This is a genomic window from Actinoplanes sp. NPDC048988 (genome assembly GCF_043197815.1).
Lineage (GTDB): Bacteria > Actinomycetota > Actinomycetes > Mycobacteriales > Micromonosporaceae > Actinoplanes.
The window spans coordinates 515,703-571,092 of record NZ_JBICTW010000001.1 but is presented as its reverse complement, the minus strand read 5'-3'; the positions used below and the strand labels follow the sequence as shown (position 1 = coordinate 571,092).

Annotated in this window: 57 protein-coding genes and 2 tRNA genes (2 of these 59 only partly in view); 38 read left to right on the top strand and 21 right to left on the bottom strand. The window is 70.8% G+C overall.

The genetic code is table 11. From position 1 onward, the window contains the following. Positions 1-315 carry the 3' portion of an MFS transporter gene (locus tag ACGFJ7_RS02765; protein WP_392640465.1) on the top strand. 2,406 nt of this gene lie to the left of the window's left edge, so the window shows 315 of its 2,721 coding nt (coding positions 2,407-2,721); the start codon falls outside the window, past its left edge; it ends in the stop codon at positions 313-315. 884 nt (positions 316-1,199) lie between these two features. Here ACGFJ7_RS02765 and ilvD read toward each other — a convergent pair. Then, positions 1,200-3,047, bottom strand: coding sequence for a dihydroxy-acid dehydratase (ilvD, locus tag ACGFJ7_RS02760; RefSeq protein ID WP_392640462.1), 1,848 nt, complete (start codon positions 3,045-3,047; stop codon positions 1,200-1,202). 101 nt (positions 3,048-3,148) lie between these two features. Here ilvD and ACGFJ7_RS02755 point away from each other — a divergent pair, with 101 nt between their 5' ends. The 6 genes from ACGFJ7_RS02755 to serA all read left to right on the top strand — a co-directional run bounded on the left by ACGFJ7_RS02755 (position 3,149) and on the right by serA (position 11,983). Continuing rightward, complete coding sequence (locus tag ACGFJ7_RS02755; RefSeq protein ID WP_392640460.1) at positions 3,149-5,461, top strand: putative bifunctional diguanylate cyclase/phosphodiesterase; 2,313 nt, start codon at positions 3,149-3,151, stop codon at positions 5,459-5,461. A 203-nt stretch (positions 5,462-5,664) separates the two neighbouring features. Further along, positions 5,665-7,488, top strand: a complete 1,824-nt coding sequence (locus tag ACGFJ7_RS02750; protein ID WP_392640457.1) for an acetolactate synthase large subunit — start codon at positions 5,665-5,667, stop codon at positions 7,486-7,488. After that, complete coding sequence (ilvN, locus tag ACGFJ7_RS02745; protein ID WP_097318253.1) at positions 7,488-8,003, top strand: acetolactate synthase small subunit; 516 nt, start codon at positions 7,488-7,490, stop codon at positions 8,001-8,003. The genes ACGFJ7_RS02750 and ilvN overlap by 1 nt, the downstream gene beginning before the upstream one ends. Before the next feature lie 15 nt (positions 8,004-8,018). After that, a complete protein-coding gene (ilvC, locus tag ACGFJ7_RS02740) occupies positions 8,019-9,032 on the top strand; it encodes a ketol-acid reductoisomerase (protein WP_360242283.1) in 1,014 nt (337 codons plus the stop codon). Between the two features lie 90 nt (positions 9,033-9,122). Further along, positions 9,123-10,334 (top strand): mannosyl-3-phosphoglycerate synthase, encoded by a 1,212-nt coding sequence (gene mpgS / locus ACGFJ7_RS02735; protein WP_392640453.1) that lies wholly within the window; start codon positions 9,123-9,125, stop codon positions 10,332-10,334. A gap of 44 nt (positions 10,335-10,378) precedes the next feature. Next, positions 10,379-11,983 carry a phosphoglycerate dehydrogenase gene (serA, locus tag ACGFJ7_RS02730; RefSeq protein WP_360242277.1) on the top strand — a complete coding sequence of 535 codons (1,605 nt, stop codon included), beginning with the start codon at positions 10,379-10,381 and terminating at the stop codon, positions 11,981-11,983. Here serA and ACGFJ7_RS02725 read toward each other — a convergent pair. Continuing rightward, positions 11,970-12,341 (bottom strand): hypothetical protein, encoded by a 372-nt coding sequence (locus ACGFJ7_RS02725; protein WP_379036850.1) that lies wholly within the window; start codon positions 12,339-12,341, stop codon positions 11,970-11,972. The two genes, serA and ACGFJ7_RS02725, sit on opposite strands and share 14 nt — an antisense overlap. A 328-nt stretch (positions 12,342-12,669) precedes the next feature. Between ACGFJ7_RS02725 and ACGFJ7_RS02720 the strand changes: the two genes are divergently transcribed. Together ACGFJ7_RS02720 and ACGFJ7_RS02715 are read left to right on the top strand one after the other, a co-directional pair. After that, positions 12,670-13,701, top strand: coding sequence for a 3-isopropylmalate dehydrogenase (locus tag ACGFJ7_RS02720; RefSeq protein ID WP_360242273.1), 1,032 nt, complete (start codon positions 12,670-12,672; stop codon positions 13,699-13,701). 130 nt (positions 13,702-13,831) lie between these two features. Next, the gene (locus ACGFJ7_RS02715) at positions 13,832-14,929 is read left to right on the top strand and encodes a branched-chain amino acid aminotransferase (protein WP_392640450.1); all 1,098 of its coding nucleotides are present in this window, start codon (positions 13,832-13,834) and stop codon (positions 14,927-14,929) included. A gap of 96 nt (positions 14,930-15,025) precedes the next feature. On the opposite strand, the gene ACGFJ7_RS02710 is transcribed toward ACGFJ7_RS02715, so the two are convergent. Then, positions 15,026-15,172: a hypothetical protein gene (locus tag ACGFJ7_RS02710; RefSeq protein WP_392640447.1), complete on the bottom strand. Its 147-nt coding sequence runs from the start codon at positions 15,170-15,172 to the stop codon at positions 15,026-15,028. Positions 15,173-15,238: 66 nt separating this feature from the next. Here ACGFJ7_RS02710 and ACGFJ7_RS02705 point away from each other — a divergent pair, with 66 nt between their 5' ends. Then, positions 15,239-15,706, top strand: coding sequence for a hypothetical protein (locus ACGFJ7_RS02705; protein ID WP_392640444.1), 468 nt, complete (start codon positions 15,239-15,241; stop codon positions 15,704-15,706). Positions 15,707-15,886: 180 nt separating this feature from the next. After that, a complete protein-coding gene (locus ACGFJ7_RS02700; protein WP_392640441.1) occupies positions 15,887-16,867 on the top strand; it encodes a LacI family DNA-binding transcriptional regulator in 981 nt (326 codons plus the stop codon). Here ACGFJ7_RS02700 and ACGFJ7_RS02695 read toward each other — a convergent pair. After that, a complete protein-coding gene (locus ACGFJ7_RS02695) occupies positions 16,859-17,602 on the bottom strand; it encodes a tyrosine-protein phosphatase (protein ID WP_360242258.1) in 744 nt (247 codons plus the stop codon). The genes ACGFJ7_RS02700 and ACGFJ7_RS02695 overlap by 9 nt on opposite strands. Before the next feature lie 231 nt (positions 17,603-17,833). Here ACGFJ7_RS02695 and cimA point away from each other — a divergent pair, with 231 nt between their 5' ends. Both cimA and ACGFJ7_RS02685 read left to right on the top strand, forming a co-directional pair. Further along, a complete protein-coding gene (gene cimA, locus ACGFJ7_RS02690; RefSeq protein WP_360242255.1) occupies positions 17,834-19,411 on the top strand; it encodes a citramalate synthase in 1,578 nt (525 codons plus the stop codon). Then, on the top strand, positions 19,408-19,779 hold the full coding sequence (locus ACGFJ7_RS02685; RefSeq protein WP_360242252.1) for a RidA family protein: 372 nt from the start codon (positions 19,408-19,410) through the stop codon (positions 19,777-19,779). The genes cimA and ACGFJ7_RS02685 overlap by 4 nt, the downstream gene beginning before the upstream one ends. Here ACGFJ7_RS02685 and thrS read toward each other — a convergent pair. The 6 genes from thrS to ACGFJ7_RS02655 form a co-directional block, all read right to left on the bottom strand. Further along, positions 19,745-20,944: a threonine--tRNA ligase gene (gene thrS, locus ACGFJ7_RS02680; protein ID WP_392641275.1), complete on the bottom strand. Its 1,200-nt coding sequence runs from the start codon at positions 20,942-20,944 to the stop codon at positions 19,745-19,747. The two genes, ACGFJ7_RS02685 and thrS, sit on opposite strands and share 35 nt — an antisense overlap. A gap of 158 nt (positions 20,945-21,102) precedes the next feature. Further along, on the bottom strand, positions 21,103-21,624 hold the full coding sequence (locus ACGFJ7_RS02675; protein ID WP_392640438.1) for a GNAT family N-acetyltransferase: 522 nt from the start codon (positions 21,622-21,624) through the stop codon (positions 21,103-21,105). After that, positions 21,621-22,568 carry an endonuclease/exonuclease/phosphatase family protein gene (locus tag ACGFJ7_RS02670; RefSeq protein ID WP_392640435.1) on the bottom strand — a complete coding sequence of 316 codons (948 nt, stop codon included), beginning with the start codon at positions 22,566-22,568 and terminating at the stop codon, positions 21,621-21,623. The genes ACGFJ7_RS02675 and ACGFJ7_RS02670 overlap by 4 nt, the downstream gene beginning before the upstream one ends. After that, positions 22,568-23,578 (bottom strand): endonuclease/exonuclease/phosphatase family protein, encoded by a 1,011-nt coding sequence (locus ACGFJ7_RS02665; protein WP_392640432.1) that lies wholly within the window; start codon positions 23,576-23,578, stop codon positions 22,568-22,570. Before ACGFJ7_RS02665 ends, ACGFJ7_RS02670 begins: the two co-directional genes overlap by 1 nt. Before the next feature lie 30 nt (positions 23,579-23,608). Beyond that, positions 23,609-24,955, bottom strand: coding sequence for a M16 family metallopeptidase (locus ACGFJ7_RS02660; protein ID WP_392640429.1), 1,347 nt, complete (start codon positions 24,953-24,955; stop codon positions 23,609-23,611). After that, entirely contained in the window at positions 24,952-26,256 is a 1,305-nt protein-coding gene (locus ACGFJ7_RS02655) for a pitrilysin family protein (protein ID WP_360242237.1), read from the bottom strand. The genes ACGFJ7_RS02660 and ACGFJ7_RS02655 overlap by 4 nt, the downstream gene beginning before the upstream one ends. Before the next feature lie 73 nt (positions 26,257-26,329). Here ACGFJ7_RS02655 and arfB point away from each other — a divergent pair, with 73 nt between their 5' ends. From arfB to ACGFJ7_RS02640, 3 genes are all read left to right on the top strand, one after another. After that, the gene (gene arfB, locus ACGFJ7_RS02650; RefSeq protein ID WP_392640427.1) at positions 26,330-26,767 is read left to right on the top strand and encodes an alternative ribosome rescue aminoacyl-tRNA hydrolase ArfB; all 438 of its coding nucleotides are present in this window, start codon (positions 26,330-26,332) and stop codon (positions 26,765-26,767) included. A 62-nt stretch (positions 26,768-26,829) separates the two neighbouring features. Continuing rightward, complete coding sequence (locus ACGFJ7_RS02645; protein ID WP_360242231.1) at positions 26,830-27,027, top strand: hypothetical protein; 198 nt, start codon at positions 26,830-26,832, stop codon at positions 27,025-27,027. Between the two features lie 64 nt (positions 27,028-27,091). Further along, a complete protein-coding gene (locus ACGFJ7_RS02640) occupies positions 27,092-27,355 on the top strand; it encodes a hypothetical protein (RefSeq protein ID WP_392640424.1) in 264 nt (87 codons plus the stop codon). Between the two features lie 195 nt (positions 27,356-27,550). On the opposite strand, the gene ACGFJ7_RS02635 is transcribed toward ACGFJ7_RS02640, so the two are convergent. After that, positions 27,551-27,862 (bottom strand): helix-turn-helix domain-containing protein, encoded by a 312-nt coding sequence (locus ACGFJ7_RS02635; RefSeq protein ID WP_392640421.1) that lies wholly within the window; start codon positions 27,860-27,862, stop codon positions 27,551-27,553. 113 nt (positions 27,863-27,975) lie between these two features. Between ACGFJ7_RS02635 and ACGFJ7_RS02630 the strand changes: the two genes are divergently transcribed. Continuing rightward, positions 27,976-28,218, top strand: coding sequence for a hypothetical protein (locus tag ACGFJ7_RS02630; protein WP_360242222.1), 243 nt, complete (start codon positions 27,976-27,978; stop codon positions 28,216-28,218). On the opposite strand, the gene ACGFJ7_RS02625 is transcribed toward ACGFJ7_RS02630, so the two are convergent. Further along, entirely contained in the window at positions 28,205-29,146 is a 942-nt protein-coding gene (locus ACGFJ7_RS02625) for a 3-methyladenine DNA glycosylase (RefSeq protein ID WP_360242219.1), read from the bottom strand. The two genes, ACGFJ7_RS02630 and ACGFJ7_RS02625, sit on opposite strands and share 14 nt — an antisense overlap. Positions 29,147-29,320: 174 nt before the next feature. On the opposite strand from ACGFJ7_RS02625, the gene ACGFJ7_RS02620 reads away from it, so the two are divergent. From ACGFJ7_RS02620 to ACGFJ7_RS02585, 8 genes are all read left to right on the top strand, one after another. Then, complete coding sequence (locus tag ACGFJ7_RS02620; RefSeq protein ID WP_392640417.1) at positions 29,321-30,256, top strand: ABC transporter ATP-binding protein; 936 nt, start codon at positions 29,321-29,323, stop codon at positions 30,254-30,256. Then, positions 30,253-31,095, top strand: a complete 843-nt coding sequence (locus tag ACGFJ7_RS02615; RefSeq protein ID WP_360242216.1) for an ABC transporter permease — start codon at positions 30,253-30,255, stop codon at positions 31,093-31,095. The genes ACGFJ7_RS02620 and ACGFJ7_RS02615 overlap by 4 nt, the downstream gene beginning before the upstream one ends. A gap of 36 nt (positions 31,096-31,131) precedes the next feature. Further along, positions 31,132-31,353, top strand: a complete 222-nt coding sequence (locus ACGFJ7_RS02610; protein ID WP_360243580.1) for a helix-turn-helix transcriptional regulator — start codon at positions 31,132-31,134, stop codon at positions 31,351-31,353. A gap of 39 nt (positions 31,354-31,392) precedes the next feature. After that, on the top strand, positions 31,393-32,184 hold the full coding sequence (locus tag ACGFJ7_RS02605; RefSeq protein ID WP_392640414.1) for a fumarylacetoacetate hydrolase family protein: 792 nt from the start codon (positions 31,393-31,395) through the stop codon (positions 32,182-32,184). Between the two features lie 5 nt (positions 32,185-32,189). Then, positions 32,190-32,993 carry an SDR family oxidoreductase gene (locus tag ACGFJ7_RS02600; RefSeq protein WP_392640411.1) on the top strand — a complete coding sequence of 268 codons (804 nt, stop codon included), beginning with the start codon at positions 32,190-32,192 and terminating at the stop codon, positions 32,991-32,993. A gap of 87 nt (positions 32,994-33,080) precedes the next feature. After that, positions 33,081-33,152, top strand: a tRNA-Gln gene (locus ACGFJ7_RS02595). 99 nt (positions 33,153-33,251) lie between these two features. Continuing rightward, positions 33,252-33,324: transfer RNA gene (locus ACGFJ7_RS02590), tRNA-Glu, on the top strand. A 1,228-nt stretch (positions 33,325-34,552) separates the two neighbouring features. After that, positions 34,553-35,251 carry an MBL fold metallo-hydrolase gene (locus ACGFJ7_RS02585; protein ID WP_392640408.1) on the top strand — a complete coding sequence of 233 codons (699 nt, stop codon included), beginning with the start codon at positions 34,553-34,555 and terminating at the stop codon, positions 35,249-35,251. On the opposite strand, the gene ACGFJ7_RS02580 is transcribed toward ACGFJ7_RS02585, so the two are convergent. The 4 genes from ACGFJ7_RS02580 to ACGFJ7_RS02565 are packed head-to-tail and all read right to left on the bottom strand — an operon-like array spanning position 35,200 to position 40,340. Continuing rightward, positions 35,200-35,946 carry an MBL fold metallo-hydrolase gene (locus ACGFJ7_RS02580; RefSeq protein ID WP_360242204.1) on the bottom strand — a complete coding sequence of 249 codons (747 nt, stop codon included), beginning with the start codon at positions 35,944-35,946 and terminating at the stop codon, positions 35,200-35,202. The genes ACGFJ7_RS02585 and ACGFJ7_RS02580 overlap by 52 nt on opposite strands. Next, on the bottom strand, positions 35,943-36,731 hold the full coding sequence (locus tag ACGFJ7_RS02575; protein ID WP_360242201.1) for an alpha/beta hydrolase: 789 nt from the start codon (positions 36,729-36,731) through the stop codon (positions 35,943-35,945). Before ACGFJ7_RS02575 ends, ACGFJ7_RS02580 begins: the two co-directional genes overlap by 4 nt. Continuing rightward, positions 36,728-37,561, bottom strand: coding sequence for an alpha/beta hydrolase (locus ACGFJ7_RS02570; RefSeq protein WP_360242198.1), 834 nt, complete (start codon positions 37,559-37,561; stop codon positions 36,728-36,730). The genes ACGFJ7_RS02575 and ACGFJ7_RS02570 overlap by 4 nt, the downstream gene beginning before the upstream one ends. A gap of 52 nt (positions 37,562-37,613) precedes the next feature. Then, positions 37,614-40,340, bottom strand: a complete 2,727-nt coding sequence (locus tag ACGFJ7_RS02565; protein WP_360242195.1) for a LuxR family transcriptional regulator — start codon at positions 40,338-40,340, stop codon at positions 37,614-37,616. A 376-nt stretch (positions 40,341-40,716) separates the two neighbouring features. Between ACGFJ7_RS02565 and ACGFJ7_RS02560 the strand changes: the two genes are divergently transcribed. Next, complete coding sequence (locus tag ACGFJ7_RS02560) at positions 40,717-40,989, top strand: hypothetical protein (protein ID WP_392640404.1); 273 nt, start codon at positions 40,717-40,719, stop codon at positions 40,987-40,989. 325 nt (positions 40,990-41,314) lie between these two features. On the opposite strand, the gene ACGFJ7_RS02555 is transcribed toward ACGFJ7_RS02560, so the two are convergent. Continuing rightward, positions 41,315-42,001, bottom strand: a complete 687-nt coding sequence (locus ACGFJ7_RS02555; protein WP_023561932.1) for an IclR family transcriptional regulator — start codon at positions 41,999-42,001, stop codon at positions 41,315-41,317. 49 nt (positions 42,002-42,050) lie between these two features. Between ACGFJ7_RS02555 and leuC the strand changes: the two genes are divergently transcribed. The 4 genes from leuC to ACGFJ7_RS02535 all read left to right on the top strand — a co-directional run bounded on the left by leuC (position 42,051) and on the right by ACGFJ7_RS02535 (position 45,695). Beyond that, complete coding sequence (gene leuC, locus ACGFJ7_RS02550) at positions 42,051-43,490, top strand: 3-isopropylmalate dehydratase large subunit (RefSeq protein ID WP_360242192.1); 1,440 nt, start codon at positions 42,051-42,053, stop codon at positions 43,488-43,490. Positions 43,491-43,504: 14 nt separating this feature from the next. Continuing rightward, on the top strand, positions 43,505-44,092 hold the full coding sequence (gene leuD, locus ACGFJ7_RS02545; protein WP_360242189.1) for a 3-isopropylmalate dehydratase small subunit: 588 nt from the start codon (positions 43,505-43,507) through the stop codon (positions 44,090-44,092). A gap of 178 nt (positions 44,093-44,270) precedes the next feature. Continuing rightward, entirely contained in the window at positions 44,271-45,158 is an 888-nt protein-coding gene (locus ACGFJ7_RS02540; RefSeq protein WP_360242186.1) for an HU family DNA-binding protein, read from the top strand. 105 nt (positions 45,159-45,263) lie between these two features. Further along, positions 45,264-45,695, top strand: coding sequence for a hypothetical protein (locus ACGFJ7_RS02535; protein ID WP_360242183.1), 432 nt, complete (start codon positions 45,264-45,266; stop codon positions 45,693-45,695). On the opposite strand, the gene ACGFJ7_RS02530 is transcribed toward ACGFJ7_RS02535, so the two are convergent. Genes ACGFJ7_RS02530 through cofC form a run of 4 tightly spaced genes read right to left on the bottom strand, consistent with a single transcriptional unit; the run spans position 45,652 to position 49,644 of the window. Next, positions 45,652-46,533 carry an NUDIX hydrolase gene (locus ACGFJ7_RS02530; RefSeq protein ID WP_360242180.1) on the bottom strand — a complete coding sequence of 294 codons (882 nt, stop codon included), beginning with the start codon at positions 46,531-46,533 and terminating at the stop codon, positions 45,652-45,654. The two genes, ACGFJ7_RS02535 and ACGFJ7_RS02530, sit on opposite strands and share 44 nt — an antisense overlap. Then, positions 46,533-48,749 carry an RNA degradosome polyphosphate kinase gene (locus ACGFJ7_RS02525; protein ID WP_360242177.1) on the bottom strand — a complete coding sequence of 739 codons (2,217 nt, stop codon included), beginning with the start codon at positions 48,747-48,749 and terminating at the stop codon, positions 46,533-46,535. Before ACGFJ7_RS02525 ends, ACGFJ7_RS02530 begins: the two co-directional genes overlap by 1 nt. A 43-nt stretch (positions 48,750-48,792) precedes the next feature. Beyond that, on the bottom strand, positions 48,793-48,990 hold the full coding sequence (locus ACGFJ7_RS02520; protein WP_360242174.1) for a cold-shock protein: 198 nt from the start codon (positions 48,988-48,990) through the stop codon (positions 48,793-48,795). Between the two features lie 18 nt (positions 48,991-49,008). Further along, positions 49,009-49,644, bottom strand: coding sequence for a 2-phospho-L-lactate guanylyltransferase (gene cofC, locus ACGFJ7_RS02515; protein WP_392640396.1), 636 nt, complete (start codon positions 49,642-49,644; stop codon positions 49,009-49,011). Positions 49,645-49,765: 121 nt separating this feature from the next. Between cofC and ACGFJ7_RS02510 the strand changes: the two genes are divergently transcribed. From ACGFJ7_RS02510 to ACGFJ7_RS02475, 8 genes are all read left to right on the top strand, one after another. Continuing rightward, a complete protein-coding gene (locus tag ACGFJ7_RS02510; protein ID WP_360242168.1) occupies positions 49,766-50,497 on the top strand; it encodes a lysophospholipid acyltransferase family protein in 732 nt (243 codons plus the stop codon). Further along, the gene (locus ACGFJ7_RS02505) at positions 50,494-51,489 is read left to right on the top strand and encodes an NAD(P)H-dependent glycerol-3-phosphate dehydrogenase (RefSeq protein WP_360242165.1); all 996 of its coding nucleotides are present in this window, start codon (positions 50,494-50,496) and stop codon (positions 51,487-51,489) included. The genes ACGFJ7_RS02510 and ACGFJ7_RS02505 overlap by 4 nt, the downstream gene beginning before the upstream one ends. 76 nt (positions 51,490-51,565) lie before the next feature. After that, a complete protein-coding gene (locus tag ACGFJ7_RS02500; RefSeq protein ID WP_392640392.1) occupies positions 51,566-52,666 on the top strand; it encodes a cystathionine gamma-lyase in 1,101 nt (366 codons plus the stop codon). Next, positions 52,663-53,025, top strand: a complete 363-nt coding sequence (locus ACGFJ7_RS02495; protein WP_360242159.1) for a hypothetical protein — start codon at positions 52,663-52,665, stop codon at positions 53,023-53,025. Before ACGFJ7_RS02500 ends, ACGFJ7_RS02495 begins: the two co-directional genes overlap by 4 nt. 87 nt (positions 53,026-53,112) lie before the next feature. Then, on the top strand, positions 53,113-53,463 hold the full coding sequence (locus ACGFJ7_RS02490; protein WP_360242156.1) for a GntR family transcriptional regulator: 351 nt from the start codon (positions 53,113-53,115) through the stop codon (positions 53,461-53,463). Next, positions 53,460-54,338: an ABC transporter ATP-binding protein gene (locus tag ACGFJ7_RS02485; protein WP_360242153.1), complete on the top strand. Its 879-nt coding sequence runs from the start codon at positions 53,460-53,462 to the stop codon at positions 54,336-54,338. Before ACGFJ7_RS02490 ends, ACGFJ7_RS02485 begins: the two co-directional genes overlap by 4 nt. Continuing rightward, positions 54,335-55,018: a hypothetical protein gene (locus ACGFJ7_RS02480; RefSeq protein ID WP_360242150.1), complete on the top strand. Its 684-nt coding sequence runs from the start codon at positions 54,335-54,337 to the stop codon at positions 55,016-55,018. The genes ACGFJ7_RS02485 and ACGFJ7_RS02480 overlap by 4 nt, the downstream gene beginning before the upstream one ends. A gap of 119 nt (positions 55,019-55,137) precedes the next feature. Beyond that, positions 55,138-55,390: the beginning of a D-alanine--D-alanine ligase family protein gene (locus ACGFJ7_RS02475; protein ID WP_360242147.1), read on the top strand. 830 nt of this gene lie beyond the right edge of the window; the window shows 253 of its 1,083 coding nt (coding positions 1-253); its start codon is at positions 55,138-55,140; its stop codon lies beyond the right edge, outside the window.

The window sequence follows — 55,390 nt, the reverse complement described above, 5'->3', positions numbered from 1 at the left end:
CCGGTCTCCCGCACGGTCTCACCGGACCACCCGGCCGACCTGACCCTGACCGTCGGCGGCGTGCTGACCGGCAACGTCCGGGCGGCCGGCTCCGGCCACCCGATCCCGCAGGCCTCGGTGCTGGCAGTGGACCACACGGGCGCGGTGGCCGGCGCCGCCACCACCGGCCCGGACGGCCGCTACGAACTGCACGACCTGCCCCCAGGGGTCTACACGGTCGCGGCCAGCGGCCACGCCCCGGTCGCGACCCGAGTCGAGCTGACCGGCGACCGCACCGACCACGACATCACCCTCGGCCGCCCGATCCCGGCCTGACCGCCCGCCGCCCTGCCACAATCCGCGGGTCTTCCCCTCGAACGCGACCGTACGGACGAAGAGACTGCGACGCGCGAGACACCGTCACCCGCCGCCCGAGGCGGATCAGCGGCGCCGCAAAGGTTCCTCGAGCCCGTCTCCGGTGACAGCACGCGGAGGATTACGCGACCGCCGACCGCCGACCGCCGTGGGCGATCGCCGACCGCCGTGCAGCAGCCGGCGTGCGCCGACCGCCGACCGCCGTGCGCGATCCCCGACCGCCGTGCTGCGACTGTCGTGCGCCGACTGCCGACTGCCGACCGCTGACGGCCGACCGGCAACTGTCGTGCGCCGACTGCCGACTGCCGACTGCCGTCCGCTGACGGCCGACCGGCAACTGTCGTGCGCCGACGGCGAGCTAGCTCGGCGACCAGCAGCACGCTCGTCGCGCCGGCGGTCAGGCGGAACGGCGTGGAGCCGAAGCAAGACCACGACCACCTTCGTGCCAGGCTCGGCCGAGACGCCCTTCGACGAGGTGGGGAATCGGCCGGCTCACGCCGTAGGAAGCCACTTCGATCAGCGCCGGCGCGGCTTGTCCGCCTCGGCGAGGGTGTCGCCCGCGCTGGCCGCCATAGGGGTCGGCGTGGCCGCGCGGTTCGCCCTCATGGTTGGTGTGGCCGCGCGTTCGTCCTCATGGTCGGTGTGGCCGCGTTAGGGGTCGGTGTGGCCGCGCGGGTTGCTGTCATGGTCGCGGTGGCGGCGTGGGTTGCTGTCATGGTCGGTGTGGCCGGGTCGGTCCTGTCGGTGTAGGCGGGCGCCGCTGGAGAGGGCCGGGACCGGATCAGGGAAAGCCGAAAGAGGCCCCGCACCGGGAAGGTGCGGGGCCTCGCTGTGGCGTGAGCGTCCTACTCGGGGACGCGGCGGTAGGCGCCGTCGCTGGCGCTTGTGGCCATGGAGGCGTAGGCGCGCAGGGCGGCCGACACCGGGCGCTGGCGGTCGACCGGGGAGTACGGCTTGGCGCGCCGTTCCTCCTCGTGGCGGCGCTGGGCCAGCTCGTCGTCGTGGACGTTGAGGGTGATGCTGCGGCCCGGGATGTCGATGGTGATCTCGTCGCCGGTCTGGACCAGCGCGATCAGGCCGCCCGCCGCCGCCTCGGGGGAGACGTGGCCGATGGACAGGCCGCTGGTGCCGCCGGAGAAGCGGCCGTCGGTGATCAGCGCGCACGCCTTGCCCAGGCCGCGGCCCTTGAGGAAGCTGGTCGGGTACAGCATCTCCTGCATGCCGGGGCCGCCCTTCGGGCCCTCGTAGCGGATGATCACGATGTCGCCCTCGACGACCTCCTTGCCGAGGATGCCGTCGACCGCCGCGTCCTGCGACTCGTAGACGCGGGCGGGGCCGGTGAACTTCCAGATCGACTCGTCGACGCCGGCGGTCTTGACGACGCAGCCGTCGGGCGCGAGGTTGCCGAACAGGATGGCCAGGCCGCCGTCGACGGTGTAGGCGTGGTCGACCGAGCGGATGCAGCCGTTCACGCTGTCGGTGTCGAGGGTCGCCCAGCGGTTCTCCGTGCTGAACGGCTGGGTGGTGCGCACGCCGCCGGGCGCCGCGTGGAAGAGCTCCAGCGCCTCGTCAGAGGCTGACCCGCCGCGGATGTCCCATTTGTCGAGCCAGGTCGACAGGTCGGGCGAATGGACCGACCGGACATCTTGGCGAAGGGAGCCGCCCCGGTTGAGCTCACCGAGCAGGGCCGGGATGCCGCCGGCCCGGTGCACGTCCTCCATGTGGTATTTCGGGCTGTTCGGGGCGACCTTGGACAGGCAGGGCACCCGGCGCGAGATGGCGTCGATGTCGGCCACGCTGAAGTCGAGCCCGGCCTCGCGGGCCGCGGCCAGCAGGTGCAGCACCGTGTTGGTCGAGCCGCCCATGGCCACGTCGAGCGCCACCGCGTTCTCGAAGGCCGACCGCGAGGCGATGTTGCGGGGAAGGACCGACTCGTCGTCCTTCTCGTAGTAGTCGCGGGCGATCTGCACGATCAGCTCGCCCGCCCTCTCGAAGAGCGCCTTGCGCGACGCGTGCGTGGCCAGCGTCGAGCCGTTGCCGGGCAGGGCCAGGCCGATCGCCTCGGTCAGGCAGTTCATCGAGTTGGCGGTGAACATGCCGGAGCAGGAGCCGCAGGTCGGGCAGGCCGAGCGCTCGATGGTGTCGAGCTGGGCGTCGGTCACCTTCTCGTTGGCGCTGGCGCTCATCGCGTCGACCAGGTCGAGCTTCTCGTGGACGATGCCCTCGATGGCGACCGTCTTGCCGGCCTCCATCGGGCCGCCGCTGACGAAGACGGTCGGGATGTTGAGCCGCAGGGCGGCGATCAGCATGCCGGGCGTGATCTTGTCGCAGTTCGAGATGCAGACCAGGGCGTCGGCGCAGTGCGCGTTGACCATGTACTCGACCGCGTCGGCGATCAGCTCGCGGCTGGGCAGTGAGTAGAGCATGCCGCCGTGGCCCATCGCGATGCCGTCGTCGACCGCGATCGTGTTGAACTCGCGGCCGACGCCGCCGGCCCGGGCGATCGAATCGGCGACCAGGCCGCCGAGGTCCTTGAGGTGCACATGACCCGGTACGAACTGCGTATAGCTGTTGGCGATCGCCACGATGGGCTTGCCGAAGTCGTCGTCGGTCATCCCGGTGGCGCGCCAGAGGGCACGCGCGCCGGCCATGGTCCGACCGTGGGTCGAGGTCCGGGAACGCAGGTCAGGCATCCCCTCATAGTGCCACTGGCCGGGACGTAAACGGCCGCTTGCGTCCACTTGACGGGATTCGAGGGGTGTTTTAATCGATGGAGATCAGGCAGAGTGTCCCCGTGCAGTCACCGTCCGGCGTGGAGCTGGCGGGACTCGTCGGCCTTCTGGTCGCGGTCCCGGCCGTCGCATTGCTGGGCAATTCCGGCCGCCGGCACACGGGAGCGGCCCGCCGGGCCCATCTGATCCTGGCCGCGGGCGGCGCCATCGTGACCGCCGCCGCGCTGGCCGGCGTGCTCAGTGTGCTGATCACCACTGCCACCCCGCCGAGGCTTGGTCTGGGCACCGCGGTGGCCGTCGGCACCGCGCTCGGCATTCTGCTCCTGCTGGTCGGCACGGCCGTCCTGCCCGGCGCCGCGGAGAGTCCCGGCGTGGCCGTCCGGCGCCTGCTCGACGGGCTGGTCGTGGCCGCCGCCATCTGGTTCGTCGGCTGGGTCCTGCTGAGCGAGCCGACCCGGATCCTCGGCGACTCGACTCCGATGGCCTGCCCGTCCGTGCTGGTGCCGGCCGCGTTCGCGGTCGTCTCGCTGGGCCTGACCATCGTGCTGGGCATGCACGCCCACCGCCCGCGCCTGATCACCGTGCGGGTGGCCACCGGGGTGACCGCCGTCGCGTTCGCCGCGGTCGCGATCGCCTCGGGCATCTGCCAGGACCACGACGGCGTGCTGCTGGGCGGCGCCCTCCTGCTCCCGGCCGGGCTCTTCGTGATCGCCCGGGCCGTGGAGGTGGCCGACCGGCCGGTCCAGGTGGTCGGCGACGTCGCCGACCGCAGCACCACGGCGTACGCCTTCGTGCCGATGGGTGCCATGGTCGTCGCGCTCGGCTTCCATCTGGCCCGGGGCGGCGAGTTCGGCCTGTACGGATATCTGGGGGCCGCCGTCGAGGGCCTGGCCCTGGTCACCCGGCAGTGGCTGGCCCTGCGCGACGTCCGCAAGTACACCCTCGAGCTGCGGCGGCGGGAGGCGCACTTCCGCGAGCTCGCGCACACCGATCCGCTGACCGGGCTGGCCAACCGGCGGGGGCTGCGCAAGGCGCTGCTCGACGACGAGGAGCCGCAGGTGCTGGTCGGCATCGACCTCGACGGCTTCAAGACGGTGAACGACATGCGCGGGCACGACGTGGGTGACGCGGTGCTGGTCGAGGTGGGTGAGCGGCTGCGCCGCAACCTGCTCGACGGCGACGTGGCGGCCCGGCTCGGCGGTGACGAGTTCGCGGTGCTCATGCGGGGCACGGCCGACGAGGCCATGCTGACGGCGCACCGGCTGCTGGCGGTGCTGTGTGAGCCGTACGAGGTGGATGGCGGTTCGGTCTTCCTGTCGGCCAGCCTGGGCGTGGCCGACACGGGCGAGCTGATCCGCGACGCCGACCTGGCCCTGCGCTACGCCAAGCAGCGCGGCAAGAACCGGGTCGAGCGCTACCAGGCCCGCTACGACGAGCTGCTGCGCCGCCGGGGCACGCTGGAGAGCGAGCTGCGGCACGCCATCGACCGTGACCAGCTGCGCCTGGTCTTCCAGCCGGTGGTGGCGCTGCCGTCGATGCGCCCGGTCGGGGCCGAGGCCCTGCTGCGCTGGCACCATCCGAGTCTGGGGGCGGTACGGCCGGACGAGTTCATCCCGGTCGCCGAGGAGTCCGGGCTGATCAACCGGATCGGCGCCTGGGTGCTGGAGCAGGCCGTCATCCAGCTCGCCGACTGGCTGGCCAAGGGCCACGACGTCTGGGTGTCGGTGAACCTCTCGCCCAAGGAGCTGCACGCCGTCGACTACGCCGGTCAGGTCGCCGACGTGCTGGCCGAGCACGGCGTACCGGCCCAGCGCCTGGTTCTGGAGGTGACCGAGCACGCGGTCGCCACCGACATGGAGGAGCTGATCAGCCGCCTCGCCGAGTTGCGGGCCACCGGCGTGCGGATCGCCCTCGACGACTTCGGCGCCGGCTATTCGTCGCTGGGTCAGCTGCGGACCCTGCCGGTCGACATCCTCAAGATCGACCACGCCCTGGTGGCCGAGCCCGAGTCGCGCACCGGCACGGCGGCGCCGCTGGTCGACGTCGTGGTGCGGATCGGGCACCGGCTCGGGCTGGAGGTGCTGGCCGAGGGCATCGGCACGCCGTCGCAGCGGGCGGTGGTGGAGGAGGCCGGCTGCCGGCTCGGTCAGGGCTCGCTGTTCGGCTGGGGCGTACCCGCCGAGCACCTCGAGGCCCAACTTCAGACGCTGCGCACCGGCACCCGCGCGCTGCCCGCGCCGCCCAAGCCGGCGCCGCCGAAGGACCAGCCCGCGCGCAGCCAGGTGGTGGCCCTCGGACCGGGGATGCGGCAGCTCAGGGCCGTGTTGCCGACCGACCCGTCGTTCGGCGCCCGAACGGGTGAGCCGTCCGAGTGATCAAAATGTGGGATCAGTTGACTCACCGCGTGAGATGCGGGAAGGTGTTTCCCATGTGCTTCGCGTCCCGAGTACTTATGTGAGCGCACTCCCGTCGGCTGATCGGCCGACCCGAGTGCGCTAGGTCCCGTGCTTCCCGCACGAGGGCCTTTTTTGTTGCTCAAGTACCGGACCGACTGACCCGTAAAGGTTTGTGAGTAGCCATGACGAGACCCACACCTGAGACTCTCGCCCACCGAGCCAACCCGGCCACTGTCGCGGCGGCCGCCTCCGCCTCGGCCGTAGCCTCCCCGGTCGCCACCTCGGGCGCCGGGTCGCTCGTGCGGTCGCTGGAAGCGCTCGGTGTCGAGGTCGCGTTCGGCATTCCCGGCGGCGCGATCCTCCCGGCGTACGACCCGCTCTACGACTCCAAGGTCCGCCACATCCTGGTCCGCCACGAGCAGGGCGCCGGGCACGCCGCCACCGGGTACGCGCAGGCCACCGGCAAGGTCGGCGTCTGCATCGCGACCAGCGGGCCGGGTGCCACCAACCTGGTGACCCCGATCGCCGACGCGTACATGGACTCGGTGCCGATCGTGGCCATCACCGGCCAGGTCGCCCGCCCGGCGATCGGCACCGACGCCTTCCAGGAGGCGGACATCCAGGGCATTACGCTGCCGATCACCAAGCACAACTTCCTGGTGCAGACGGCCGAGGAGATCCCGCGGATCCTGGCCGAGGCGTTCCACCTGGCCGCCACCGGCCGGCCCGGCCCGGTCCTGGTCGACATCCCGAAGGACGTGCTCCAGGCGCAGACCACGTTCACCTGGCCGCCGACGCTCGACCTGCCCGGCTACCGGCCCACGCTGCACCCGCACGGCAAGCAGATCCGCGAGGCGGCCCGGCTGATCGCCGCGGCCAAGCGCCCGGTGCTGTACGTGGGCGGCGGCGTGCTCAAGGCGGGCGCCACCGACGGGCTGAAGAAGCTGGCCGAGCTGACCGGCATCCCGGTCGTGACCACGCTGATGGCGCTCGGCGCCTTCCCCGACTCGCACCCGCAGCACCTGGGCATGCCGGGCATGCACGGCACGGTCCCGGCGGTGTACGCGCTGCAGAAGTCGGACCTGCTGATCACGTTGGGCGCCCGGTTCGACGACCGGGTCACCGGCCGGCTCGACTCGTTCGCGCCGGACGCCAAGGTCGTGCACGCCGACATCGACCCGGCCGAGATCGGCAAGAACCGGCACGCGGACGTCCCGATCGTGGGCGACGCCCGGCACGTGATCGACGAGCTGATCGCCGCGGTCTCCGCGAACAACGAGAAGAACAGCTACGAGGCCTGGTGGGCCGCGCTGAACGACCTGCGTGAGCGCTACCCGCTGGGCTACGACGAGCCGACCGACGGCACGCTGGCCCCGCAGTACGTGATCGAGCGGATCGGTGAGCTGGTCGGCCCCGACGCGATCTACGTGGCCGGCGTCGGGCAGCACCAGATGTGGGCCTCGCAGTTCATCAAGTACGAGAAGCCGGCCACCTGGCTCAACTCGGGCGGCGCCGGCACGATGGGCTACGCCGTCCCGGCGGCGATGGGCGCCAAGGTCGGCAAGCCGGACACGGCGGTCTGGGCGATCGACGGCGACGGCTGCTTCCAGATGACCAACCAGGAGCTCGCGACCTGCGCCCTGGAGGGCATCCCGGTCAAGATCGCCGTCATCAACAACGGCAACCTGGGCATGGTCCGGCAGTGGCAGACGCTGTTCTACGACGGCCGCTACTCGAACACCGAACTGGGTACGCACAAGCACCGCATCCCCGATTTCGTGAAGCTGGCCGAGGCGCTGGGCTGCATCGGGCTGCGCTGCGAGTCGAAGGACGACGTCGACAAGATCATCAAGCAGGCCATGGAGATCAACGACGCCCCGGTGGTCATCGACTTCACGGTCGGCAAGGACGCCATGGTGTGGCCGATGGTCGCGGCCGGCACGAGCAACGACGAGATCATGTTCGCCCGGGACGTGCGTCCCACCTTCGAAGAGGACGACCTCTGATGAACAGGCACACCCTCAGCGTGCTGGTCGAGAACAAGCCGAGCGTGCTGGCGCGCGTCAGCGGGCTGTTCTCGCGGCGCGGCTTCAACATCGACTCCCTGGCGGTCGGCGAGACGGAGAACCCGGACGTCAGCCGCATCACGATCGTGGTCAACGCCGACTCCTCACCCCTGGAGCAGGTGACCAAGCAGCTCAACAAGCTGGTGAACGTCCTCAAGATCGTGGAGCTGGACCCGCAGCAGTCGGTCCAGCGCGAGCTCCTGCTGGTCAAGGTGCGCGCCGACCGCGCGCAGCGCAGCCAGGTGCTCGAGACGGTCGAGTTGTTCCGGGCGAGGGTGATCGACGTCGCTCCGGACACCCTCACCATCGAGGCCACGGGCAACCCCGACAAGCTTGACGCGTTGCTGCGCGACCTCGAGCCGTACGGCATCAAAGAGATGGTCCAGTCGGGCCTCGTGGCCATCGGCCGCGGTTCTCGCTCCATCACCACCGGCCCGGCGCTCCGCGCCGCCTAAGTACGAAGGAATGCAATGACCGCCGAAGTTTTCTACGACGACGACGCCGACCTCTCGATCATCCAGGGCAAGAAGGTCGCCGTGATCGGGTACGGCAGCCAGGGCCACGCCCACTCGCTGTCGCTGCGTGACTCGGGCGTCGAGGTGGTGGTCGGCCTCAAGGAGGGCTCGAAGAGCCGGGCCAAGGCCGAGGAGCAGGGCCTCGAGGTCAAGACGCCGGCCGAGGCGTCGGCCTGGGCCGACGTGATCATGCTGCTGGCGCCGGACACCGCGCAGCGCAAGATCTACGCCGAGTCGATCGCCCCCCACCTGACCGCGGGCAAGGCGCTCTTCTTCGGGCACGGCCTCAACATCCGGTTCGAGCTCATCAAGCCCCCGGCCGACGTGACCGTCGCCATGGTCGCCCCCAAGGGCCCGGGCCACCTGGTCCGCCGCCAGTACGTGGACGGCAAGGGTGTGCCGTGTCTGGTCGCCGTCGAGCAGGACCCGACCGGCGAGGGCCTCGCGCTCGCCCTCTCCTACGCGAAGGCCATCGGTGGCGCCCGGGCCGGCGTCATCAAGACCACCTTCAAGGAGGAGACCGAGACCGACCTGTTCGGCGAGCAGGCCGTGCTCTGCGGCGGCACCGCCGCCCTGGTGCAGACCGGTTTCGAGGTGCTCACCGAGGCCGGTTACGCCCCGGAGATCGCCTACTTCGAGTGCCTGCACGAGCTCAAGCTGATCGTCGACCTCATGTACGAGGGCGGCATCTCCCGCATGCGCTACAGCGTGTCGGACACCGCCGAGTTCGGTGACTACGTCAGCGGCCCGCGGGTCATCAACGCCGAGACCAAGGCCGAGATGAAGCGGATCCTGGCCGACATCCAGTCCGGCGAGTTCACCCGCCAGCTGATCGAGGACGACGACAACGGCCGTCCGCTGCTGACCAAGTACCGCGAGCAGGGCGCCAACCACCCGATCGAGGTCACCGGCCGCAAGCTGCGCGACATGATGAGCTGGGTCGACCGGCCCATCACCGAGACCGCCTGATTTGTCGATAAAATGCCCGGCCCCGACAACGGGGCCGGGCATTTTTTATTGCGGAAACAGCTCTGTTACATGCGTGGGTAACCTCGCGATATGAGACTGGCTGATTCTTTTCGGAGTGAGCGTTTCGGGGCGGTCCGGATCCACGAGCTCCAGAGGGTCATCGAGCTGGATTCCGGCAGCTCGGAGGCGCTGCGTGCGGTCGAATCGCAAATGGTTGTCGTCGTTCCGTGCATGAATGAGACACGCTCGGTCGTCGAGGGTGTCCTTTCCGGAATTCCGCACGACTGCCTCATCGTGCTGGTCTCGAACAGTGACCGGCAGCCGGTCGACCGCTATGAGATAGAGGCGCAGACGGTCGAGCAATTCTGCCGTCTCGCCGGGCGCTCGGCCATCACCGTGCATCAGCGCGACCCCGGTGTGGCCGCGGCCATGAAGGCGGCCGGCATGCCCGAACTGATCGACGACGACGGTCTCGTGCGGGCCGGCAAGGGCGAGGCCATGCTGCTCGGCATGGCGCTGGCGGCGATGACCGGCCGCCGGTACATCGGCTACGTCGACGCCGACAACTACGTGCCGGGATCGGTGCACGAGTACTGCAAGGTCTACGCGGCCGGGCTGGCGCAGGCCGATTCCCCGTACGCCATGGTCCGGATCTCCTGGCACTCGAAGCCCAAGCTGCGTGACGGCCGGCTGTTCTTCAGCCGCAAGGGCCGCAGCTCGCAGATCACCAACGAGTGGCTCAACCGGTTCCTGGCCGAGTACTCGGGCTTCGGCACCGAGGTGATCGCCACCGGCAACGCCGGCGAGCACGCGATGACCCTCGACCTCGGCCTGAAGCTGCGGATCGCCGGCGGTTTCGCGGTCGAGCCGTACGAGTACCTGGATCTGTTCGAACAGTTCGGCGGGGTGCTGGAGAGCACCGACCCGGACGTGATGGCCAGCTCGGTGCCGGTCCTGCAGGTCGAGACCCGCAACCCGCACTTCCACGACAACAAGGGCGAGGAGCACGTGCGGGGGATGCGGATGCAGGCCCTCAACGTGCTCTACCACTCGCCGGTGACGCTCCCGTCCGTACGTCAGGCGATTCTGGATTTCATGGTCGAGCAGGGGGCTCTGGCGACCGGCCAGGAGCCGCCCCGCGAACGGGTCTACCCGCCGGTGGGCACGCTCGACCTGGACCTTCTCTACGACGCGCTGGACGCCGAGGCGCTCAGTTTCCGCCAGCCGGACGGTATGGCCCTGGTCGGCCGCCCGCCGGCGCCGCCGATCGACCGTGCGTCGATACCACGCAGAGTCGCTTAGCGCTTACCATCGCGGACATCGACCGTCCGCAATGGAGGTAGCGCATGGCGCCCGTCGTCCTGATCGCCGAGGAGCTCGCGCCCTCCGCCGTCAGCATCCTCGCCCACGACTACGACGTCCGGGCGGTCGACGGCGCCGACCGGGCCGCCCTGCTGGCCGCGGTGGCCGAGGCCGACGCCCTGATCGTCCGCAGCGTCACCACCGTCGACGCCGCGGTGCTGACGGCCGGGCCGCGCCTGCGGGTGGTGGCGCGGGCCGGCGTCGGGCTCGACAACGTCGACGTGGCCACGGCGACCGCCCGCGGTGTCCTGGTGGTCAACGCGCCCACCAGCAACATCGTCTCGGCCGCGGAGCAGGCGATCGCGCTGCTCCTCGCGGTCGCGCGGCACACGGTCACCGCCTCGGCCGCGCTCAAGGCGGGCCGCTGGGAACGATCGCGCTTCACCGGCGTCGAGGTGCAGGGCAAGACGGTCGGCGTGGTCGGGCTGGGCCGCATCGGCGTGCTCTTCGCCCAGCGCATGGCCGCCTTCGGCACCCGGCTGATCGCGTACGACCCGTACATCCAGCCCGCCCGCGCCGCGCAGCTCGGCGTGCGTCTCGTCGGCCTCGACGAACTGCTGCGGGAGAGCGACTTCATCTCGGTGCACCTGCCGCGCACCCCCGAGACCATGGGCCTGATCGGCGAGAAAGAGCTGGCCAAGGTCAAATTGGGGGTACGGATCGTGAACGCGGCCCGCGGCGGCCTGATCGACGAGGCGGCGCTGGCGGCGGCGCTGCGCGACGGGCGGGTGGCCGGCGCCGGCCTGGACGTCTTCGTGACCGAGCCGTCGACCTCGTCGCCGCTGTTCGATTTCGAGAACGTCGTCGTCACCCCGCACCTGGGCGCCTCGACCGCCGAGGCGCAGGACAAGGCCGGCCTCGCGGTGGCCCGCAGCGTCAAGCTGGCCCTGGACGGCGAATTCGTGCCGGACGCGGTGAACGTGCAGGCCGGCGGGGTGGTCGACGAGGACGTACGGCCGCTGCTGTCCCTGGCCGAGAAACTCGGCAAGGTCTTCACCGCGGTGGCCGGCGGCGTCGCGGCCAGCGTCTCCGTCGAGGTACGGGGGGAGATCGTCTCGCATGACGTGGCGGTGCTCCGCCTCGCGGCCACCAAGGGGCTGTTCACCTCGGTCGTGGACGAGCGGGTGACGTACGTGAACGCGCCCCAGCTGGCCGCCGACCGGGGTGTCGAGGTCGAGCTGGTGGTCAGCGAGGAGCCGTGCGAACACCAGAACCTGGTGATCGTGCGCGGCGCCCTGCCGGACGGCCGGCGGGTCAGCGTGGCCGGCACGCTCACCGTGACCGGGGTCCGGGAGACCGCCAAGCTGACCGGCGTCGACGACTTCGACCTGGACCTCAACGCCGACGGCGTCCTGCTGTTCTTCCGCTACAGCGACCGGCCCGGCGTGGTCGGCGCGATCGGCACGATCCTCGGCGAGGCGAACGTCAACATCGCGGCCATGCAGGTGGCCCGCCGCACGGCCGGTGGCGAGGCCCTGATGACGCTGACCGTGGACTCCTCGGTCGACGCGGAACTGCTCTCCACCGTGGCCGCCGCGATCGGATCCGCTCGCGGCCACGTGGTGGACCTGCGGCTCAACGGGTCCTGAGCGGGGGCGGATAGACCGTGCCGTCCTGCAGGTCGAGCAGGTCGAGGTTGAGCTCGGCGGCCAGCCGCTCGATCGTCTCGAGCACGACGTCCGGGCAGTTCTCGTCCAGCCTCATCTGGATGTGGTCGGCGGCAGCATGCAGCGGCGCGTGCGCCCAGGGGGAGCCGGGCGCCGAAGCGCGCGGGCCCCGGTCGGGATAGTCACTGGTCAGGGCGTCATAGAAGGCGACGACACGCGGGTCGGCCGGGCGTTGCGGGTGCTCGCCGCGCGCACAGCGCGCGTTGGCGGCCCGCACGGCGTCCGGCAGGTCCGTCTGGTCCATCGCCCACACCACGAGGTCGAAACTCACCCGGCGCATGCTGCCATCCGGCGCTTGCGAACTACGTTCCCGACACGCGGGGGATGCGTCTTGCGCGTCATTAGTCCGCATCGCTAGCGTTGTCCCTGCCGTACGAAACGTCGGTGGGCCCGTCTTCGGGTGACGTGCCCGCTGTCGCGCGTGCGGTTAGGTGTATTTCGGCGGGACCGAGCCACGCGTACTCGTCGCAACAGCCCCCTGGCCGTTTGCCGCGGTTCAGGGGGCTGTTGGTGTTTGTGGCTCCTGAGTGCCCATTAAGTGGGACCGTTGTACCGAAGATCGGGACTGGCGCGTTAACCTTCGAGGACCCGAACCAGAGGAGTGCGAAGTGAGCGTGGCGCGGATCGCGGTCGTGGCCGGCGACGGCATCGGTACCGAGGTGACCGCGCAGGCTCGCAAGGTCATCGAGACCGTGCTCCCCGGCACCCAGTTCGAGGACTACGACCTCGGCGCCCGCTTCTACAACCGTACGGGCGAGGTCCTTCCGCAGTCCGTCGAGGACGAGCTGGCCGGCCACGACGCCATCCTGCTCGGCGCCATCGGCGACCCCAGCGTCCCGCCGGGCGTCCTCGAGCGCGGCCTGCTGCTCAAGCTCCGCTTCGACTTCGACCAGTACGTGAACCTGCGCCCGTCGAAGCTCTGGCCCGGCACCACCAGCCCGCTCGCCGGCGTGAAGCCCGGCGAGATCGACATGGTGGTGGTCCGCGAGGGCACCGAGGGTCTCTACGTCGGCGCCGGCGGCGTGCTCCACCAGGACACCCCGGCCGAGATCGCCACCGAGGAGAGCCTGAACACGCGGCACGGCGTCGAGCGGGTCGTCCGCGACGCCTTCGCGCGCGCCCAGCGCCGCGACCGCCGCCACCTCACCCTCGTGCACAAGACGAACGTGCTGACCAAGGCGGGCAGCCTGTGGGCCCGTACCTTCAAGGCCGTCGCGGCCGAGTTCCCCGAGGTCACCACGGAGTACCAGCACATCGACGCGGCCAGCATGTTCATGGTCAGCAACCCGCAGCGGTACGACGTGATCGTGACCGACAACCTCTTCGGTGACATCCTCACCGACATCGCCGCTGCCGTTACCGGCGGCATCGGCATGGCGGCCAGCGGCTCCGTCAACCCGGAGCGCACCTACCCGTCGACCTTCGAGCCGGTGCACGGCTCGGCGCCGGACATCGCCGGTCAGGGCATCGCCGACCCGGCGGCCGCCATCCTCTCCGCCTCGCTGCTCCTGGAGCACCTGGGCCACCACGACGAGGCCCGGCGAGTATCCGAGGCGGTCGCGGCCGAGGTCGCGTCCCGCACCGCGGGCGCGCCGCTGCGTACCGCCGAAGTCGGCGACCGCGTCGCCGCCGCTCTCTAGTCTTCTCCTCGCGGCGGCGTCTCTCTCACCCTCGGTCTCTGTTTTAACGACCGTTCGGGGTAGATTCTTGAAGCACTACGGGTGCTTCCGCATGCCTAAATCTTCTTTGCAGAAAGCAGGTCCACCTGTCATGAGTGGTGGTGACAACCTCGATTTCGAGATCCGTCCGAACCCGGCACCCGTGGGCGACGCCGAGCGCGCCGCGCTCCTCGCCAACCCCGGCTTCGGCCGTATCTTCACCGACCACATGGTCACGGTCCGCTACGCCGACGGTAAAGGCTGGTACGAGCCGCGCGTCGAGGCCCGGGCCCCGATCCCGATGGATCCGGCCTCGGCGGTGCTGCACTACGCCCAGGAGATCTTCGAGGGGCTGAAGGCGTACACGCTGCCCGACGGCGGCGTCGCCATGTTCCGCCCGGACGCGAACGCGGCCCGCTTCGCCGAGTCGGCCAAGCGGATGGCCATGCCCGCGCTGCCGGTCGAGACGTTCCTCAGGTCGCTGCACGAGATCATCAAGATCGACCGTTCGTGGATCCCGCAGAGCGAGGAGGGCAGCCTCTACCTGCGGCCGTTCGCCTACGCGAGCGAGGTCTTCCTCGGCGTGCGCCCCGCGATGGAATACCTCTACCTGGTCATCGCGTCGCCCGCCGGCCCGTACTTCTCCGGCGGCGTCAAGCCGGTGTCGCTCTGGGTGACCCCCGACTACACCCGCGCCGCTCCCGGCGGCACGGGCGCGGCCAAGTGCGGCGGCAACTACGCGGCCGGCCTCTCGGCCCAGGCCGAGGCCATCGAGCACGGCTGCGACCAGGTGGTCTACCTCGACGCGATCGAGCGGAAGTACATCGACGAGCTGGGCGGCATGAACGTCTTCTTCGTCCTCGACGACGGCACCCTGGTGACGCCGCCGCTGACCGGGACGATCCTGCCCGGCATCACCCGCGACTCGGTCATCAAGCTGGCCGAGCGGGCCGGCCACAAGGTCGAGGAGCGCCCGGTCAGCCTCCAGGAGTGGCGCACGTCGGCCGCCTCCGGCCGGATTCGCGAGGCCTTCGCCTGCGGCACCGCCGCCGTGATCACCCCGATCGGCGTGGTGAAGAGCGCCGACGCCGAGTTCACGATCGGCGACGGCGGCACCGGCGCGGTCACCACCGACCTGCGCAAGCAGCTCGTCGACATCCAGCGGGGCCGCGCCGACGACCCCTTCGGCTGGGTGCACCGCGTCCTCTGACGGGTTCCCTCCGCCCAGGCCTGCTCAGGCCTGGGCGGAGGGCCGCACGACGATCTCGTCTCAGGTTTGGGCCGTGGGCCGCACGACGATCTCGTCTCAGGTTTGGGCCGTGGGCCGCACGACGATCTCGCCGACGTCGACCTGCGGAGGCCGGCCGATCGCGTACGCGATGGCGTCGGCGACGGCCTCCGGCCCGATGCCCAGGTCACCCATCGCGGCGAACCGTGCCCGAACCGCGACCACCTCTTCCAGCTCGCGGGGCGCGCGTCCCCCGGGCCGTCCGCCGTCCCCGACACTCTCCAGCCGGCCGTGGCCAATGTTCCGCTGCTGCTGGGCGCCGGCCCGGCCTACGTCATCGACGGGCGCTACGACGTGCTGAGTCACAACCCGCCGGTGTTCGACCCCTTCCCCGGCCTCGCCGCGACCGGCGATCCGCCGAACCTGGCCCGCTGGACGTTCCTGGCGCCCGAGGCCCGCCGCGCGGTGGTGGACCGGGAGGTCGAGGCGCGCGGCCTGCTGGCGCGGCTCCGCTCGATCGCGGCCAAGCATGAGGGAGATCCGCGGTTCGAATCCCTCGTCGACGAGCTGCGCGAGGGCTGCCCCGAGGTGCGGCGGTGGTGGCGCCACTACGACGTGGAGCCCCGGCACGGTGGCCGCAAACGCCCGCGCGGGCCGGACGGCGAGATCATCGATTACGCGTACGCCGTCTTCCATGTGGCCGAGCGCCCGGAGCAGACCCTCGTCGTCTATGCCACCAGCGGGGACGCGGGGGTCTGACCTCGGCGCCCGGGAGGGCCGAGCGGGCCTCCCGGCGGGTCATCTCGAGACTCAACACCCATGCCAACCCATCCATGATCGCCTCCGGTCGATGCCGTTAACGGTCACGTGACCGTTAACGGGATCGTGCTCCCGATGTCGGGTCGGCGTCAAGCGGGTTCGGACTACGATTTGCTGATCGTGGAGAACAAACGGGCGACCCTGCGGGATGTGGCTCGGCTGGCCGGCGTCTCGCACCAGACCGTGTCCCGTGCCATCAACGACAAGGGCGAGATCGACCCGGAGACGCGCCGCCGGGTGCTCGAGGCGGCGCGGGAACTGAACTATCGGCCTTCGCGGTTCGCCCGCGGGCTGGTCAAGCCCGATACGACCACGATCGGGCTGATCGTCTACGACGTGGTGAACCCGTTCTTCCCCGAGCTGATCGCCGGCGTGATCGAGGCCGCGGAGCGGCGCGGCTGGCAGGTGGTGGTCAGCAGCAGCCAGGACGACCCGAAGCGGGAGGCCGGCCTGCTGCGGTCACTGTCGGGGCAGGCCGACGCCCTGATCGCCTACCTGTTCCAGCCGGACGACGTGATCACCGCGGCCGTGGCCGGGGTGCCGCTGGTGGTGATGAGCCGCCGCAACGACGGGCGAGGGTTCGGCGCCGTCGACATCGACGTGGAGGCCGGCGTCCGGGCCGCCGTGCGGCATCTGACCGAGCGCGGGCACCGGCGCATCGGAATGATCGACTGCCCCGGTGCGGCCGACCCGGGACGGCGGGCCGGGTTTCTCGCCGAGGCGGCCGAACAGGACCTCACCGTTCCCGCCGAGGCGATCGTCGCGGTCGAGCAGTCGCTGGCCGGCGGTGGCTCGGGCTTCGAGCGGCTGCGCGCCGCGGACGAGGGCATCACCGCCGTCGTGGCCTTCAACGACCTGGTGGCGCTGGGCGCCTACCGCGCGGCCCGCCGCCTCGGCCTGGACATCCCCGGCGACATCGCCGTGGTCGGCTTCGACGGCCTCGGCATCGGCGAGCTCCTCGACCCGCCCCTGACGACGATCGCCCTCGACAAGCGCCGGATGGGCGAGCTGGCCGTGGCCGAGGCCGAGCGCCTCCTGGCCGGCGAGCCACCCACCCTCTCGGTGGTGGAGCCCCGACTGCTCGTCCGCGGATCAGCTTGAGGACAACATGTGGGCCCGGAGCCCGGCTATCTCCTCGGTGGTGAGGCCGATGTCGCGGACGAAGCCCTCGACCGAGCCGTGCAGGCGGCGCAGGTCGTCGAGGAACAACTGCATCGCCTCGGGCGGAGAGTCGAACATGTGCTCGTTACCCCGTACGGCCTCGGGGCTGGTCTTCAGCAGGTATTCGGTCAAGCGGGCCATCGCGCTGGTGGTCAGCGCGTAATCGGCCGTGATGTCCTCGTCGGACACGCCCAGCAGGGACAGGGTCAGGGCGCACACCGTGCCCGTGCGGTCCTTACCGGCCATGCAGTGCACGATCGCTGGTGACTTGCCGGGGTCGGCAATCAACCGCAGCGACTCGAGCAGACCCTCGCGGCCGTCCTCGGCGAAGTTCAGATAGCGGTCGGCCAGCCAGCGCTCGTGCACCACGTCGTCCGGGTGGTCGACCTCTTCCCAGTCGATGTGCTGGATCACCACGTTGTGATAGTCGATGCCATGGGCGGAGAACCGGCCGAATTTCTCGATCTCGTGCGGGCGGCGAAGGTCGATCACGGTGCGGACGCCGAGCGCTTCGAACGCCGCCGCGTCGGCCTCGCCCAGGCCGTGCAGGGCGTCCGACCGGAACAGGCGCCGCCAGCGCACCGTCCGGCCGTCGAGGCCGCGATAGCCGCCGACGTCCCTGAAGTTGTAGGTAGCGGAGAAACCGAGATTCCGGGGGTACTGTTCCACAGCCACGGACCCAACCTAGCTTCCGCTGTCGATCCCTCGGACGGGGGACGTCGTCCCAGCTGGTGGATTTCTTGTCCCAGCATCGGCCACCCGTGGCAAACTTCGCTACGTGACCCACCTCGTGCTGATTATTGGCACCTAGCGCGCCGGCTGACTCTTTCGCCGACGCGCAGACCTCCCGCATCCGCGGGGGGTCTTTTTGTTGGGGGTCGTAAAAATCCTTGAAGGGAACGCGCCATGGAGTACCAGGTCTTCGACACCACGCTGCGCGACGGTGGGCAGCGGGAGGGGATCAGCTACTCGGTCGCCGACAAGCTGGCGGTCGCGAAGCTGCTCGACGAGTTCGGGGTGGGCTTCATCGAGGGCGGCTGGCCCGGCGCGATGCCCAAGGACACCGAGTTCTTCGAGCGCGCGAAGACCGAGCTCGACCTGAAGAACGCCGTCCTGGTCGCCTTCGGAGCCACCCGCAAGGCGGGCAGCCGGGCCAAGGAAGACCCGCAGGTGCAGGCGCTGCTCGACGCCGAGACCCCGGTCGTCTGCGTGGTCGCCAAGAGCGACATCCGCCATGTCGAGCGGGCCCTGCGCACCACCGGCGACGAGAACCTGGCCATGGTCCGCGACACCGTGGAGCACCTGGTGGCCAGCGGCCGGCGCGCCTTCGTCGACTGTGAGCACTTCTTCGACGGCTTCCGCTACGACCCCGAATACACGGCGAGCGTCGTCCGGACGGCCATCGACGCCGGGGCCGAGCGGGTCGTGATGTGCGACACCAACGGCGGCATGCTCCCCTCGATGATCACCAAGGCGGTGAACGAGGTCGTCGAGCGCACCGGCGTCCCGGCCGACCGGCTCGGCATCCACTGCCAGAACGACACCTCGTGCGCGGTCGCGAACACCGTCGCCGCCGTCGAGGCGGGCGTCAAGCACTTCCAGTGCACGGCCAACGGCTACGGCGAGCGTCCCGGCAACGCGGACCTGTTCGCCACGGTCAGCAACCTGCAACTCAAGCTCGGGCTGCCGGTCCTACCGGAGGGCTGCCTGGAGAAGGCGACGCGGGTCTCCACCGCGCTCGCCGAGATCGCCAACATCGCCCCCGACACCCACCAGGCCTACGTCGGGGCCGCCGCTTTCGCTCACAAGGCGGGGCTGCACGCGAGCGCGATCAAGGTGGATCCGCTGCTCTACAACCACGTCGACCCGGCGGTTGTGGGCAACGACATGCGGATCCTGGTGACGGAGATGGCCGGCCGGGCCAGCATCGAGCTCAAGAGCCGCGAGCTCGGTATCGACCTGGCCGGCCACCCGGACACCCTCTCGGAGGTCACCCGCAAGGTGAAGGACCTGGAGGCGGGTGGCTGGTCGTTCGAGGCCGCCGACGCCTCGTTCGAGCTGCTCGTCCGGGGCGAGCTGCCCGGTGAGGGCTTCGCCCGCCCGTTCGGCCTGGAGACGTACCGGGTGCAGGTCGAGCACCGCGAGGACGGCGCCGTGGTCTCCGAGGCCACCGTCAAGGTCCGGGTGAACGGCGAGCGGGTGATCGCCACCGCCGAGGGCAATGGCCCCGTCAACGCCCTCGACGAGGCTCTTCGCGCCGCGCTGACCGCGCACTACCCGCAGCTCAAGACCTTCGAGCTGAGCGATTTCAAGGTACGCATCCTGGAGGGCACCCACGGCACCAACGCGGTGACCCGGGTGCTGCTCGAGACCGGCGACGGCGAGCGCGACTGGACCACCGTCGGCGTGCACGAGAACATCATCGAGGCGAGCTGGGTGGCCCTGGTCGACGCGCTGACGTACGGCCTGGCCGAGTCGAAGTGAGGATCTTCTCCGGCTCGGCCTTCGAGGAGCAGATCGGGTACGCCCGCGCGGTCGTCGACGGCGACCGTGTGTACGTCTCGGGCACCACCGGCTTCGACTACTCGACGATGACCATTTCCGACGACGTCGTCGAGCAGGCCGAGCAGTGCCTGCGCAACATCGGGGCCGCGCTGGCCGAGGCCGGCTGCCACTTCGCCGACGTCGTCCGGGTGCGCTACCTGCTGCCGAACCGCGAGGACTTCGAGCCGTGCTGGCCGGTGCTGCGCAAGTACTTCGGCGACGTCCGCCCGGCCGCCACCATGCAGGTGTGCGGCCTGGCGGACCCGCGCATGCTCATCGAGATCGAGGTGGACGCGCGGCGTCGCTGATCACCTCGATCGCGGCCGCGAGCGGCATCGGGGCGAGCCGGCTGCCGTCGCGATGCCGCAGGGCGACCAGGCCGTCCGGCGCCTCGCGGCCGCCGATCACCCCGACGTACGGGATCCGGCGTTCCGCCGCGGCCCGGATCCGCGCGCCGATCGAGCCCTCGTGGTGCACTTCGGCCCGTAATCCGGCGTCGACCGCCGCCGCCTTCGCCGCGTCGGCCGAGGGTAGCTGGTCGTCGGCGACCGGCAGCACCGCGAGCTGCACCGGCGCGTACCAGACCGGGAAGGCGCCGTTGTGCACCTCGATCAGGTGCCCGAAGAGCCGTTCCATCGAGCCGACCAGACTGCGGTGGATCATCACCGGCCGGGACCGGCCGCCGTTCGCGTCGGCGTACTCCAGATCGAATGCCTCGGGCTGGTGGAAGTCGACCTGAATGGTGGCCAGGCTCGACTCCCGGCCGGCCGGGTCGACGATCTGCACGTCGATCTTCGGACCGTAGAAGGCGGCCTCGCCCGGCGCCTCCACGTAGTCGACGCCGTCCAGCGCCTCGCGCAGCAGCGAGGAGGCGAGCTGCCACCCGGCGTCGTTCCCGGCGTATTTGCCGCCGTCGCCGCGCAGCGAGAGCCGGTACGACGAGGGTGCGAAACCGAGCGCCGCGTGCGCTTGGCGCATCAGCCGCAGCACGCCGGCCACCTCGTCGACGACCTGGTCGAGGGGGCAGAAGATGTGTGAGTCGTTGAGCTGGATCGACCGTACCCGGCCCAGGCCGCCGATCACGCCCGAGCGCTCGGCCCGGTACATCGGGCCCAGCTCGGCTATCCGCAGCGGCAGATCGCGGTAGGAGCGCTGCCGCGACTTGAAGATCAGCGCGTGGTGCGGGCACTGGCTGGGCCGCAGCACCAGCTCGTCGCCGCCCATCCGGATGGCCGGGTACATGTCGTCGGCGTAGTTCCGCCAGTGCCCCGACAACTCGTACATCTGGCGTTTGCCGAGCGCGGGGGAGTGGACATGCTGATATCCGGCCCGGCGCTCCAACTCGTACAGATAGGACTCGACCGCGTGCCGCGCGGCCGCGCCGCCGGGCAGCCAGAACGGCAGGCCGGCGCCGATCAGCGGATCGGAGTCGAACAGGTCCAGCTCACGCCCGAGCCGGCGGTGGTCGACGATCATGGGAGGTCTCCTTCGGGTCGAGGCCCGGCGAGACGCCCACGAACTGAACTCCCCAGAAGGGGCCCGGGCGTGTCGCCCGGGGCCGTGGCAGAGGTCAGCGCGCGCCGGGTCGTCCCGGCGTCGTCAGCTGCTGACCGAAGTTCATGGCGCCGATGCTAGGCGCGGCGATCGTCGGCCAGCAACTGAAATAGGACGTGGTCCTGCCACTCGCCGGCGATCCTCAGGTAGCGGGGCGCCAGCCCGTACCGCCGGAAGCCGTTGCGTTCCAGGACCCTCTGCGAGGCGGCGTTGTGCACCAGCGTGCCCGCCTCGACGCGATGCAGGCCGAGCTCGCCGAACGCGAGGCCGGCGATCCGGCCGACGGCGGCCGAGGCGAGGCCGCGCCCGTTGGCCGCCTCGGCCACCCAGTAGCCGAGGTGGCACGACTGGAACGGGCCGCGGGCGATGCCGGTGAGCATGATCCGGCCGACGATCCGGCCGTCGTCGACGATCACGTGTGGCAGGGTGGCGCCACCCTCGTACTGCCGAAGCGTCTCGGTGATCAGCCGGCGCTGGCCCTGGTCGGTGAAGAACTCCTCGGGGCGCACCGGCTCCCACGGCGTGAGGAAAGCGCGGTTGGCCCGCAGCAGCGCCGCGATCTCGGCCGCGTCGTCCTCGTTGGTGAGCCGGGTGATCATCGGACCGCCGCCGGCAGCATCAGCTCGGCCACGATCGCCCGGTGGTCACTGCGCGGAATCGGATGCACGCTTGCCTCCCGTACGCCGATGCGCTCGTCCACCAGCACATGGTCGATCGTGACCGGCGGCAGCGGCTTGCCGTCGTACGGCCCCCACGTGCCGGCCAGGCCCTTGCCGGTGGCGTCGGCCGCGTCCCGGTATCCGCGGGCGATCAGCTGCCGCATCGGCGTGTGGTCGAGCGTCGAGTTGAAATCGCCGAGCAGGATCCGCGGGGTCCCGCTCCCGTCTGCTCCCGGTTGGGCCCGCAGGTCGGCCCGCCACTGCCCGAGGATCGACTGGGCGTACGGGGCGATCGGATGGGCCGACTCCACGATGACCGCGCCCGCGCCCGGGGTGTCGACCGTGGCGTACGCCTGCATGAAGCCGCCGCCGTTGCGCCGGGCCCCGGCGTCGGTGATCGGGAACCGGGAGTAGACGCCCGAGCCGTCGGCCTCCGGCTCGTCGGCGAGCGAGGAGTACGGCAGCAGCGCGCCCAGCCCGGCCGCGGCCAGCGCCTGCCGGCCCTCGGTGGTGAACTCCTGCACGGCCAGCACGTCGACGTCGCGCTCGCCGACCAGCTTGACGATCGTGGCCGGGTCGGCCCGGCCGAAAAGCATGTTGCTGGTCATGACGGTCAGCTTCACGCCCTCCAGCGGTCCCCGGTCGCGGGCCGGGAAAGCGCGTGGCAGCACGGCCACGGCCAGCGCGATCGCCGCCACCAGGCCGGCCGCGCCGATCGTCCAGCGCCGGGTGGCCAGGGCCACGACGGCCGGCAGCCAGGCCCAGGCCGCGACGTACGGGGTGAAGGCGAACAACTGCACCAGCGGCCCGCGCTCCCAGCCGCCGAGGCGAAGGACGGCCCAGATCAGGCCGGGCAGGATCAGGACGATCAGCGCCGTCGCCATCAGGCGCCGCCGTCCGCCGGCACCGTGACGGAGGCGATCACCGAGCGATGGTCGCTGCCGGTGACCCGGTGCACCTCGACGTCCCGGACCCCGATCCGCTCGTCGACCAGCACGTGGTCGAGGGTCACGGGCGGAATCGGCTTGCCGTCGTACGGACCCCACGTCGCGATCAGCCCCTTGCCCACGGTGTCGGCGGCGTCCCGGTAGCCGCCCGAGATCAGATCGCGCAGCGGAGCGTGGTCGAGCGTCGAGTTGAAGTCGCCGAGCAGGATCCGCGGCGTCCCGTTCCCCGACGGCCGCGGCTCCTGTTCGAGGTCCGCCTTCCAGGACGGCAGGGCCTCTTTCGAGTACGGCGCGAGCGGGTGAGCCGACTCGACGGTCACCGCACCCGCCCCGGGCGGCTGGATCGTCGCGTACGCCTGCATGTTGCCCGGTTGCAGGTTGTCGCCGTGGAATCTTCGCGAACCCTGACCGGTCATCGGATATCTCGAGTAGAGGCCCGACCCGGTCGTGCCGACCTCGTCGGCCAGAGCCTGGTACGGCAGCAGGTCGCCGAGCCCGGCCGCGGCCAGCCCCTCGGCCGCGCGCGGGGTGAACTCCTGCACGGCGAGCACCGCGACGTCGTGCTCGCGGACCAGCCGCACCACCGACGCCGGATCGGCCTGGCCGATGAACATGTTCACCGTCATGACCGTGAGCGGGACGCCGGCCGGGGCGCTCGAACCCGGGACCGCGCGCGGCAGGACGGCCGCGCCGAGCAGGATGGCGGCCAGCGCGGCCACGGCGGCGATCAGCCACTTGCGGGCGATCAGGGCCGCGATCAGCGGCACCAGGGCCCACGCGGCCACGTACGGCGTGAAGGCCATCACCATCACGACGTAGCCGGGCTCCCAGCCGAGCGACCGGAAGACCGCCCAGAGAAGGCCCGGCACGGTCAACAGGGTGAGGAGCACGGTGCGCCTCACCCTGTGACCAGGCCGGACTCCGGCCGGTGTGGTGGTGATCGTCATGGCGGCAAAGCTATCGCGCCACCGCGAGAATCAGATCTTGCTGTCGACGATCTCGCCGATTTCCGCTGCCACGAGCTCGTCCCGGATGATCGCGGCGTCGCCCTCGACGACCAGGGTCAGCCCGTGCGGGTGAAGGTGACGGCCCGCGGCGGCCGAGACCTCGGCCAGCGGGGTCTCCAGGTAGCTGCGGCGCAGCTGCGGGTAGTAGTCGTCGGGCAGCCCGTAGAGCACCAGCGTGCTCAGTGCCCCCACGATCGAACCCGGCGTCTGCATCTCGACGCTGAGCTGCCCGGCCCGCCACGAGCGGGCGACCGCCAGCTCGTCCTCGGTCACGCCGTCCTGCTGGGTGCGGTCGATCTCGCCCAGCGTGTCGACGATCGCCGGCACGGTCACCGCCGTCTGCACGCCCGCGGCCACCTCGAAACGGCCGAACCGGCGCGACATCGCGTACGAGCCCCGGATGCCGTACGTGTAGCCCTTCACCTCACGGATGAGGTGGTTGAGCCGCGACGTGAAGGCGCCGCCGAGGATCGTCGCGGCCAACGTCATCTGTACATAATCGGAGGTCGCCCGTTCGGGTGAACGGTGACCGATCCGCAGCGTCGACTGCACCGAGCCCGGCCGGTCGACCAGGATGATCCGCCGGTGATCGCGGACCGAGAAGTCCAGCGGCCCCTCGACCGGCAGCGGGTCGCCGCCGGTGCCGCCGAACGCCGCCTCGCCCAGCGCGGCCAGATCGAGCGTGTCCAGGTCGCCGGCCACGAGCAGCACGCCCGGCCGCAGCATCCAGCTCTCGTGGAAGGCGAGCACGTCGTCGACGGTCACGGCGGCCACCGAGGTGGGATCGCCGTGCATCGGCCGGCCGAACCGCTCGGCCGCGCCGAACAGGTCGGCCCGCAGCGCGGCGTCGGCCCGCGGGCCGGGCTGGGCCCAGTCCATCCGCAGGGCGGTCACCTCGTCGTCGCGGACCCGGGCCACGTCGGCCGGGTCCAGCTTCGGGGTGCGGGTGGCCTCGGCCGCCAGGCGCACCGCGTCGAGCAGCTGCGGAACCGGGGCCGAGACGCCGACCCGGAACGTGTCCCAGTCGACCGAGGGCGCCAGCTCGGCGCCGAGACTTTCCAGAGCGATGGCGTACGCGGCCGAGTCGCGCCGCCGCGTGCCCTCCTCCAGCGACTTGGCGAGCACGGTGGCGGTGCCCTCGCGGCCCCGCGTCTCCCGGGCCGCGCCGGCGTCGAGCATGAGCATCGCGGTCGCGAGCAGCTGACCCGGCAGGTGCGCGCCGATCACCGTGCCGCCGGCGACGGTGACCCGCTGCAGGTCCGGGAACGTGTACGGCCGGGCCTGACCCGGATCGGGGCGGGTGGCGATGAGAGTCACTTGTTCTCCTCGGGGACGTACGTGAGGGTGACCCTCGACTCGGCGTTCAGGAGCTGGGCGGCCTCGGTGACGTCGTCGGCCGTGACCGCGAGCCACTGCGGCAGCCGGTAGGCGGCGGCCTCGGGCTCGCCGAACTGCGTCGTGTACCGGCTCAGGGTGTCGGCGCGGCCACCCACCGTTGACACCTGCCGCCACCAGGCGGTGGTGAGCAGGGCCTTGGCCCGGGCCAGCTCGTCGGAGGTCACCGGCTCGGTGACCAGGCTCGCGATGACCTCGTCGAGACCGGCCTCGAGCTCCTCGACGGCCACGCCGTCCTTGGCGGTGGCCGTGATGATCAGCGGGGCCGGCGCGTGCGCGAGGTCGACGCCGTACGAGCCGATGTAGTCGGGCTGGGCGATCCGCTTGCCGTCGGCCAGACGCTGGTAGAGGCGGCTGCCCCGGCCGTTGCCGAGCACCGCGGCGAGCACGGTGACGGCGTCGTACCCCTTGGTCCCGAACGGGTGGGTCCGGTGCGAGATGTAGATCCTCGGCGCCGGAACCGCGGCGGTGACCGTCTCGCGCTTCGCGGGCTCCCGGCCGATCTGCACCTTGGGCGCCGGTGGGATGTCGGCCACCGGCTCCAGCCGCCCGAAGTACTTCTCGGCCAGCGCGAACACCTGCTGCGGGTCGGCGTCACCGGCGACGGTCAGCACGGCGTTGTTCGGCGCGTAGTACTTCTGGTGGAAGGCCTTGAACGTCTCCAGGCCGGCCGCGTTCAGGTCCTCCATCGACCCGATCGTCGGGTGGTGGTACGGGTGGCCCTCCGGGTAAAGCAGCTCCAGAAGCCGCAGCCAGGCATCGCCGTACGGCACGTTCTCGTACCGCTGGCGGCGCTCGTTCTTGACCACCTCGCGCTGATTGTCCAGCGTCTCCTGGGTCAGCGCCGGGACGAGGCCGCCCATCCGGTCGGCCTCCAGCCACAGGGCCAGCTCCAGATGCTCGGCCGGCATCGTCTCGAAGTAGTTGGTGCGGTCCGGGTTCGTGGTCGCGTTCAGCGAGCCGCCGTTGCCCTGCACCAGGCGCATGTGCTCGGTCTTGGCCACATGCTGCGACCCCTCGAACATCAGATGCTCGAACAGATGCGCGAAGCCGGTCTGCCCAGCCGGCTCATGCCGCGAGCCGACGTCGTACCAGAGATTGACGCAGACGACCGGCGCTGTCCGGTCCTCGCTCACCACAACCCGAAGGCCGTTGGCAAGCCGCGTGGTTTCGATAGGCCACGGATAGCCGGTCGTGACAACCGGCGTGCTTGGGGACGTCACCCACCCATACTGCCCCCTGGGTCAACGTTTTCTTGATCGATAACCACGTGGCGATGCACCCACCGCCGATGCCATGCTGTCCAGCGTGACCGAGGACGTGCGAGTGAACGACCGCCTGACGATCCCGGCGGCCGAGCTCGCATGGCGCTTCTCCCGCTCCAGCGGCCCCGGCGGCCAGGGTGTGAACACGACCGACTCCCGGGTCGAGCTGTCCTGGGACCTGCTCGCGTCCGACCTGCTGTCGCCGGCGCTGAAACAGCGGGCGGCCGAACGACTCGGCAGCCGCCTGGTCGACGGGGTGCTGACCATCACCGCCTCCGAGCACCGTTCGCAGCTGCGCAACCGCGAGGCGGCCCAGGCCCGTCTCGCCATGCGGGTCGGCGAGGCCATCGCACCCCCGCCCCGCCAGCGCCGCGCGACCAAGCCCACGCGCGGCTCGGTCGAGCGCCGCATCGGCGAGAAGAAGCGCCGATCCCAGATCAAACGCAACCGCCGCGGCACCGAGGACTGACACGCCCGCCCTACTTGGCCGAGACACCCGCGGGCGGCGGGAATCGACCCGATAATCAGGCGGTGACCCGGTCCCGCTCGACTGCCGCCGCCAAGGCCGCTCTGGTGGCCGGGGGCAGTTTCACGTCCAGCATCGCGGTGATACTCGTGGTGGCCGCGGTGTGGGGGCTGGGGGACCGCACGGTCCTGTCGGTGCTGGTCGGGCTGTGCGGGCTGACCGCGGCCGGAATGTTGATCGCGGCCGGGCGCCTGCGTCCGTAAGCTCGCGCCGGCGCCCCTTCGAGACGCGGCCGACACTGTCATCTGGCTCGACCTGCCCGCCCGCGTGACCATCTGGCGCGTTCTGCGCCGGGCCGGCCTGGACCGCCTGCGCGGCGGCCACGACTGGGATCTGGCCTCGCTCCGCCGCGTGGCCCGCGGCGCCCGCGCCTACCGCACCCGCCCCGCGGCGACGGCGGCCGACCTGGACGCCCGCGACAGTGCCAACAGCACGCGTACTCTCACCCGGTTCCTCGGCGCGGCGAAACCCCACCTCGTCCATTGCCGAACGCCGTCCCAAGTCAGCCGGATTCTCCGGCAAGCTCGCTGATTCGAGGTTTCCCCAGAAGGCTCGCCGACTCCGCACGACTCGATCGGCACCCACGTCCGGCGCGGGCAGCTCGCGCAGAGCAGCGGAGGAAGGACCTCGGCGGCATCGCGATCATCGCCAGCACCATGGCAACCGGTATCCGGGGTCCTTCGGCACGGACCCGGACGCTGCGCTCGACTTTTGAGAAGGGTTTGTTCAGGCGTATTCGAGGCTCGGTGTGCCGGCTGAGGTGAGGACGGGGCGGCCGGATCGGTAGGTGGCCTGGCCGAAGAGGGCCATCAGGCGCTTGGCGGCGGGCGACAGGCCGGCCTCGGTCTCGGCGAGTGCCGTCAGCCGGCCGTCGGCGCCGTAGAGGGTGTCCAGGGCTCGGGCCACCGCGACCGTCGGTGGGCGGAGGTCGCGTTCCAGGCGGGAGAGGTGGCCCGGGTCGACGTGGGCGGCCCGGGCGGCCTCGCGCAGGGAGCGGGTGCCGCGCAGCCGGCGGGCCAAATCTCCAAATGTTTCCACAGATGCCTCCCCTGAAGTGTTGCCAATGTCGTGCCGCCCGACCGGCAACACGGAGCAACTGATCACCAGACTAGTGTCGCACGACTAGTCCGATGTGGAGTGGGGGTGGCGTGATGGTGCCTCAGCCGGGAGATGTGCTGGAGGTGGGCCGGTCGGCCAGCGTGCAGTTCGCCACGCCGATCCGGTTCCGGGTGATTCGTGTGCACGACTGGCAGACGTACGCCGGATGGGTGTGGATCGACGGCTACGAGCTCGACCCCGTCGGCGACGCGGTCGAGCGCCGGTCGATATTCGTGCAGATGGCGGGGCTGCGGCCGGCCCTGGAAGGTCTCGGTGAAGGGGTCAGCGATGGTTGAACGGGGCGACGGCCTCGCGGTTGCGTGACGCGTCCTCGGGGCCCATGAGCTCCTCGCAGACGCGGATCAGGCGGGCGCGCAGAGCGGCGGCCCGGCGGGCGAACTCGCGCTGCCGGGCCACGTACTCGGCCTTGCCCTCGGGGGTTTCGATCTTGACTGGATCGAAGCCGTACGAGGACAGGTCGTACGGGCTGGCCTGCATGTCCAGCAGGCGGATGTCGCCGGCCAGGGCGAAGCAGTCCAGCGCCAGCGCGCCCGGCACGGCCGGGCCCAGCTTGGTCGCCCACTTGTGCACGTCCATCGCGGCGTGCAGGCAGCCGGGCTGGTCGAGGTCGACCTGGGTGGCGCGGGTGGGCTGGAGGCGGTTGAGGCCGACCGCCTCCGGCGTGAAGAAGCGGAACGCGTCGAAGTGCGTACACCTGATCGGGTGATCCTCGACCACCCGATCGGTTTCGGCCTGGCCGAGGCGCAGCGGCAGCGGATGGCGGTGTTCCGGGTCGCGGTAGACCATCGCCCACTCGTGCAGGCCGAAGCAGCCGGAGAAGACCGGGCGGGACGCGGTCGCCGTCAGCAGGCCGTGGATGTAGCGCACCGACTCGCCGCGGGCGTGCATGAAGGCGACCTCGTCGAGCGTGACGACCCCGTCGGGGTACGTCATGTAGAACTTCCACGCGGCGTGCTCGGCCACCCCGGTCGGCGAGGGGGCGAGCCCGGTGCCGACGCCGGGATGCCAGCGGCGCAGCACCGACGGGCGGGTGCCGTAGTAGTCGTACAGAAAATCTTCGATGGCATGCTTCTCGCCGGAGGCCCGCCGGGCACGGTGGCCCGCGGTCATCTCGTCGGCGCGCTCGGCGTGCGCCCGGGCGATAGGAATCCAGGTGACCGAGGGCAGCGTCGTGGTGAGCGTCCTCACCTGCTTGATCCCCATCGCACCAGCGTATCCAGCCGAGGCGATCAACACGATCACCGTCGCGCGCCAATGAGCCGCGCCACGGTGCTCACTCCCGGCATATCCGTCCATTTCGGTAAGTTAATTTTTCCGACACAGCAGAACTGCAAAAATATGTAGTACATCTACTACGACCTTGCTAACGTCCCGGACATGGGAGGAATGACATTGACGGGGGCGCTCGCCGCCGGCCCGGAGGTTCCGGCCGGCGAGCGCGTGATCGACGTCCGCGATCTCCGCATGCGGTACGGGGCGAAGGATGTCCTGACCGGGGTGACCTTCGCCGCCCGCCGCGGTGAGGTCCTCGCGCTGCTCGGCCCCAACGGGGCCGGCAAGACCACCACCATCGAGATCCTCGAAGGCTTTCGGATGAGGTCTTCCGGAGAGGTACGGGTTCTGGGCGTCGACCCGTCCGCCGGCGGCGAGCATTGGCGCTCCCGCGTCGGCGTGGTTCTGCAGTCGTGGCGCGACCACGGGAAGTGGCGCGTCGCCGAGCTGTTGGGACACCTGGGGCGCTACTACCGCCCGTACTCGACGCCCGAGACCCGCCGTCCCTGGCCCGTGGGTGATCTGCTCGAGGTGGTCGGCCTGACCGCGCAGGCCGGGACCCGGGTGTCCCGGCTCTCCGGTGGCCAGCGGCGGCGGCTCGACGTGGCGATCGGCATCGTGGGCCGGCCCGAGCTGCTCTTCCTCGACGAGCCCACGGTCGGCTTCGATCCGGCGGCCCGCCGCGAGTTCCACGACCTGGTCCACCGGCTCACCGATGTGGACGACACGACGATCCTGCTCACCACCCACGACCTCGACGAGGCCGAGAAACTGGCCGACCGCATCGTCATCCTGTCCGGCGGCCGGATCATCGCCGACGGGTCGGCCGACGATCTCTCCCGCCTGGTCTCCCGCGAGAGCGAGATCCGCTGGACCCGCGACGGCCAGCGGTTCGTCCACTCGGCCGAGGAGGCGACGCCGTTCGTCCGCGAACTGCTGACGCAGTACGGCGACAGCGTCACCGAGCTTGAGGTACGCCGCAGCAGCCTCGAGGACACGTACATGCGGCTGGTCCGCGACTTCGAGGAGAGCGCCCGATGATCGAGACGTTCCGGACCGGCGCCGCCCGCGGCCGCATCGAGCTGCGGCAGACGCTCACCACGCCGATCGACCTGTGGGGCTACCTGTTCCCGACCGTGGTGCTGCTCCTCGTCCTGTTCTTCATGCGGGACGCGACGATCCCCGGCACCGACTTCTCGCTCGGCGCCGGCGCCCTGCCCGGCATGCTCGGCATGAACCTGGCCTTCGGCGGCCTCGTCACGATCGCCCAACTGCTCGTCGTCGAGCGCGAGGACGGCACGCTGCTGCGGGCCAAGGCCACGCCGAACGGGATGGGCGGCTACCTGGTCGGCAAGGTCATCGTCGTCGGCGGTATGACGCTGGTCTCCATGGTGGCCGTGCTCATCCCGGGCGCCCTGCTGGTCGACGGGCTGGAGACCGGACCCGGCACGTGGCTGACGTTGCTCTGGCTGCTGCCGCTGGCTCTGCTGGCCACCATGCCGCTCGGCGCCGCGCTGGGCTCCGTCTTCGAGAGTCCGCGCGCCCTGCCGGTGATCATGCTGCCGTTGTTCGGGCTGATCGCGATCTCCGGCGTCTTCTACCCGATCAGCGCGATGCCGGGCTGGCTCCAGGGCGTCGCCCAGGTCTTCCCGATCTACTGGTTAGGGTTGGGCATGCGCTCGGCGTTCCTGCCGGACGCGCTGGCCTCGGTCGAACTGACCGGGTCCTGGCGCACCCTGGAGACGTTCGGCGTGCTCGCGGCCTGGGCCGTCGTCGGCCTGGCGCTGGCGCCCACGCTCTTGCGTCGGATGGCGCGGCGCGAGTCCGGTTCGGCCGTCGCGGCGCGGCGCGAGCGAATGATGAGCACGGTCGGGCGGTAGGAATTGGGCAACGAGGTCACGCACAACCGGATCGCGATGCTGCGCGCCGAGCGCGGCATCTCGCGGCGGCAGCTCGCCGACGCGGTCGGGGTCCACTACCAGACCGTCGGCTACATCGAGCGCGGCGAGTTCAGCCCCAGCCTCCACCTGGCCCTCAAGATCGGCCGCTACTTCGAGGTGCCGGTCGAGGTGATCTTCTCGCTCGACCCGTTCCCCCGTCTCGGTGCGACGGCGGACGGAGCGCAGCGCCCGGCGTAGATTTCCTAGGAGCATCAAAGCCGCGAACAGGAGATCATCGTGCGTTTCGCCCGTTTTGTCCATGCTGGTGGGGTCTCCTTCGGCGTCGTCGAGGGTGACGCCTCCGGCCTGACCGTCGCCGAGATCTCTTCCCTGCCGTTCGAGGAGGTCCGCTTCACCGGTCAGCGCTGGGCGCTGGCCGACGTCCGGCTCCTCGCCCCGATCTTCTCGAGCAAGGTCATCGGCGTCGGCCGCAACTACGCCGACCACGCCGCCGAGCTCGGCAACGAGGTGCCCAAGGAGCCGCTGATCTTCATCAAGCCCTCCACCTCGGTGATCGGGCCCAACGACGCCATCCGGCTCCCCCCGCAGTCGCAGCGCGTCGAGGAGGAGGCCGAGTTGGCCGTCGTCATCGGCGCCACCGGAGCCCGCCGCGTCGACCGGGCCGGCGCCGAAAAGGCGATCTTCGGCTACACCATCGGCAACGACGTCACCGCCCGCGACCTGCAGCGCAGCGACCCGCAGTGGACCCGGGCCAAAGGCTTCGACTCGTTCTGCCCGATCGGGCCGTGGATCGTCACCGGCCTCGACGTGAGCGACCTCGAGATCCGGTGCGAGGTCGGCCGCGACCCCGAAGCCATGGAGGTGCGGCAGATCGGCCGTACGAAGGACATGGTCTTCGACGTGCCGACCCTCGTCTCGTACGTGTCGCACGTCATGACGCTGCTGCCCGGCGACATCATCCTCACCGGCACGCCGGCCGGAGTCAGCGAGATCACCTCGGGCGACACCGTCTCGGTGAGCATCCAGGGCATCGGCGAACTCCGCAACCCGGTCGTCTCCCTCGACTGACGCCGATGAAGATCCTCGTCACCGGCGCGACCGGAAACATCGGCCGCATGGTCGTGGACGAACTGCTGGCGCGAGGAGCCTCAGACGTACGGGCCCTGACCGTCGACCCCGCCAAAGCGGCCCTGCCCGCGGGCGTCGACGTGGTGAAAGGCTTCGTGGGGCGGCCGTCCACACTGCCGGCCGCCCTCGCCGGCGTCGACGTGATGTACCTGGCGCCGCACGTACCGACCGCCCCCGAAGTCTGCCGGCTGGCGGCCGACGCCGGCGTGCGGCGCATCGTCGACCTGGCCGGCGCCAAAGGCGAACACTGGCAGGCCATCGAAGACGCCGTCGAAGCGAGCGGCGTGCCCTGGACCCACCTCGAACCCGGCGAATTCATGGCCAACGCCGAACTGTGGGCCCCACAGATCCGCGCCGGCGACGAAGTACGAGACGCCTACGGCACAGTGGCCAACGCGGCCATCGCCCAGGAAGACATCGCCGCCGTCGCCGCCCACGTCATCCTCACCGACGGCCACGAAGGCAGGTCGTACGAGCTGACCGGCCCCGAAACCCTCAGCCGCCGTGACAAGGTGGCGGCCATCGGGCAGGCCCTCGAACGTGACCTCGCCTACATCGACCTCCCGTACGACCAGGCCCTGACCCAATTCGAAAAGACCATGGGCGAACACGCCAAGTGGTACCTCGACGGCCTCGCCGCCTCGGTAGGCCACCCCCAACCGGCGCTGCCCACCGTCGCCGAACTGACCGGCCGCCCCGCCACGACATACGTCGAGTGGACCCGCCGCCACCAGGGCATCTTCCGATGATCCGAACCCGATTTGTTGGTCATGCGAGGGTCGGGTAGAGTTCTTTCTCGGCACGGCAACGCGGCAAAAACCAAGAAGCCGAGCCAATGGGGTATGGGGTAATTGGCAGCCCGACTGATTCTGGTTCAGTTAGTCTAGGTTCGAGTCCTGGTACCCCAGCGCTACAACTCCCGCGGGAGGGGCGGCGCTGGACTTCTGATAGAGTTCGGCCCGTCGCCAACGCGAGAGCGAAGCGAAAAGCAGTACAAAGCAAGTCCTGGCCCCGTCGTCTAGCGGCCTAGGACGCCGCCCTCTCAAGGCGGTAGCGAGGGTTCGAATCCCTTCGGGGCTACATTCGGGGTGACCCCTGTCCGCAGTAAGCGCGGACAGGGGTCATTTCGCATATCTGCCTGGGGGGCGACCCCCCAGACCCCCACGGTGCGGTGGTTGCGGTGGGGAGTCGGGTGCGGGTCCGAACCCCTTCGGGGTCCGGGCGGGTGGGGAGGGCTGAGCCCTTCGGGCCGGCATGGGGCCGCGGGGTTCGCTCGTGCCTGCTATGCCGATTGTTGTGCGGCTCGGTGCGTGTCTTGCGGCGCTGTTGGGCGCTGCCGTGTCGCCTGGGGGTGCTCGGTGTGGCGACCGCTCGTCGCGCCGACCGTCGGCCGCGCGTATCCGTCCACGCCGCCGTTCACGGTGTGTATCGGTCTGCGCTGTCTGGGCGCCGTGCGCTCGTTCGGCCGTCCATGGCGTGTATCGGTCTGCGCTGTCTGGGCGCCGTGCGCTCGTTCGGCCGTCCACGGCGTGTATCCGTGCGCCTCTCCTGCGCGCTGTGCGCTCGTCTGGCCGTCCATCGCGCGCCCTGCGCCCTCGCTGACCTCCGGCTGCCCGCATTACCTGCTGTGCCGCGGGTCGTATGCCCGTCTGTGTCGCCGGGCGTATGCCGTCCGTCGGTCCCGCCCGCGTCGCCCGTCTACCGCGCGGCCTCCGCCCCCTCGCTGACCTCCGGCCGCCCGCATCACCCGCTGTGCCGCTTGTCGTAATGCCGCCCGCCTGCCGCGCCGCCTCCATCCGCCCGCGTTGCCCGCCGTGTCGCGGGTCGTATGGGCGTCCCCCGCCATACCGCTCGCCTGCGCCGCTCGCCGAGCGTGTCGTTCGCCTGCGCCGCTCGCCGAGCGTGTCGTTCGCCTGCGCGGCCGCCGACCGCGTCGCTTGCCGGGCGCGTTGGCCGCCGCCTGTGCGCCCGTTGGCCCGCGTTGCTCGCCGGGCGCGTTGGCCGCCGCCTGTGCGCCCGTTGGCCCGCGTTGCTCGCCGGGCGCGTTGGCCGCCGCCTGTGCGCCTGTCGGACCGCGTTGCTCGCCGTGTTGTGAGTCGTATGGGTGCCGGTCGCCCATGCCCGTGTCGCCTACCCGGCCGCCGCGCGCCCGCTGGGGGTCTACGCGTCGGCTGCGGGTTCGGCGTCTGTGGTGTGGGGCGTGGTGGTGGTTGTGCGCCGTTCGGTGGTGTGGGGCGGGCGCGGTGTGGGGTGGGGTGGGGTGGGTTTGGGGGTGAAGGGTGGAAGGGGGGAGGGCTAGCTTCAGGGGGTGAGGGATGTTGCGGTGCGGCGGGTGGACTTTGGGCGGTTTGTTCGGCCGGGGGAGGAGACGGGGACTGGGGTGGCTCGGGTTGAGCCGGTGTTCGGGTATGTGGTTGAGCATCCGGTGGCGGGGCGACTGCTGGTTGATACGGGGATGGGTGGGGATGCCTGGGTTGAGGGGCATTACCGGCCCAGTCGGGTTCCGCTTGTGGAGGCGCTCCAACGGGGCGGCGTCGAGCTTGGTGATGTTCGGTATGTGGTGAACTGCCATCTCCACTTTGATCACTGCGGGGGGAATCCGGAGCTGGCGGGGCGGCCGGTGTTCGCGCAGCGGGCGGAGCTGGAGCTGGCGCGGGCGGTGGAGAGTCACACGCTGCCCGAGTTGGTTGACCATCCGGGGGCGGTCGTCGAAGAGGTCGACGGGGAAGTGGAAGTCATGCCGGGGGTCTCGATCGTGCCAACGCCGGGGCACACCGCGGGGCACCAGTCGGTTGTGGTGCGGCGGCGGGACGGGACGGTGGTCGTGGCGGGGCAGAGCCACGACAACGCGACTCTGTTCACCGGTGACGTGCTGGGGCGGCAGGCGGGTGTGGGCGAGCAACCGGACTGGCTCGGCCGGCTACTCGCCCTCGACCCCAAGCAGGTGGTCTTCGCTCACGACAACGCGGTCTGGACTCCCGGCTCCAGCCAGGTCAGCCTGCCCTGAGGGAAAGCGGCGTCGATTTCCGGGCGGCCCTCGTGGAAGTGGGACCAGCCCTCGTAGTGGACCGGTACCACGTGGCGGGGTTTCACCCGATCGACCAGGGTGGCCGCGTCGCGGCCGGTCATGGTGAAGCGGGCCGGGCCGGTCAAGCCGAACTGGACCTTGCCCAGGTGCAGGATCGCCGTGTCCACCTCGAAACGGTCGGCCACCTGGAGGACGCCGGGGAAGACCACCGTGTCGCCGGAAATCCACGTCACGGTCGAGGAACCCTTGGGGCGCAAGGCGAAACCGGTTGTCGGGCCGACGATCGGGACGCTCCACCACGGGCCGTGCCGGGACGGGGTGGCGGTCACCTCGACGTCGCCGATTTTCGTCGACGTCCACGGGGACAAGCCGGTTGCGCCCAGGCGGCGGGCGCCCGCGACAGTGGTCACCACCGTCGGCACCCGTTTCAGCAGTGCGCGGCCGGCGTCGTCGAGGTTGTCGGCGTGCTGGTCGTGAGTCAGCAGGACGCCGTCGAGCGGGCCCAGCGCCGTGGCCGGCAGGGCGGGGCCGGCGGTCTTACGCGACGAGGTGCCCCAGCCGAACGCGTAGTGGCGGCCGGGGGCGTCGAACGTCGGGTCGACCAGAAGCCGTACGCCACCAATCTCCAGCAGCGTCGTCGGGCCGCCGATGTGCGTGATGGACAGGCCGGTCATGAAGCGTGCCGCAGGGCCCAGTCGAGCACCTCGTCGGCGATCGACTCCCAGCCCTTCTGCGCCGGCAGCAGGTGGGCGTATCCCTCGTACTCCTTGCGTTCGGTGATGGTGTTGGACTTGTAGTGCTTCTGGTTCGACTCCTGGACGGCCGGCGGCATGATGTGGTCCTCGGAACCCGAGACGAACAGCAGCGGCGCCCGGTTGTCGTTGTGGTAGTCGACCCACGTGTCCTGGTGGCCGGGCTGGAAGTTGGCGAGCACGCCGCCCCACAGGATGCCGCCGCTGGCCGGGATCGCGTACCGCTCGTACAGGAAACGCGCCTCTTCATCGGTGAAGGTGTTGGTGAAAGCGTATTTCCACTCCTCGAAGGTGAGCGGGATCGCCTTGTGCCGGTTGGCCGGGCTCTTCAGCACCGGGAACGTCGATTTGAGCTGGGAGAGCGGAACCACCCGTACGCCCTCGGTCGGTGCCGAGTTGAGCGCCACGCCGGCCACGCCGAACCCGTGGTCGAGCAGGATCTGGGTGAAGGCGCCGCCGGCCGAGTGACCGATGATGATCGGCGGCTCCGGCAGTGCTTTGATCTCCTCCTCGTAGCGGGCGATGATCTGCGGCACGGTGACGTCGACCACCGGCGTCGGGTCGGCGTTCAGGGCTTCCACCTCGACGTCGAATCCGGGGTAGGCGGGCGCGATCACCTGATGGCCCTTGGCCTCGTAGTGCGCCTTCCAGTTCTCCCAGCTGCGTGGGGTGACCCAGAATCCGTGGACCAGAACGATGGGTTTCATGCGTCGTACTCCTTCAGGAAGGCCAGGAGATCGGCTCCCAGCTGTTCTTTGTGGGTGTCGGTGATGCCGTGCGGCGCACCGGGGTAGACGGTCAGGACGGCCCCGGCGACGCGGGTGGCGCTGGCCTGGCCGCCGACGGCGAACGGCACGACCTGGTCGTCGTCGCCGTGGATGACGAGCGTGGGGACGTCGAACGCGTCCAGGTCGGCCCGGAAATCGGTGCCGGAGAAGGCGGCGATCGACTCGTACGCGTTGTGGTGCCCCGCCGCCATCGACTGCAGCCAGAAGGCGTCGCGGATGCCGGCCGAGACGTCGGCCCCGGGCCGGTTGTTGCCGAAGAACGGCCCGTAAGCCAGGTCCTGGTACAGCTGCGACCGGTCGGCCAGGGACCCGGCCCGGAGCCCGTCGAACACGTCGACCGGCAGGCCACCCGGGTTGTCCGGGGTCCGCATCATGAACGGCGGCACCGCGGAGACCAGCGCCACCTGGGCGATGCGGGAGGTTCCGTGCCGCCCGACGTAGCGGGCCACCTCGCCGCCGCCCGTCGAGAAGCCGACGAGCGTCACGTCCCGCAGATCAAGGGCGTCGATCAAAGTCTTCAGGTCATCGGCGTACGTGTCCATGTCGTTGCCCTGCCAGGTCTGCGTGGACCGGCCGTGCCCGCGGCGGTCGTGGGCGATCGCGCGGAATCCGTTGGCGGCGAGTAGAAGTTGCTGCGCCTCCCAACTGTCGGAGTTGAGTGGCCACCCGTGGCTGAGGATCACCGGCCGGCCGGTGCCCCAGTCCTTGTAGAAGATCTCCGCCCCGTAAGCGGCGCTCACGTGTGCCATCAGCCGATCGTGGTGGGAGCGCGCCCATCCGCGAATCCCGTGAAACGCGTAGTCAGTCGTGCAAGATGTCGCGGAGTTGCCGCCGCGAGCGGACGCCGAGCTTCCGATACACCTTGCGCAGGTGGTAATCGACGGTGCTGGCACTCAGGAACAGATGCGCGGCGATCTCCGCGTTCGTACCGCCGCCCCGGGCCAGGCGGGCCACGGCGGCCTCCTGCGGGGTCAAGGCCGTTTCATTTTCCGGTACGGGGGTGAGCCCGCTCTCGCCCAGCGGGCGGAGCTCGGCCCGCGCCCGGTCGGCGAACGCCCGCGCCTTCTCGGCTTCGAACATCTCCAGCGCCGCCGCCAGCTCCTGCCGGGCGTCGCGCCGACGGCGGCGCCGGCGCAACCATTCGCCGTACACCAGCCGGGCCCGGGCGAGGTCCCCGACGGCCCGCGTGACCGACAACCGCTCGATCGCCTCCCGATAGTGCGCCTCGGCCGCGTCGGGCGGGCTGAGCAACGCCTTGGAGCGTTCGCGGAGCCCCTCCGCCCACGGTGTTCCGGCGGCGGCGGTCGCCACGGCCAGATCCGCGTAGGCGAGAGCGGCGGTTCGCCGGTCACCTGAGCGCAGTGCGCTCTCCACCAGATCGGGCAGCACCCGCGCGTAGCGGCCCGGACGGCCGAACTCCACCATCGACTGCAGCCGCCGCCGGGCGGCCACGTAGTCGGCGCAGGCGATGTCGAGCACGGCGATGCTGTGCAGGGTGACCGACCGCATCGCGCCCACCCCCAGCATGTCGAAGACGTCGAGGGCGGGCAGCAGGGCGTCCCGGTCGCCGGGACCGGACCGCCAGGCCACCAGTTCCGGATGCCGCCAGATCAGCTCCTGGTCGGCGGTGACGCCGATCGCTTTGCGCAGCCGCTGCCCGATCGCGTCATGGCGGTCGGCGTCACGCAGCCGCCCCAGGGTGGCGTCGTCCATGGCCGCCATGAAATGCACCAGATCCAGCGTCTGCAAGGCGCCGGCGCGGCGGGCGGCGTCCTCGGCCCCGCGCAGCACCACCCGGCGCGACTCGTCGTCCCACAGCAGCGTGCAGAGGGTTATCCCGAGCTGATAGTGGGTGAGCAGATGCTCGTCGCGGCGGTCCGGACCGGTCAGCGCGGCGATGCCCCGCCGCATCGCCGGCACACCCCGCTCGAATCCGCTCACGAGGAAGGCGGCGAAGCCGGCCAGCAGCAGATCGGGCGCGCCGTCGGGATCGGGCCCGGCGAGCCGGACGGCCGCCTCGGCGATCTGCTCCGGGGTGACACCGCGCATCAGATCCTCGGCCGTGATCGAGTGATGCATCGCCAGCAGCACGGCCTCACGGGTGCGATCCGGTTCCGTACTGCCGAACGCGTCCGCCGCGGCGAGACACATCGCCGCGGCGTCGCGCAACGCGCCCGGCGCACCGGTGGTGACCGACGCCATGGCCCTCGTCATCAACGCCGCTCCCCGCTGCGGCCCGGCCAGCAGCCCTTCGTCCACCTCGTCCAGCAGCCGCAGCGCGCGGGCCGGGGCACCGGCCGGCACCGCCGCCTCGGCCGCCGCGACGGTACGGGCGGCCCGGTCGGCCGGCGCCGGTGACAGCTCGGCGGCCCGGGTCAGGAAGGTGGCCCGGGCCGCGACCCCGCCCCGGGCGGCCGCCCGCTCGGCGCAGCGTTCGAGCTCGGCCGCCACCTCCTCGTCGAGACCGGTCGCGGCCGCGGCCAGATGCCAGGCCCGGCGGTCCGCGTCGACCGCGTGCGACGTGGCCGCGGCCAGAGCCCGGTGCACGGCCCGCCGCCGCCCCGCCGGGGCGTCACCGTAGACGGCCGACCGCACCAGCGGATGCCGGAAAGCCACCGGCGGCGTCCCGGCGACGAGCCGCAGATCCTCAGCCGGCTCCGCGTCGACCGGCCCGATGCCGAGACCATCGGCGGCGGCCAGAATCTGTTCCGCCGTGGCGCCCGCCCCCGCCGCGGCCAGCAACAGCCACAGCTGGGCCCGCTCGGGAAGCCGCCGGACAGCGGCCGAATAATGCGCTTCGAGCCGGCTGCCGATCGGCGCCGGATCGGGAAGCGGACTCGCGCCGCCCAACTGCTCGACGCTGAGTTCCTGCCCCAGATCGGTCAGGGCGAGCGGATTCCCGCCCGTGGCAACGGCTATCCCATCGGCCAGCCCCGGATCGAGCGGCGCCGGCGCGACCTCGGCGAGCAACGCCACGGCCGCCTCCCGGTCGAGACCGCCGACCTCGACGACCGGCACACCGGCCAGCAGATCGAAGTCGTCGCCGTCGGCGGACCGCCAGCCGAACAGCAGAACGACCCCCTCGGCGTGCAGCCGCCGGGCCACGAAGGCCAGTGCCCGCAACGATTCCCGATCGAACCACTGCGCGTCGTCGAGCACACAGAGCCGCGGCGCGTCGGCGAGCAGAGTCAGGGCGGCGAGACTGACGAGAAACACATCAGGAGGCGGCCCGTCGGCCAGCCCGCAAGCGACCTCGAGCGCGGCCCGCTGCGTCGCCGGCAGCCGATCCCGGCGCGGCAGACAGGGCACCAGAAGCCGATGCAGCGCCGCGAACGGAAAGGTCGACTCGGCCTCGACGCCGTTGATGTCCAGGCCTCCGGGCGCACGGCTCCGCGCATGACGCAGCAGAGCCGTCTTACCGACACCGGCCTCACCGCGCAGCACCGCACTGGCGCTGCGCCCGCGCCGAATCCCGGCCACCAGGTCATCGAGCGCAGCACACTCGGATTCGCGCCCGAAGAGTCGCACGCCGCGACCTTATCGACGCCCACCGACCCGATCACAGGTCCAAAAGTCTCGGATCCGCCGTAGAGCAGGCCGAAATGACCCGACCATGCCCCGCCCGAAAGCGATTCGCCCGGAACCGCCCGGTCCAACCAGGCCGCCGAAGCCGTCACCGCAAGGCCCACCGTGCAGTGCGCGCCGCTCACCGCGCAGTGCCCACCGCGCAGTGCCCACCGCGCAGTGCCCACCCACCCTGGGGGCCCCCGCCTCGATGCATTGTCGTCCAAAAGCGGGGTGCCGCGCGGACGGGCTGTGGACAACGTTCTCAGGGCTGTGGACAACGAGCCTGAGGCGCCCGGGGCGGCGGGCCGAAGCCGGCATAGTGGCGCGGGGCGATGTCATGGCAGATGTGCGGCCGCTGGGTGATGTCGTGGTCTGCGCGCTGGGGTCGAGTGATGTCATGGCAGATGTGCGGCCGCTGGGTGATGTCGTGGTCTGCGCGCTGGGGTCGAGTGATGTCATGGCAGCCGTGCGGCCGCTGGGTGATGTCGTGGCCTGCTCGCTGGGATCGAGTGATGTGATGGCGGGCGCGCTGGGTGAATTCGCGGCTGGCGGGCGGGTGGGTGATGTCGCGGCCGCGGTGGCGCGGATCGAGGTCACGACAGGCGCATAGCGCGGACCGACGGCACGAGGAAGGTGGCGCGCGGCAAGTCGGCGTAACGCGAGTTGAGAGCAAGCCAGACCCGGGTGGCGCTACGGACGGAGCGGGCGGCAAACAGCCGTAAAGCAAAGGGCGGGCACGATACGCGTTGAGACCGCGAGCGCAGGCCGGTTGGGCCTGACAGGCGTCCGGGCGGCGCGCGTAGGCGGGTTGGGCACTACAGGCGTCCGGCGGCGCGCGTAGGCGGGTCGGCACGACGGGCGCAGGCGACGCGAGTAGGCGTGACCGCGGAGGGAAAAGCGGGACAACGAGTCGCCCCGCCCGGTCGCGTCGGGTGTCAGAGGCCGGAAAGGCGTTGCCCCGCGCGGACGACCGCCATCGCGTGCCGCTCTCCGGGGCGGCGTCCGAGGCGTTCGATCGGACCGCTTATCGAGATGGACGCGATGACCCGCCCCGTGCGGTCGCGGATCGGGGCCGAGACGCTGGCCACGCCGGGCTCGCGTTCGGCGACGCTCTGGGCCCAGCCGCGGCGGCGGACCTCGGCCAGGGTGCGGCCGGTGAACTTGCAGCGGGGCAGCAGCGGCATGACTGCCTCGGGCGGCTCCCACGCCAGCAGGATCTGGGCCGCCGAACCGGCCACCATCGGCAGTACCGAGCCCACCGGGACCGTGTCGCGCAGGCCGCTGGCGCGTTCGGCGGCGGCCACGCAGATGCGTTCGTCCGCACGGCGCAAGTAGAGCTGCGCGCTCTCCCCGGTCGCGTCCCGCAATGCGGAAAGCAGGGGTTCGGCCGCGGTCAGCAGCACGTCCGGCGCGGCGTTGGCCAGCTCGCCCAGGCGGGGGCCGGGACGCCACCGGCCCTGGGTGTCGCGCACCAGCATCCGGTGGATCTCCAGGGCCTGGGCCAGGCGATGTGCGGTCGCCCGGGGCAGCTTCGTTCGGTCGACGAGTTCCGCCAGGCTGGCGCCGTCGACACAGGCCGCCAAGATGACGACCGCCTTGTCGAGAACGCCGACACCGCTCATACTGTGTCCCACAAGCCGAAACATACCTCCCAGAATTTAGGATGTCCAGATGGTGGGAGTCACTCCGAGGACCCTGGCCGAAAAGGTCTGGGACGACCATGTCGTGCGTGCTGCCGAGGGTGAGCCTGATCTGCTCTACATCGACCTGCACCTCTTGCACGAGGTGACCAGCCCGCAGGCCTTCGACGGCCTGCGCATGGCCGGTCGTCAGGTTCGACGCACCGATCTCACGCTCGCGACCGAGGACCACAACACGCCGACCGGCTATGCCGACCCGGCGTTCAACACCAAGCGCGGCGAGCTTTTCACCATCGCCGACACCACCTCGCGGACGCAGATCGAGACGCTGCGCAAGAACTGCGCCGAGTTCGGCGTGCAGATCCGCCCGCTGGGCGACATCAACCAGGGCATCGTCCACGTGATCGGGCCGCAGCTCGGTCTCACCCAGCCGGGCACGACCATCGTCTGTGGCGACTCGCACACCGCCACCCACGGCGCGTTCGGCGCGCTGGCCTTCGGCATCGGCACCAGTGAGGTCGAGCACGTGCTGGCCACCCAGACGCTGCCGCAGGCGAAGCCGAAGACGATGGCCGTCACGGTCGTCGGCGAGCTCGGCCCGGGGGTCAGCGCCAAGGATCTGATCCTCGCCCTCATCACGCAGACCGGCACCGGCGGCGGCAACGGCCACATCGTGGAGTACCGCGGTGAGGCCATCCGCAAGCTCTCCATGGAGGGCCGGATGACCATCTGCAACATGAGCATCGAGTGGGGCGCCAAGGCCGGCATGATCGCGCCCGACGACACCACGTTCGCGTACCTGAAGGGCCGCGAGCACGCGCCTCAGGGCGAGCAGTGGGACGCCGCCGTCGAGTACTGGCGCACGCTCGTCACCGACGAGGGCGCCGAGTACGACACCGAGATCATCCTGGACGCGTCGGCGATCAGCCCGTTCATCACCTGGGGCACCAACCCCGGTCAGGGCGCCCCGCTCGACAGCGTGGTTCCGGACCCCGACGAGTTCATCGAGGAGACCGACCGCAACGCCGCCCGCCGGGCCCTGGAATACATGGATCTCGCGCCGGGCACGCCGTTCAAGGACGTTCCGGTCGACGTGGTCTTCGTCGGCTCCTGCACCAACGGCCGGATCGAGGACCTGCGCGCGGCGGCCGACGTCATCCGCGGCCACAAGGTGCACGACGGCGTCCGCATGATGATCGTGCCGGGGTCGTACAAGGTGCGCGAGGCGGCCGAGGCCGAGGGGCTGGACAAGGTCTTCACCGAGGCCGGCGCCGAGTGGCGGTTCGCGGGCTGTTCCATGTGCCTGGGCATGAACCCGGACACGCTCAGCCCGGGCCAGCGCGCCGCTTCGACCTCCAACCGCAACTTCGAGGGACGGCAGGGCAAGGGCGGCCGTACGCACCTGGTCTCGCCGCAGGTCGCCGCCGCCACCGCCGTGGTCGGCAAGCTGGCCGCCCCCGCCGACCTCTGAGACCGGAGAAAGACATGGACAAGTTCGTCACCCACAGCGGCAAGGTCATGCCGCTGCGCCGCTCCGATGTGGACACCGATCAGATCATCCCGGCGGTCTATCTGAAGCGGGTCACCCGGACCGGTTTCGAGGACGGTCTGTTCAGCGCGTGGAAGGACGACCCCTCCTTCGTGCTCAACAATCCGGCCCACGCCGGGGCCACGATCCTGGTCGCCGGACCCAACTTCGGCACCGGATCCTCGCGTCAGCACGCGGTCTGGGCGCTACGCGACTGGGGCTTCAAGGTGGTCATCGCGGCCCGCTTCGGCGATATCTTCCGGGGGAATGCTCTGAAGGAGGGTCTGCTGCCGGTCCAGCTCGATCAGAAAGCCGTGGAAGCCCTCTGGGACCTCGGTGAGAGCGAGCCGGAGAAGCAGATCACGGTCGACCTCGGCGCCCGTCAGGTGCGCGTGGACGACGCCTCCTGGTCGTTCCCGATCGACGATTTCAGCAGGTGGAGGCTTATGGAAGGCCTCGACGACATCGGACTGACGCTGCGCCACGAAGAGCTCATCACGGCGTACGAGAAGAAGCGTCCCGCCTTCAAGCCGGTCGTCGCCTGAGCAACGAAAATCCCTGTCCTGGCACGAAATCTCGCCTCCACCGCATCCCCGGTGGGGGCGATTTCGTTGTAACACAAGGGTTTTTTTGACACTAATGTTTGTGTCTGCTGGTCAGAGGGCATACGGTGCGCGCAGAATGGCTCGCATTGGGCCACTTCTCACGTTCGGGAGGAAAATCGTGAACAAGGCCGAGCTTATCGAGGCACTGGCCGCCCGGCTAGGTGACCGGAAAACCGCGACGGCGGCGCTCGACGCGGTCATCAGCGAGGTGGAGAACGCCGTCACCAAGGGCGACCGGGTTGCCATCACCGGCTTCGGCGTCTTCGAGAAGCGGGCACGCAATGCGCGTACGGCCCGCAATCCTCGCACCGGCGAACCGGTGAAAGTGAAGAAAACATCGGTGCCGGCCTTCAAGCCTGGCACCGCCTTCCGCGAGATGGTGGCGAGCGGAAAGGTCGCGAAGCCCGCGGCCCCGGCCAAGAAGGCCACCGCCACCAAGGCGACCGCCACGAAGGCGGCTGCCGCCACGAAGGCCACCCCGGCGAAGACCACCGCCACCCCGGCGAAGACGACCGCCACCAAGGCGACGGCCACCAAGGCCACCGCGACGAAGGCGACTGCCACCAAGGCCACCGCCACCAAGGCGACGGCAGCCAAGAAGACCGCCGCCACCAAGGCGGCCCCGGCCAAGACGACGACGGCCGCGACCAAGACGGCCGCCGCCAAGAAGACGACGGCCACCAAGGCCGCGCCCGCCAAGACCGCCGCCACCAAGGCGACGGCGACCAAGGCGGCGCCGGCGAAGTCCACTGCCACCAAGGCGGCCGCTACCAAGGCGACCGCTACCAAGGCGACTGCCACCAAGGCGACTGCGACCAAGGCCACCGCCACCAAGGCGACCGCGGCGAAGAAGACCGCCGCGACCAAGGCCGCCCCCGCCAAGAAGGCTGCCACCGCGACGAAGACCGCCGCGGCCAAGAAGACGACCGCCCGCAAGACGACGACCGCGGCCGCGGCGGAGACCCCGTCCCGCGCCCGCGCGCCGCGCGCCCGCAAGACCAGCTGAGGCCCCTGAGCCGAAGCACGCACCGCCGAGAAGGCGTCCACCCGTACGGTGGACGCTTTTTCTGTGTCCCGGCGCGGAAGCGGCCACTGTGCCTACCGTCCGGTCATGGAGCGCAGAGCGTCGCCGCGCGGGCTGGTGGGACGGTCGCTGATCGCGGCGTGGCTGTTCGTGGCCGCCGTCGTGCCGGGCTGGACGCTGGGCGGGCTGGCCGAGCGCTGGACCGGCTCGGGCCTGCTCGACTGGGTCGTCACCGGCGCCTGGGCCGGCCTGGCCGTGCGTTTGCTGGCCCCGTGGGCCTCGTACCGGCCCCGGGACGCCTTTCTGGGGTTGATCCCCGTCTACAACTGGTATCTCGTCTGTGTGTTGAGCTGGCGGGTCGCGCTGCTGCCCTATCGCGACTGGGAGCCGCGCGCGGACGAGCTGTGGCGGGCCCGCTGGCTCACCGGCGACCGGCTCGGCCTCTGGCGGGCGGACACCCGCCCGCCCTCGAAAATCAGAGCCGCGACAGCCCCAGCAGCCGGTCGCCGGACCAGGTGAGCAGCCAGCCGTCGCCCTTGGCCGTCTTGTAGGGCGCCGGATCGGCCGCGTCGGCCAGCGTGGCCAGCAGTCCCGGGATCAGCTTGCCCTGGCTGCAGACCATGACCAGGCCGCCGGATCGCAGATCGGACAGGCGCTGGGCGGCCAGTTTGGCTTTGGCCGGCGCCTCGTCGGCGTCGGACGGCTCGGCGAAACCGCCGTCCATCACGATCGGCTTGCCGCCGAGCGCGGCCGCGAGCGGTTCCAGGGTTTGCTTGCACCGCAGCGGCGTCGCCGCCACCAGCCGTTCCGGTGCGAGCGGCGCCACCAGCTCGGCGATGCGCCGGGCCTGGGTCTGCCCGACGGGGTCGATCGGGCGCAGGGCGTCGTTGCCGTTCCACTTCTTGCGCTCGCCGGCGTGCGCGTGCCGGACCAGCACCGCCACGGCGGTGACCGGCGGCAGGGTGGCCACGTGGTCGAGCAGGGCGCGCTCGTCGCCGTAGCTGACCCGGGCCGCCGCCTCGGCCAGCGGCAGCCACGCGATCTGGTCCACCTCGTCGGTGTCCTGGACCGGGGCCTCGTCGCCGGTGACCGCCATCAGCCAGTAGTCCACCGTCTTGGGGCGGCCGTCGGGCAGGTCGTATTCCACGCGGGGCAGGGCCAGCTCGGGACGGCCCCGCCGGCCGGTCTCCTCCAGCACCTCGCGGATCGCGCCCAGCATCGCCGGCTCGCCCTTGTCGAGGTGGCCCTTGGGCAGAGCCCAGTCGTCGTACCGGGGGCGGTGCACCAGGCAGACCTCGAGGCCGTCGCCGGCCCGGCGGTACAGCACCCCGCCGGCGGCGCGGATCGGCTCCGGCATCAGACCGCCTTCGTCTTCTTGTCGACGCGGCGCAGCAGCGCCTCCTGCAGGTGCATGCTCGTCTCGGCCTGGCTGGCCGGGTTGCGGTGCCACGTGCCGTCGCCGTGCAGGTCGAAGCCCTCGGTGGTGTCGTCCATCGACAGCTCCAGCACGTACCGCAGCTCCTCGCGGGCGCTCGGCTTGACCACCTTGACCAGCGCCTCGACGCGACGGTCGAGGTTGCGGTGCATCAGGTCGGCCGAGCCGATCCAGTACTCCGCGTCGTCGCCGACACCGAACCGGAAGACCCGCGAGTGTTCCAGGAAACGGCCGACGATCGAGCGGACCCGGATGTTCTCGGAGAGGCCGGGCACGCCGGGCCGCAGCGCGCACATGCCCCGGATGATCAGGTCGACCTTCACACCGTCCTGTGAGGCCCGGTAGAGCGCGTCGATGCTCTCCTCGTCGACCAGCGAGTTCACCTTGATCTGCACCAGCGCCTCACCGCCCTCGCGGGCGATGCGGGCCTGCTCCTCGATCCGCTCGATGAGGCCGGAGCGCACGCCGTGCGGCGCCACCAGCAGGCGGCGGTACTTGCGCTGGCGGCTGTAACCGGTCAGCACGTTGAACAGGTCGGTGACGTCGGCGCCGACCTCGGGATCGGCGGTGAGCATGCCGAAGTCCTCGTACAGCCGGGCGGTCTTGGGGTGGTAGTTGCCCGTGCCGATGTGGCAGTAGCGCCGGATCTGGTTCCCCTCCTGCCGTACCACCAAAGCGGTCTTGCAGTGGGTCTTCAGGCCGACCAGGCCGTAGACGACGTGGCAGCCGGCCCGCTCCAGCGTCCGGGCCCAGGCGATGTTGGCCACCTCGTCGAAGCGGGCCTTCACCTCGACCAGCACCACCACCTGCTTGCCGGCGGCGGCCGCGTCAACCAGCGCGTCGACGATCGGCGAGTCGCCCGAGGTGCGGTAGAGCGTCTGCTTGATGGCGAGCACGTTGGGGTCGGCCGCGGCCTGCTCGATGAAGCGCTGCACGCTGGTGGAGAACGAGTGGTACGGGTGGTGGACCAGGATGTCGCTCTCGCGCAGCCGGTTGAAGACGCTGCGCGGCACCTCGCCGTCGGCCAGCTGCGGGTGGGTGGCCGGGACGAACGGGCGGTCCTTGAGGTCGTCGCGGTCGCTCTCGCCGAACACCTGCCACAGCGCCGACAGGTCGAGCAGGCCGGGCACCCGCTGCACGTCCTCGCTGTCCATGTCGAGCTCGCGCACGAGCAGTTCGAGCACGTGGTCGCTGATCGAGGCGGCCACCTCGAGCCGGACCGGCGGGCCGAAGCGGCGCTGGGCCAGCTCGCGCTCCAGGGCCTGCAGCAGGTCCTCGTCGCGGTCCTCGTCGACCTCGAGCTCGGCGTTGCGGGTGACCCGGAACAGGTGCCACTCGAGCACCTGCATGCCAGGGAAGAGCTGGTCGAGGTGGACCGCCACCAGTTCCTCGACGGGCAGGAAGCGCACGCCCCGGCTGTCGTTCTGCACGGTGACGAAGCGCGGCACGTTGTTCGGCACCTTGATCCGGGCGAACAGCTCGGCGTTGGCGTCGTCCGGGTCACGCAGGGCGACCGCGAGGTTGAGCGAACGGCTCGAGATGTACGGGAACGGGTGCGCCGGGTCGACCGCCAGCGGGGTCAGCACCGGGAAGATCTGCTCGCGGAAGTACGTGCGCAGACGCTCGCGCTCGGGCGCGTCGAGCTCGCTCCAGGAGACCAGCTCGATGCCCTCGGCCGACAGCTTGGGACGGACCTCGTCGGCGAAGCAGGCGGCCTGACGGGTCACCAGGTCGGCCACCCGCTGCGAGATCATCTCGAGCTGGTTGCGCAGCGAGCTGCGGTCGCCGCCGCGCATCGGCAGGCCGGCGCTGAGACGGCGCTTGAGCCCGGCCACCCGGACCATGTAGAACTCGTCGAGGTTGCTGGCGAAGATGGCCAGGAACTTGGCCCGCTCCAGCAGCGGCGTCTTCGGCTCCTCGGCCAGCGTCAGCACGCGCGAGTTGAAATCGAGCCACGACAGCTCGCGGTTGAGGAAGCGGTCCTCGGGCAGTTCCGGGCGGTCCTGCTCGGGCGCCTCGACGGGTTCGGTGCTGGCGGTCACGAGTTGCTCCGTTGTCTTCTGCTCGGCCGATCGCGGGAGGAAACGGCCGTTCGGGCCACGCCGACGGCTTTCCGGGGTCCGGGGCGGGGTCTGCATCGCTCCATCATTGCCGCTTTCGGCGGAACGTGAAACGCGCTGCCTAGACGATGCCGGGGATTCTCACCTGACGGACAATGCCGCCCGGATCACGCTCCACGTCGACCCGTTGACCGAGCCGGAGCTTGCGCAGGCCGGAACCGTCGAACGCGGGCGCGCCGAAGGCCAGCTCAGTCCCGTCGTCCAGAAGAAGCGTGCCGCTGCGGTCGCCGGCGTCGAAGGTCGCGATCGTCCCCTGCATGGCCTCGACGCTACCGCCTCAGGCGGCCGGGACGCAGGCCACCTTGAGTCCCAGATCACGCAGGAGGGCGCAGGTGTGCCTCCCGGCGCCCAGGGCGAGGACGGTGGCCAGGTCGGCCGGGGTGTCGACGTCCTGCCGCAGGCCCGGCCAATCGCCCTCGAGGGCCCGCGCACCCGACTCGGCGTGGGCCCGCGCCGAGCCGATTCCGAAGAGCGGATTGAGGTGTACGCCCGCAGCGGCGCCCAGGAGCACGGTGCCGGTGCCCGCGGCGTCGGCCACGAAAGCCCGGTGGCCGACGGCGCTCAATGCCGCGTCGAACTCGGCCGGGCGCAGGGCCGGAAGATCACCGGCGAGCACCGCCCGGCGCCGGCCGAGCCCGGTGACCTCGTCGGCGCCGTACCGCATGGCCTCGTTCAGCCCGGCGCCCGGGAGATCGGGCACCACTCGCGCGCCCAGCTCTGTGACGGCCGTCGCGGTCACTGGGTCGTCGGTCACAACGATGAGATCGCACACGGAGATCACCGCGGTCGCTGTGTCGAGCACCATGGCGAGCGCCAGATCGGCGTGCCGGGACAGCGGAACCGCGCCGCGCAACCGGCTCTTGGCCGCGTGCAGCCGCTTGACCGGCATGATCGCCGTCCAGTCCCCACCCATTCGGCCAAGTGTGCCAGCCGCCGGCGGTAAGGACCCCTACCTGGTACCGCAGGCTTCGAGCGGGCATGATTTCGTATTTGAGACGCGGCGGGGACACGCCGCACAGCAGGTAGGAGGGGCCGTGGCGCACCGCAGGCTCGGATTCTGGCGGCGGTTCGCGGCCGTGCTGGTGATTCCCGTGCTCAAGGTCTGGACCAAGCGGACCTGGCTCGACATGGAGAAGATCCCGAAGACGGGCGGCGTGATCCTCGTCCCCAACCACGTGTCGCACTTCGATCCGCTCGTGGTCGCGCACTACATCTACGGCGCCGGCCGGTGGCCGCAGTTCCTCGGCAAGGCCAGCCTGTGGCGGGTGCCGGTGATGGGCCCGTTCCTGCGCAAGGTCAAGCAGATCCCGGTCGAGCGCGGCAGCGTCGAGGCCGTGAAGTCGCTCGACGTGCTCATCGACGCCCTGAACCAGAACGGCGTCGTGGTCATCTACCCCGAGGGCACGACCACCCGCGACCCCGAGCTGTGGCCGATGCGCGGCAAGACCGGCGCCGCCCGGCTGGCCCTGGTCACCGGGGCCCAGGTGATCCCGATGGCCAACTGGGGCGCCCACGAGATCTTCGACCCGCGGACCGGCAAGCTCAGCCTGCGCCCGCGGCGCCGGGTGACCGTGACCGCCGGCGACCCGGTCGATCTGAGCCGCTGGGCCGGCGCGACGCCGTCGCGGCCGGTGCTCGAGGAGATGACCGAGCACATCATGCGCGACATCAGCGCGCTGCTGGGCACGCTGCGCCACGAGCAGCCGCCGGCGGCGCTGTACGAGCGCCCGAAGAAGAACGCCATCACGTCGGAGGAGAGCGCATGACCCGGGCCGCGGTCATCGGATCGGGCGCCTGGGGCACCGCCTTTGCCAAGGTGCTGGCCGAGGCGGGCGCCGAGGTGACGATGTGGGCCCGGCGCGACGCGGTCGCCACCTCGATCCGGGACAGCCACGTCAACGAGGGCGCGCTGCCCGGCATCAAGCTGCCCGAGCGCATCTCCGCGACCACTGAGCTGGCCGAGGCGGTGGCCGGGGCCGAACTGGTGGCCATCGCGGTGCCGTCGCAGACGCTGCGCGGCAACCTGGCCGAGTGGGCCGGCGCCTTCGAGCCCGGCTCGACCATCGTGTCGCTGATGAAGGGCATCGAGCTCGGCACGACCAAGCGGATGAGCCAGGTCATCGTCGAGACCGCCCACGTCGAGCAGGACCGGGTGGTGGTGGTCTCCGGTCCCAACCTGGCGCCCGAGATCGCCGCCGAGCAGCCGGCCGCCACCGTGGTCGCCGGCACCGACGCCGAACGCTGCCGGGCCGTGCAGCACGCGATGGCCCTGCCGTACCTGCGCCCGTACACGAGCGAGGACCTGATCGGCTGCGAGCTGGGCGGCGCCGTCAAGAACGTGATCGCGCTGGCCTACGGGATGGCGGCCGCCATGGGCCTGGGCGACAACACCCGGGCGTCGCTGATCACCCGGGGGCTGGCCGAGACGGCCCGGCTGGGCGCGGCGCTGGGCGCCGACCCGCTGACCTTCGCCGGCCTCGCCGGTCTGGGTGACCTGGTCGCGACCTGCTCGTCCCCGCTGTCGCGCAACCGTACGTTCGGTGAGCAGCTCGGTCTCGGCAAGACGCTGGAGCAGGCCCAGGCGGCCGCCCGGCAGACCGCCGAGGGCGTGAAGAGCTGTCTGGCGATCCGCGACCTGGCGCGGGCGCACGGCGTGGAGATGCCGATCACCGAGCAGGTCGAGAAGGTCTGCCACGAAGGGGCCGACCCGCGGGTCGCGGTGAAACTGCTGATGGGCCGGGAGATGAAGCCGGAATGAGCGAGCGCAGCGAGCGAATCAGCCAGCTCAGTGCTGTTGTGCCTCATGCCGATTCGGAGCGAGGCGGAGAATTGGTATGAGCTATTCAGATGGGACACGCGCTGTGCACGCGGGGCTTCCCGAGCCCGCTGTCGGTGAGCCCTTTCTACCCGGGCCGGTGTTCGCCGCGCCCTACCACCTCGACCCGGAGACCGGGCCGGGCCAGAACGACTACGCCCGCACCCAGCACCCGACCCGGCGCAACCTCGAGTCGGCCATCGGCGAGCTCGAGGGTGGCCGGACGCTGGTCTTCTCCAGCGGCCAGGCCGCCATCACGGCGCTGATGCTGTCGGTGCTGCGCACCGGCGACACCGTGGCCCTGCCGTCGGACGGCTACTTCACCGTCCGGGCGTTCGCCGAGGGCACGCTGCGCGACCTCGGCGTGAAGACGCTGCTCGTGCCGACCGCCGGGCCCTACCCGAGCTTCGAGGGCGTCCGGCTGGTCCTGCTGGAAACCCCGGCCAACCCCGGCCTCGACGTCTGCGACATCGAAGCCCTGTCGCGGGCCGCGCACGAGGCGGGCGCGCTGGTCGCGGTGGACAACACGACGGCCACGCCGCTCGGGCAGACGCCGCTGGCGCTCGGGGCCGACCTCGTCGTCGCCTCCGGTACCAAGGCGCTGACCGGCCACTCCGATGTCCTGCTGGGCTACGTGTCGACGAACGACGACGCGCTGCACGACAAGGTGGAGACCTGGCGCAAGCAGACCGGCGCCGTGCCGGGCGCGTTCGACGCGTGGCTGGCCCACCGCTCGATCGCCACGCTCGACCTGCGGCTGGCCCGGCAGACCCAGAACGCGGCCGCGGTGGCCGCGTTCCTGGCCTCGCGCGACGACGTGACCGGGGTGCGCTGGCCCGGCCTGGAGGGCGACCCGTCGTACCCGGTGGCCCGGCGGCAGATGCGCCGGATCCCCGGCGTGGTCTCGTTCGACCTCGGCGACGAGGCCCGGGTGGCCCGGTTCCTGGCCGCCTCCGGGCTGGTCTTCGCGGCCACCTCGTTCGGCGGCGTGCACAGCACGGCCGACCGGCGCGCCCAGTGGGGCGACGACACGTCGCCGGGCTTCGTGCGGTTCTCCTGCGGGATCGAGGACACCGCCGACCTGCTGGCCGATCTGACGGCGGCGCTGGACGAGGCGTGAGCGTGACCTGGAGCGGCTTCTCCGGTGACCAGGTCGCGTCGCTGACCCAGGGGGCGAGCTTCTTCGCGGAGCCGGGCGAGCGGGACTGCCCGGCCTGCGGGGAGCGCCGCCTGCGGGCGTACTTCACCGCGCCCGCCGGCGCCCGCCGCCCGACCCTGGTCAGCTACGTGTGGTGCTCGGGCTGCCGGAAGTTCGTCGGCACCCGGGCCAAGCACCCGGAGGGCCTGGTCCTCAGCGACCCGCTGGCCGTGCTGCCGGAGGCCGAGCGCCGCGACCTGGAGCGCAGCCTGACCGGCTTTTTGGCCCACCTGGACCGCCTCTGGGACTCCGGCGTGCTGCCGCAGACCTTCGCGGCCTAGGTCGAGAAATCTATTGAAGACCTTTGCTCCGTACGTCTACGGTTCGTTACATGAGTAATGAACCACTGAAGTAGGGAGGCTCGGCGCGTGTTCCACGACCGCAGCCCGATCTACCTCCAGATCGCCGAGGGCATCAAGAACGACATCCTCAGCGGCAGCCTCGAGGAGGAGCAGCAGGTGATGTCGACCAACCAGTACGCGGCGTTCTACCGGATCAACCCCGCCACCGCGGCGAAGGGCTTCGCCCAGCTCGTCGACGAGGGCGTGCTCTACAAACGGCGCGGGATCGGCATGTTCGTCAGTCCCGACGCCCGGGCCCGGCTCCGCGCCGAGCGGCGCGAGCGGTTCTTCGCCGAGGTGGTCGCCCCGATGCTCGACGAGGCGAAACGGATCGGCATCAGCGTCGACGAGATCGTCAAGCACCTGGGGGAGAAGTGAGCATCGAGATACGCGACCTCACCGTCCGGTACGGCGGGACCGTGGCCGTCGACAGCGTCGACCTCGACCTGGACGGCGGAAAGATCTACGGCCTGCTCGGCCGCAACGGCTCCGGCAAGACGAGCCTGCTGAGCGCGATCGCCTCGTACCGCAAGCCGTCCTCCGGTTTTGTCCGGATCGACGGCGAGGAGGCCTTCGAGAACCCGCGCGTGGCCCGCCGCACCTGCTTCGTCCGCGACACGCTCGACCTGAGCGACTCCGACCGCCTCCAGGCGGCGCTCGATCTGGCCGGCCGCCTGCGGCCCACGTGGGACGCCTCGTACGCCGCGCACCTGATCGAGGTCTTCGATCTGAAGCCCCGCAAGCGGGTCTCGGCGCTCTCCCGCGGCCAGCGCTCCGCCTTCGGCGTGGTGCTCGGGCTGGCCGCGCGCACCCCGCTGACCATCCTGGACGAGTCCTACCTCGGCATGGACGCGGTGGCGCGCACCCTGTTCTACCGCGAACTGCTGGACGACTACCTCCGGCACCCGCGCACTATCATCCTCTCCACCCACCTCATCGAGGAGGTCGCCGACCTGTTCGAGCGGGTGGTCATCATGGACCGCGGCCGGGTCATCGTGCACGACGAGACCGACGCCCTGCGCGGCCGCGGCGTCACCGTGACCGGCCCGGCCGAGGCCGTCACCGCCTTCACCGCCGGGCACACCGTCCTCGGCGAGCAGAACCTCGGCGGCGTGCGCGCCGTCACCCTCGACGGCCGCTTCGGGGCCGACGACATCGAGCGCGGCGAGGCGGCCGGGCTCAGCTTCGGCCCGATCGGCATCCAGGACCTGTTCGTCCACCTCACCTCGCAGCCGCTGGAGGCGTCGCGATGACCGTGTTCGGCACGCTGTTCCGGCTCTACCGGCCGATCCTGCTCATCTTCTGGGGCATCATGCTGGCCGTCGAGGTGATCGGACTGGTCGTCATCGACCAGGCGGTCGGCCCGAACAGGTTCAGCTTCTGGATCGTCATGGCCGGCGCCGCCATCAAGTACTGGCCGCTGGTCGCCGGCATCCTCGTGATCAGCCTGCATCTGAAGCTGTTCGTGGCCAACGGCATCACCCGCGGCGAGTTCCTGGGCGGCCTGGCGATGTTCGCGGTCGCGCTGACCGCGCTCTTCGCGGCCCTGGTCACCGTGGGGCACGCCATCGAGAGCACGCTGCTGGGCGCGCTCGACCTGCGCGGAGCCACCTATCCGGTCTTCACCCTCGACGGCGCTCTCGCGGAGTTCGGCCATCTCCTGCCGGGCTCGATGGCGTACATGGTGACCGGCATGCTCGTCACGGCCGGCTTCTACCGGTGGAACCCGTGGATCGGTGTGCCCCTGATCATCCCCGGCGCGATCCCCCTCGCCGTCGCCGACAACCTGGTCCGCTTCGACCAGTTCGGCGAGACCCCGCACCGGCTTCCGTACGGGCCGGCGCTGGTCATCACGCTCACCGTGCTCGTGGCCGGATTCCTCGTGGTGTACGGCGTCATGCGGGACACCCCGATCCGGCGGACCTCCGGCTGACTACGCGCCGTAAAGGCCTGATGAACTGCGAGTTCGCGCCGTACCGGCGGATCCCGGCGGTGGCTCACGCAGAGTAGGGTCACCCCCGGCAAGCCCGCTAGCGAGAGGCCCGAAGAGAAGTGACGACCCCTCGGAAGACCCGAGTCGCGATCGTGTTCGGCGGTCGCAGCACCGAGCACGCGATCTCCTGCGTGAGCGCCGGAGCGATTCTGGGCGCGCTGGATGCGGATCAGTACGAGGTGGTCCCGGTCGGCATCACCCGCTCGGGCCAGTGGGTGCTGGCCGGCGACGATCCCGCCACACTGGCGATCACCGACCGCAAGCTCCCGGAGATCACCGCGGCCAGCGGCGCTTCCGTGGTCCTGGCCGAGT

Bases quoted from the DNA above. Each gene is read 5' to 3' on its own strand.
- ilvD (WP_392640462.1), bottom strand. From the start codon at position 3,047: ATGCCTGACCTGCGTTCCCGGACCTCGACCCACGGTCGGACCATGGCC.
- ACGFJ7_RS02750 (WP_392640457.1), top strand. From the start codon at position 5,665: ATGACGAGACCCACACCTGAGACTCTCGCCCACCGAGCCAACCCGGCC.
- ilvN (WP_097318253.1), top strand. From the start codon at position 7,488: ATGAACAGGCACACCCTCAGCGTGCTGGTCGAGAACAAGCCGAGCGTG.
- ilvC (WP_360242283.1), top strand. From the start codon at position 8,019: ATGACCGCCGAAGTTTTCTACGACGACGACGCCGACCTCTCGATCATC.
- mpgS (WP_392640453.1), top strand. From the start codon at position 9,123: ATGAGACTGGCTGATTCTTTTCGGAGTGAGCGTTTCGGGGCGGTCCGG.
- serA (WP_360242277.1), top strand. From the start codon at position 10,379: ATGGCGCCCGTCGTCCTGATCGCCGAGGAGCTCGCGCCCTCCGCCGTC.
- ACGFJ7_RS02725 (WP_379036850.1), bottom strand. From the start codon at position 12,341: ATGCGCCGGGTGAGTTTCGACCTCGTGGTGTGGGCGATGGACCAGACG.
- ACGFJ7_RS02715 (WP_392640450.1), top strand. From the start codon at position 13,832: ATGAGTGGTGGTGACAACCTCGATTTCGAGATCCGTCCGAACCCGGCA.
- cimA (WP_360242255.1), top strand. From the start codon at position 17,834: ATGGAGTACCAGGTCTTCGACACCACGCTGCGCGACGGTGGGCAGCGG.
- ACGFJ7_RS02675 (WP_392640438.1), bottom strand. From the start codon at position 21,624: ATGATCACCCGGCTCACCAACGAGGACGACGCGGCCGAGATCGCGGCG.
- ACGFJ7_RS02670 (WP_392640435.1), bottom strand. From the start codon at position 22,568: ATGGCGACGGCGCTGATCGTCCTGATCCTGCCCGGCCTGATCTGGGCC.
- ACGFJ7_RS02665 (WP_392640432.1), bottom strand. From the start codon at position 23,578: ATGACGATCACCACCACACCGGCCGGAGTCCGGCCTGGTCACAGGGTG.
- arfB (WP_392640427.1), top strand. From the start codon at position 26,330: ATGCTGTCCAGCGTGACCGAGGACGTGCGAGTGAACGACCGCCTGACG.
- ACGFJ7_RS02630 (WP_360242222.1), top strand. From the start codon at position 27,976: ATGGTGCCTCAGCCGGGAGATGTGCTGGAGGTGGGCCGGTCGGCCAGC.
- ACGFJ7_RS02625 (WP_360242219.1), bottom strand. From the start codon at position 29,146: ATGGGGATCAAGCAGGTGAGGACGCTCACCACGACGCTGCCCTCGGTC.
- ACGFJ7_RS02620 (WP_392640417.1), top strand. From the start codon at position 29,321: ATGGGAGGAATGACATTGACGGGGGCGCTCGCCGCCGGCCCGGAGGTT.
- ACGFJ7_RS02615 (WP_360242216.1), top strand. From the start codon at position 30,253: ATGATCGAGACGTTCCGGACCGGCGCCGCCCGCGGCCGCATCGAGCTG.
- ACGFJ7_RS02610 (WP_360243580.1), top strand. From the start codon at position 31,132: ATGCTGCGCGCCGAGCGCGGCATCTCGCGGCGGCAGCTCGCCGACGCG.
- ACGFJ7_RS02600 (WP_392640411.1), top strand. From the start codon at position 32,190: ATGAAGATCCTCGTCACCGGCGCGACCGGAAACATCGGCCGCATGGTC.
- ACGFJ7_RS02580 (WP_360242204.1), bottom strand. From the start codon at position 35,946: ATGACCGGCCTGTCCATCACGCACATCGGCGGCCCGACGACGCTGCTG.
- ACGFJ7_RS02575 (WP_360242201.1), bottom strand. From the start codon at position 36,731: ATGAAACCCATCGTTCTGGTCCACGGATTCTGGGTCACCCCACGCAGC.
- ACGFJ7_RS02570 (WP_360242198.1), bottom strand. From the start codon at position 37,561: ATGGCACACGTGAGCGCCGCTTACGGGGCGGAGATCTTCTACAAGGAC.
- ACGFJ7_RS02560 (WP_392640404.1), top strand. From the start codon at position 40,717: ATGGCAGATGTGCGGCCGCTGGGTGATGTCGTGGTCTGCGCGCTGGGG.
- ACGFJ7_RS02555 (WP_023561932.1), bottom strand. From the start codon at position 42,001: ATGAGCGGTGTCGGCGTTCTCGACAAGGCGGTCGTCATCTTGGCGGCC.
- leuC (WP_360242192.1), top strand. From the start codon at position 42,051: ATGGTGGGAGTCACTCCGAGGACCCTGGCCGAAAAGGTCTGGGACGAC.
- leuD (WP_360242189.1), top strand. From the start codon at position 43,505: ATGGACAAGTTCGTCACCCACAGCGGCAAGGTCATGCCGCTGCGCCGC.
- ACGFJ7_RS02535 (WP_360242183.1), top strand. From the start codon at position 45,264: ATGGAGCGCAGAGCGTCGCCGCGCGGGCTGGTGGGACGGTCGCTGATC.
- ACGFJ7_RS02530 (WP_360242180.1), bottom strand. From the start codon at position 46,533: ATGCCGGAGCCGATCCGCGCCGCCGGCGGGGTGCTGTACCGCCGGGCC.
- ACGFJ7_RS02525 (WP_360242177.1), bottom strand. From the start codon at position 48,749: ATGCAGACCCCGCCCCGGACCCCGGAAAGCCGTCGGCGTGGCCCGAAC.
- ACGFJ7_RS02520 (WP_360242174.1), bottom strand. From the start codon at position 48,990: ATGCAGGGGACGATCGCGACCTTCGACGCCGGCGACCGCAGCGGCACG.
- cofC (WP_392640396.1), bottom strand. From the start codon at position 49,644: ATGGGTGGGGACTGGACGGCGATCATGCCGGTCAAGCGGCTGCACGCG.
- ACGFJ7_RS02505 (WP_360242165.1), top strand. From the start codon at position 50,494: ATGACCCGGGCCGCGGTCATCGGATCGGGCGCCTGGGGCACCGCCTTT.
- ACGFJ7_RS02500 (WP_392640392.1), top strand. From the start codon at position 51,566: ATGAGCTATTCAGATGGGACACGCGCTGTGCACGCGGGGCTTCCCGAG.
- ACGFJ7_RS02480 (WP_360242150.1), top strand. From the start codon at position 54,335: ATGACCGTGTTCGGCACGCTGTTCCGGCTCTACCGGCCGATCCTGCTC.